Origin of the sequence: Capnocytophaga sp. G2 (assembly GCF_035282625.1) — a bacterium.
GTDB lineage: Bacteria > Bacteroidota > Bacteroidia > Flavobacteriales > Flavobacteriaceae > Capnocytophaga.
On the sequence record NZ_JAYKBU010000018.1, the window covers coordinates 1 to 52,987 of the forward strand.

Here is a 52,987-nt window from a genome sequence, read left to right on the forward strand (position 1 = left end):
GTGTTCTTTTTTTTCAAACACAAAATTACTAATTTTCGGGAACTTTTACTTCTCTAAAAAAAGTTTAAACAGCTTCACTATGAAAAACTATTTAGTTCCCTTTTTATTTTTTTGTATCACCGTAGTTGCTCAAAATACAGCTAACAAAAACACTACTTCCTATAAAACAAATGAAAGATATGACCAGTTTTTTCCTAAACCTCTTCGTGGAAAGATAAAAACGATGCATACGGTCGGTTGCTGGATAGAATATCAGGGAGATACTCCTGTTGCTGTATATCATCTTTTCCATAAGAATAAAATTGATCCTTATACCTACACTTATCACTTTGATAAAAGAGGCAATGATATAGCTTTTTATACTTATGATGCGCTGGGAAATCTGATGGATTGGGAGATAAAAACTTTCAATAAAGCAGACAGTCTCACCTACCGAAAAATCTCTTATGTTATAGATAGTATTCGCCACTCTGCGGAAAGGTTCAATCTATATAATGATAAAAACTTACTTGTAGAGAGAAAAGACATAGACCGTTACGGTTCAAAAGTTTCTCTATATTCTTATAATGAAGCAGACAATATAATCAAAGAGGAAGACTATTATAAGGACAAATTATTCTATACTGCTCTCTATACTTATGATGCTAAGGGTAAACTCCTCGAAAAAAAAGAAAAAGAGAAAAATCCTAAAAAACATTCTACTACTATATACGAATATGATACCTTAGGAAATCTTATTTGTGTTACAGAAAAAGAAAAAGGAGAAAAGTCCTATATCCTTACCAATAGAATCTATGAAAATAATACACTTATCAAAGAATATGATGATCATTCCTACTTATTATATACTTATAAAGAAGGTAAACTTATAGAAACAGAAAGTTACTATACAGGAATTGGAATTGACTATATCATAGATAGAAAAGTTATTACCAAATATAACGAAAAAGGTAAAATAATTAAAAAATTAGAATATCAAGGAAATATTTTAGAGCAAGAAACAAACTATTTCTATGATGAAAACGGAAAAGAAATCAAAGGTATTTTATACAAGTATGAAAAAGAAAAATCCAGATGGGAAAATAAGTATTCTCCTGAAGGATACCTTATAGAAAAGGCTTGGAAAAAAGAAAAAGGGAATCCAAAATCACTTTACTATTATGATGCTATAGGAAATTGTATAAAAATAGAAGAATATTATAAAGGAAAATTAACTAATATCTATGAAAGAACATTTACCTACTACAAATAAAATATTTTAGTCTTATGAAACATTTTTTAATCCCCTTTCTATTCTTTTGTATCACCATAGTTGCTCAAAATACAGCTAACAAAATAGAAAAATACAGAATAGATCCCGAATTGGCTTATCCTTTTGAGAAACCTCTTTTAGGAAAAGTGAAGAGAGTACATACAGCTCACTATTCTATAGCTGTAACTGTATTGAAAGATACTATCAAACGAGAACATTTTGATGAAAATTATACTTATGGCTTTGATGAAAGAGGAAATGAAATAGAATTTATTAAATACACTAAGGAGGGGAAATATTAAGCATAAGGAAGTAAAAAAATATGATGAAAGAGATAGCCTACTCTATTCAAAAAAAATGTGCTCACTACCAAAAATGGAACTCATATAGAAGAAAATTTTTATTCATATAATGACAAAGGACTTCTCTTTGAAAAGAAATCTTATGAAGAAGATCCTAAATACAGGCATCACTCATAAAAAAGAATTATACAAATATAATAATGATCAAAGAATTATAGAAAATTCTTATTACTCGAATGATTCCTTGAAGAGGAGAATTCTTTATTGGTATGATAATAAGGGAAATCTTTCAAGAGAACTTACCTATTTTGACAACGAACCAAGTATTGATACAGAATATGAATATAATCATATCGGAAACCTTATAAAAAAGACTGAAAACTATGTAAATGAATATGTGGAATCCGTAGTAGAACTATACAAATATGATGCAAAAAACAGACTTATTCTTTTTACAAAGGAAGATGATGATACAAAAGAAATTATTTTAAAGAATATATACAAAGATGACTTACTTATAGAAAGTTACGATAACAGAGATGATAATATACATACGATACAGTTTGACAAAAGAGGTAATGACATCTATTATTACGAATATGATTCTATAAGAAATATTATCCTTAAGATTGAAAAAACTTTCAATGAAAGAGATAGCTTACTTACAGAGAATCATTTTGATAATGAGTTAAAACCCAGAACGTATCGTATAGTGAATACTTATAATACTGATGGGTTTAAAACAGAAGAATTATTCTACGATCAAGATTCCTTATACGAGAGAAAAGTATATGAGTATAATAAAAACAAACTTACAAAAGCTGTTCTATATAGAAAAGGAAAAGAAATAGCTCACTATGCTTATGACAAAGAAATGGCTACCCCCTCTACAGGCAGTAAGCCTAAAAATGAAGCTACTACTGATCCATACGGAGAAAGTGATGAAATAAATCATCAAGAAATCTATGACTCACAAGGAAATCTCTCCCAATACAAGGCAATATACAAAGGCGGTTTAGAAGAAGAGAAGTACTTTTATTATGACATGAAAGGAAACTGTATCAGAAAAGAATATTTTGAAAATGGAAAGCCTACCTATGTTATAGAACGCAAGATTACTTATTACCAGTAAAAGATTCAAACCATGAAACATTTTATCTTTACCCTACTCCTTAGTTTTTATCCTATATTCATTTTAGCACAAGAAGATGAACCTAATAGATATAGGAAGGAACATCTTAGAAACTTAGGTATTACTCCTCAAGGAAAAGTAAAATCAGTAGAGAAATTTATTTATCACTATGACACTAAAAATGGGAAAGAGGCAAAGATATTCCCTAAAAATGCCAAAGTAGAACGTATGCCCGTACATAGCCGATACATCTTTGATAAAAAGGGAAATATCATAGAATTTTATAACTACTATACCGATGGAAAACTTTTCCAAAAGATATTTTACCAATACAACACGGATAATCTACTTACAAAAGCCGATGAATACAAATACAAAGAGGAAAACAATCCCGAACATATAGAAGAAGAAATTTCCTACGAGGGAAAAGTAATGATCTCTAAAAAATACAAGATTGATGGTATTTTATCTAAAGTAGAAATGTTATTTGATAAAAACAAAAGGAAAGAAGCTATTTTGGAATACAGAAATGATACGCTTATCAATAAAAAAAAGTATTCTTATAATAGTAAAGGGAATATTACACACGAGAAAAACAAATCTACCAGTCTTTTAGGTGATGAAGCTAACGAGACTTGGTATAAATATACTAAAGAAGGCACATTGCTTGCTGAAAAGAAAGAATGTTACTCTATGTTTTGTTTTTATACCACTTACCAATATTTAGCCAATGATGAGGTATATGAGGAAACAACTTATACTACTCCCCTATCCGATGAAAAGGATATCTCTAACAAGAAAACAAAATACTACATCTATGACTCCAAAGGAGCTATAGTAGAAATACAAACATACAAAGGAAAAGAATTTTATTCCTATCACTGCATTGAAAATGACAAGGAAGTAGAAAGTTATAGTTATTTTCTAGAGGGAGAAGTTATAAAGACTCTTTCTTCTTACAACAAGGATAACCAACTCATCAAGGAAGAAAATTTTGATTTACTTACTGGAAATTTTATTTCTGGAACCTATTATACCTATGATAAAAATGGAAATTTGATACAAATAGATGACGGACAGATTCCTTCCCCTAAGAGAACTATTTACCACTATGACAAATTCAACAACTGTACTGAGGAAATCTATTACGAAAACAACAAACGTGCTGCCGTTGTAGAAAGAATATTTACCTATTATTAATGACTAATAACAAGTGACTTACCTTTTACTTATCAAAGATAAATGCTAAAAAGCATCCTGTAGCATAGCAAAGAATATCTTCAAAAGAGAAATAATTTCCTAGCAGAATATACCCAAGGGTACCTTTGCCAAAGCCAAAGAAAGTAGCCAGTTTAAAGTATTGTAGTATCTCCACAAATACGGCAAAGCAGAAAATTCCTATAAGTAATTTTTTGGTGTTCTTGATATGAAAAAAAGCTCTAATAAAACAATAGATCAGTATCACTACCAAAATATCACCTAAGTATGCCCGTACAAAGGGAACACTCTTGAATACAGTGGCTATGGCTAACTCTACCAAAAAGATGATCAGGGCAGCGAAGAAGTATCTGGAATTGAATTTCATTGGTTTAAGTAATATTTTTCAATGACTGTTCTTACAGAGACAAAGCCTATTTTGCCAAGGTCTATTTCAGATATGGGAATCCACTGTAAAGACTTTATTTCATCTTCCGCTCTTACAGAAACCGGAGTATCTAAGGGATATTCGTAGAAAATATCCATGGTACGATAGGGGATATTCTTATATAGATAATGATTGGGTTGGGTTGTGAGGTATTTTAGTTGGTTAGGGACAATCTGCAAGCCCAATTCCTCTTTTACCTCACGACAGACAGCGGCTTCGGCATTCTCATCGGGGTCTACAAAGCCTCCAGGAAGGTCTAACTTGCCCTTATCTGGGTCTATATTACGTACAACAAAAAGAATTTTATCCTCTTTCTTAAAGATAACTGATACTGCTGCAGCTATACTATGGTAATAAACAAAGCCACACTGATGACAGAGAAAGCGTACGAAGTTAGGAAATTCTACATCTCTGCTCCCGCAATGAGGACAATAGGTAAAAATATTTTCCATAAATAATCTTGTTCTTTTATAAGGACAAAAGTAATAAAAAATGAGCATATAATAGTACATAAGGAAAAGAAAAAGATTTTACTTTTCCATTTTCATTATTTTTTGTAAATTTGCTACTGGTAAAAATCCTTTTCCAAAAATAAAAAGCATGTTAGTAAAGATATATGGCAGTGCCGTTTATGGTGTAGAAGCTATCACCATTACTATTGAAGTGAATATAGATAAAGGAGTGGGGTATCATCTTGTAGGCTTACCTGATAATGCCATTAAAGAGAGTAACTTTCGTATAGAGGCAGCCTTACAGAACAATCATTATAAAATCCCTGGTAAAAAAATTACTATCAATATGGCACCTGCTGACATGCGCAAGGAAGGATCCGCTTACGATCTGAGTTTTGCTATAGGCATCTTAGCAGCCAACGGACAAATACAATGTGAAGAGATAGAGCAATATATCATCATGGGGGAACTCTCCTTGGACGGCAGTCTGCAACCGATCAAGGGGGCTCTTCCTATTGCAATCCAAGCCAGAAAGGAAGGGTTTAAAGGCTTTATCCTCCCTATGCAAAATGCTAAGGAAGCAGCTATTGTGAATAACTTAGAGGTGTATGGAGCAGAGAATATCAAACAGGTCATAAACTTCCTCAACGGAGAAAACTCCTTGCAGCGGGTAGAAATCAATACTCGTGAGGAGTTCTTCAAGCATGTGGAAACCCCTGAGTTTGATTTTTCCGATGTAAAAGGCCAAGAAAGTGTCAAGCGCTGTATGGAGATTGCCGCGGCGGGCGGACATAACATTATACTCATTGGCCCTCCTGGTTCTGGTAAGACCATGCTGGCCAAGCGCCTACCTGGCATACTGCCTCCTATGACCTTGCAAGAAGCCTTAGAAACTACTAAGATACACAGTGTAGTGGGGCGGGTCAAAGACAATGGACTTATCTGTCAGCGGCCTTTTCGCAGTCCGCACCATACCATATCGGATGTGGCGCTAGTGGGAGGAGGTAGCTATCCACAGCCTGGGGAAATATCCTTGGCACACAATGGAGTGCTTTTCTTAGATGAACTACCTGAGTTCAAGCGTAGTGTCTTGGAGGTAATGCGCCAACCATTAGAAGATAGAGAGGTTACCATCTCACGAACCAAGTTCTCTATCACCTATCCTGCTTCATTCATGTTAGTGGCTAGTATGAATCCCTCTCCTAGTGGATATTTCAATGACCCTGATGCTCCTATGGTAAGCTCTCCTGCAGAGATGCAGCGCTATCTCAGTAAAATATCAGGTCCCTTACTTGATCGAATAGATATTCACATAGAAGTCAACCCTGTCCCTTTTGAAAAACTCTCCCAATATGAAAGAGCAGAAAGTAGTAGTAGCATTCGTGAACGTGTAATACAGGCTCGGCAGATACAGACCAACCGCTTTAGTTCCTATGAACATATTCATTATAATGCCCAAATGGGGACACAACAAATCAGAAAATATTGCCAGATAGAGGAACCTTCCTTATCCATGCTCAAGAAAGCCATGGAACGACTAAATCTTTCAGCCCGTGCATACGATCGTATTCTCAAGGTAGCTCGTACTATAGCAGACCTTGATGGAAGTAAGACTATCAAAGAATATCATATAGGAGAAGCAATCCAGTACCGAAGTCTTGACAGAGAAGGATGGTTAGGAAACTTTTAGGTAGTCATTTTCTGTACATCTCTACAGATTGTACTGAGAGTAGATCCTCTACCAAATTCTGAAATAAAAGTTCCGATATGCGTTCTGTACCTTTATCTGAAAAATGCACTAAATCACTAGCAGCCATTCGGTTATCATACCATATTTTCATAGAATTCTTACCTCCCATAGCCTCATACATACTCCAAAAAGCAAAACCATTTTCTGCAGTTTGCTTTTTCATCTCCTCTACTAAAACAGGAATAATATCATAAGTGGTTTTACTACTTCTACGAAGCATATCACTGGGTCCTATAAGAAAGAGTAAGGCTTCGGGATTACGTTTTTGTACCCATTGCATATTGGTGATAATACGCTTAACACTGGATACTACCTTGTCCTTTGTAAGGTAAGGTACAAGATTACCTCCAAACTGAAAAATAATAATATCCGGTCTAAGTTCCCTGCTCATAGCCTCATAGGTATTCTGTAATCGAGTAAAATGGAAACCTGAATCTCCACGTGTAGGGATATTATCAACTTGAACACCTTGATCACTTCCTACTGTTACACCATAAAAATCAGGGCTCTTTCTGCTTGAAAACTGGAGTTTAAGTTTTTTAGGTGTTACATCAAAATGTAACTTATAAGCATGATAGTCTCCATCTGTTATAAGGGAATCTTTACGAATTTCTACATTATTCTCATATACAGTAACCAAAGTAGGTACTGTGCAATTCCCATAATGGAGTGTAATTTGAGAATATTCAGCCAATCGGCTGTAATACGCATAAGAAGGACTTATAGTAAAAGAAGCTGTTTTTAGTCCCGCTGTATCCCCTCCACGAGCAGGAGTAAAGCGACAAACATTAGCATATAATCCATATTGATTATTAGGTAAAAGATCTTTATTCTTGCGCTGCTCTGCATTAAATAATGCATATCGAAACCAATTCCCTGTTGTTTGGATAATAATACTACGCTGTCCATAAGGTGTCTTTATAGGAAAATAACCTGGACCTGAACCTCCATAGAGAATTTGTAAACCATTACGAAGATAAGAGGTGATGCGATCTCCTTCTATTTTTGAATCACCATAGTGGAGAATACGGCAAGTAGGCTGGCTAAGTTTTTCATTCATTCTCTTTACAAACTCTTGCATGGGTTCTGGATAATAAATCTGTCCTTCTACATTACTAATAAGTTTTGGATTCCCTCCTTCCAAAAAAGCCTCTATAGAATCTCTTAAATGATTTATATCTTTAGGAAAAATAAACTTTCGATTATTGACAAGCTCAGCATTTAGAGTATCCTTCTCTATCTTAGGCTCTTTTCCCTGTATAATTGCCATTGCCTTATCATTCTTAATAGGTTCTCGATGAGAGAAAATATCCCAGAAAGTAGGGTATTTCATTTGAAAACTTCCTATTTTTATTCCATGAATAACTTCCTCATTCTCAACATCTACATATTCACGACTAAGAAAAGTAAGCCATAGGAGGGATAGTAATACGCCTATCATAAAAACGACTATTTTTTTGGGGGTCATTTGCCATTTCATTTTACAGGGTGCAAATATAGGAATAAAAAAATGAGAGTATATTAATTTGAATCACTTCTTTTCAACAAAGGGAATAGATGGGTCATAAATCTCTGTAAGTAAAGCTATAAGTTTCTCTTCAAATTTGGTAAGAATAGCGTTATCTATAGAAACCATTGGTTTCCCTGAAGCTATTTTAAATCCTAAGAAACCAGGTTTCAAGTTTTTGAAAGAGTAATTACCTACATATATAGGAATATCATCCTCCACCTTCCCTGATTTTCGTAATAAATAAGCATACATTAATAACTGAAATGCCTTTGAATACTTAAAATCAATAATAAGTTTCTCCCAATGTTTCTCTGTTAAAGTTATCTGCCTTTGTTCTACTCTACCAGTCTTATAATCCACTATATAAATAGCTCCATTTCTTTTTTCTACACGATCAAGAGTTCCATTATACAATATAGGAAAATCAAATTCTTCATACCTTACCTCTGTTAATATTTTTTTTTCTAAAAAAAGGAGCTCTACTATTTGTTCACTCACATTTTTTTCATCAACAGATAGGAATTTATGAATATATTCTTCTATTGTTTTTAGTATAAATACATTCTTACCCGTAATATCTTCATTCTTTTGATATTCAATAAATATTTTTCTCACCACTAAAGATACTTTTTCTCTCATTTGCTTTATATTTTCCTTAAAAAGTATCTTTCCTATATAAGGAGTATAGAGTATTTGAAGTACCCTATGGATAATATCACCAAAAGATCTATTTTCAACAATCTCCTCTACTTCTTTTTCATCTTTCACATCTAATATTTGTTGTTGATAGAAAATAATAGGATTCATAATATAGCTTGTAAGAGCAGATGAAGAGAAACCTCTTCCATGTTTTTTATCTTTTCCTGTTGCTATATCTTTCAGTTTATTTATAATCTCCCTATTTTTTAGGACTTCAATAGGTTGATGTTCTACTATTTTGACCTCAGGAGATTTAATGGTAGGTTCTATCCTTAACGCAGAGAATAACTGTAGTATAAATCGGCTTTTCTCACTTCCTTTCAGTCCTTCTGTATCTGTATTATAGAATAAAATTGCCTTATTCGTATGCTGCAATATTCTATAAAAATAGTAGGTATATACATAATCTTCCTGTTTATAGGTAGGAAGTTCCAAATTTGTTCTTACATCAAAAGGAATTAGTGAGTTTTTGGAGTTTCCTTTTGGAAAAATACCTTCATTTAAAGAAGTTACCAATACATTCTTAAATTGTATATTCTGTGCTTCTAATATTCCCATAATTTGCAATCCTTGCAATGGTTCTCCTCTAAAATTTAATTTCTGTTTTGCAAGCAAATCATTATACAAATAGTACAATGATTTTATATTTTCAATAAAACCATACTTTCTCTGCAGAAAATCTAATTGATTGAATAATTCATAGAAATTATATAAATATTCCAGATTTAATTTATTACTACTCTCATCCTTTTCTAAAGATTCTCTTATAATAAATAAAAATCTAAGTACATTTTCAATTAATCTACTTACAGAAATATTTTTTGTGTCATCAAAAATCAAATCTATAAGTATCTTATCAGCATCTTTTACATATTTTTCTAAATGCTTTTTGTATATATATATTAGATTATATTCATTTATAAAAGAAATTGTATTCTTTTTATAATCTTCAGAAAACAAATTACTTAAGAAAGGTTGCATGAGGAGAGCTTTTACTTCCTTATGATACCATTTCCCTGAGATATATAATTTAAAGAAAGAAGAAAACAAATCATGTAAGGGAGTTTGTTGTAATGGATATCCCATTGTTATATTAATAGGCAACTTATGAGTGTCAATAGATTGCAACAAAGGCAAAAGCATATCACTATCACTTAGTACAATAGCTGTTTGGTCTAACTCTGTTTCAGGAAGTTTTTCAAGTATATCTGTCAACAGATGTACCTGATTGACTTGTTTAGGAGTCCCATAAATAGCTATATTTCTATTTATAGGAGTATCTTTAATCCATTTTGGTAATCTTCCTTGATAATATCTCCATTCATTGATATATTTCTTTATGAAATACCCCGCACTATGCTCTCCTTCTAAAAGATATTTCTCTATATCCCAATAGATATCTCCTTTCATTTCCTCTAGAATATATTGGATAATATGTTCCTGTGCTTTGGTTAAGGCATTAAATCCTACAAAAATATGCAATTTTTTTTCATTCTTACTTTTGTAAACATCTAATTGCGATACAGCTTCTCTTGCAATAAATCCTTGATATCCTAGTCTTTGTTGCAACATTTCTGATCTCAAATTCTTATAATAAGAACCTAAATTTCTCCAAAAGGTTAAGTATCTTTTTTGTATAGGAGTAAGTTCCTCCCCTACTGACCAATGCTCTGCTTCCTTAATTGCTTCCATATAAGGAAATATATCCTTTTGAGGAATTAAATAATGATCTATATCACTAAAATCATTCCACAGAAGTTGTCCCCATCCTATAAATTTCTCAAAATCATCTCTCTCTGTATCAGTATTCTCTTTATAAATATGGTACAACTCAAAAAGCCCCTGTATATCAGACATCTTTCTAATGCCTGAGATACGTTCCAAAAGATTATCTAAAGTGATAAATTCAGGAGAAATAGTTACTTTATGAAGCTTTTGAGCATAAATCTTTCTCAAGAATAAAGCTGAACGTCTGAAAGGAGTTACAAATATAATATCTTCCGTAGAATAATCTACATAATTCTCTAAAAAATCATCAATAACACGCTCTAAAAACATGATTATCTCTAATTATTTTCTTTTTTTGGTATCCTTTATCCTTCCCTTATATTTAAAATAATAAGCAAGCATCTTGTAATAAAGTTTAGCTGCTAAGAAAGCTGTCGGTTTAGCCTGAGGGCTATCCATAAGTTCTACTATATCAAAAGCAACCACATTACATTTTTTAAACACTTTCTTTAGAAGTTTCAGAGTAGGATACCATTGTAATCCTCCGGGTTCAGGAGTTCCCGTAGAAGGGGTAATAGAAGGGTCAAAAGCATCCAAATCGATAGTTATGTATACATTACCAGATACTTTATCCAAAACATCTTTTATCCAATTTTCATTCTTTGTTATTTGGTGAGCAAAGAAAACCCGCTTATGAGGTAAATATTGCTTTTCTTCTACATCCATAGAACGGATTCCTACCTGCACAAGTTTATGTTTCTGATTAGCTTCAAATACAGCACAAGCATGATTATTTTTTGACCCATGATATTCAGGTCGTAAATCGGTATGAGCATCTAACTGTAATACTGTAAGATTATGATACTCCTCTCCTACTGCTCTTATAGAACCAATGGATACAGAATGTTCTCCTCCTATGAGAGTAAATAATTTTTCTCTGTCTTGGATCAGTTCCCTTGTCTTCCTATAGACAGCATCAACCATTTTCTCCGGAGTATCATTCTCAGATACTTCTCCCGCCCTATACACTCCATGTAAGTAAGGTTCTGAATCTGTTTCTATATCATAAAGTTCCATATTCTCAGAAGCATCTAAAAATAATTCAGGACCCTTATCAGCTCCCTTTCCCCAAGTAGAAGTACCATCATAAGGTACTGTTAATAAGATAACTTTTGAATTTTCATAGGTGGCATTCTCAGTAGGTATTCCTGCGTATGTATTTTCCATTTCTTATATTTTTGAATTAAAATTAGGGGTAAAGTTACAATTTTAATAGAAAAGAAAAATAAATTTAACTATCTTTTAATTTTTACAAAATAGTCTAAAAAATATTTCATGTTCCCATTTCCAAAAAAATATGTACTTTTGTGCTTACTTTTCTATATATAGTAGAACTTTAATTTAGAAATTATGAATCTTGAGAATGTACTAAGTAATCCTCTTACAAAAAAATATCTAAAAGAAACTATTTATACAGATAGAATTGCTCATGCACAGCTATTCATAGGTGAAGAAGGAGTAGGAACACTTCCTACTGCGATTGCTTACGCTACCGAAATACTCACCAAAACAGGAAATGATAATACTAAAATTAAGTGTGAACATCTTACTCATCCGGATCTGCATTTTGCCTATCCTACTGCCACTACTACTAAAATAAAAGACCATCCTTATAGTACACTTTTTTTAGAAGAATGGAGGCAATTTATTAATAAAAACCCTTACGGAACTTTATTCGATTGGTATCAGTTTATTGGTATTGCTAACAAACAAGGTAAAATAGGAGTAGATGACGCTAAGGAAATCACCTCCAATCTCTCCCTGAAGTCCTTTGAAGGAGGTTACAAGATAATGATTATCTGGATGGCAGAACTTATGAATACTGATTGTTCCAACAAACTCTTAAAACTCTTAGAAGAACCTCCTGCACAAACAATCTTTATCTTAGTGGTTGAAAATGAAAGTTTACTATTGGACACTATTCTTTCTCGATGTCAGATTACACGCTTCACTAAATTAGGAGACCAGATTATAACAAATGCTCTTTTAGAGAAAGGTATTACTGATTCAGAGGCACAAAAAATAGCCATTAGAGCACAAGGAAATTTTCGGAGAGCTCTCTCTTTTCTAAACAAAGATAGTGATAATCTTTTTGAAGAGTGGTTTGTCAGATGGGTACGCATGGCTTATAGTGCCAAAGGAAATAAAGGCATCCTTCCCAGTATGCTTGCTTGGAGTGAAGAGATCGCTAAAGAAGGTAGGGAGACTCAAAAACTATTTTTAGAATACTGTTTGGAAGTCTTTCGTCAAGCACTTCTTGCTAATTATGGAGTAGATAGTTTGGTGTATATACAGTTCAATTCCAATTTTAAAATACAAAATTTTGCTCCATTTGTTCACCATAATAATATACAGGAAATCCAGCAAAATATAGAAGAGGCTCTCTATCACATTGAACGAAATGGCAATTCAAAACTCATTTTGACAGATCTTTCTATCAAACTCATCCGACTCATCCATACTAAGGTGTCATAAATAAGCTTACTTTTCTATATATTTTTCTTGACTTTTGCTCTGAAATATTGTATTTTTGCAAAGTTAAAAAGTGTATTATATCTTCATAAACCTAAATTAATAAATGTCAAAACGTTATACCATTACAGCAGCTTTACCTTATACTAATGGACCTATACACATAGGTCATCTTGCAGGGGTATATGTGCCTGCTGATATTTTTGCTCGCTATCAGCGATTGAAAAACAATGATGTTGTTTTTATTTGTGGTAGTGATGAGCACGGTGTTGCCATCTCTATTAAGGCAAAAAAGGAGGGAACTACCCCACAAAAAATTATTGATAAGTATAACAAAATTATCAAGGATTCTCTTTTTGCCTTTGGAATTTCTTTTGATAATTATTCTCGTACTTCTTTACCCATTCATTATGAAACTGCCTCGAAATTCTTTCGTACCCTTTATGATAAAGGAGATTTTATAGAAGAAACTTCTGAACAACTCTATGATGAGCAAGCTGGACAATTTTTGGCAGACCGCTTTGTAATAGGTACTTGCCCAAAATGTGGCAATGAAGAGGCGTATGGTGACCAATGTGAACGATGTGGTACCTCGCTGAATGCTACTGATCTTATCAACCCTAAATCTACCCTTACGGGTAGCAAGCCTGTATTAAGGAAAACAAAGCATTGGTTTCTCCCTTTACAAAATTATAGTGATTTCTTAGAAAAATGGATTATTGAAGGACACAAAAATGATTGGAAACCAAATGTATATGGACAAGTAAAAAGTTGGTTGGATGACGGGTTACGCCCACGTGCTGTAACTCGTGATTTGGATTGGGGTATCCCTGTTCCTATAGATGGAGCCGAGGGAAAAGTACTCTATGTTTGGTTCGATGCTCCTATTGGATATATCTCCTCCACCAAAGAGTGGGCAGCTCGTGAAGGTAAAGATTGGACTCCTTATTGGAAAGATAAAAATACTAAACTCATACATTTCATAGGAAAAGATAATATTGTATTCCACTGTATTATATTCCCTGCTATGCTCAAGGCAGAAGGATCTTACATTTTGCCTGAGAATGTTCCTGCTAATGAATTCCTTAATTTGGAAGGTAGTAAGCTATCAACTTCCAAAAATTGGGCAGTATGGCTTAATGAATATTTAGAAGAATTTCCGTCACAGCAAGATACATTAAGATATGTAATTACTGCCAATGCCCCCGAAACTAAAGATAATGACTTCACTTGGAAAGACTTTCAGGCAAGAAACAATAATGAGCTTGTAGCTATCTATGGAAATTTCATCAATCGAGTAATGGTATTGACTGAAAAATATTATAAAAACATGGTACCTACTCCTCATGAATTCTCTAAAGAAGACAAAGAGGTATTTGCCCAAATAAAAGAGTTCACTCAAAGAATAGAACAATCTTTGGAGCGCTATCGTTTTCGCGAAGCACAACAAGAACTCATGAATATTGCTCGATTAGGAAATAAATACCTTGCGGATGAAGAACCTTGGAAACTTATTAAGGAAGATCCTAAAAGAGTGGAGACGATTATGTATGTAGCCCTACATATTGCTACTGCACTGGCAATAACTTCTGAACCTTTCTTGCCTTTCACCTCTGAAAAACTCAAGCAGATGCTTCACTTTACCACTATGAGCAAAATTCCTGTCTGGGAAGATGTGTTGCACTCCGAGAACCTTATCCCTGAGGGACACACTATAGGAAAATCGATACTGTTATTTGAGAAGATAGAAGATGAAGCCATCCAAAAACAAATAGATAAGTTGGAAAATAGTAAAAAAGCAAACCAGCAAACTGCTACAACTAATGAGGTAACCATTGCTCCTCAGAAGGAACTGATTTCTTATGAAGATTTTGCTAAAATGGACATCCGTATCGGTACTATTCTGGAAGCTGAGAAAATGCCTAAAGCAGACAAGCTCCTTATCTTAAAAGTAGATACAGGAATTGACCAGCGTACTATTGTCTCTGGTATTGCACAAAGCTTTGACCCTAAGGAAATCATCGGAAAAAAAGTAACTGTACTTGCCAATCTCGCTCCTCGTAAACTCAGAGGAGTGGAAAGTCATGGAATGATTCTCATGGCAGAAAATAGTGAAGGAAAGTATATTTTCTTAAACCCTGATGCTGAAGGAATTGTAAATGGAACAGAAATAAAATAGAATTAAATAACATAATTTATGAAACAAATAAAAGTATCTATTCTTTTCTTTGTAAGTTGTTTTCTTATTTCCTCTTGTAAAGAAAAATCAGAGAAACTACCTGATAAACAAAACAAAGTTGTCACTATAGAAAAATTACAAGACTCCATTCGTAAGTTATCTTATGAGTTAGATGACTATCGGTATTTTGATATTCGTCTCAATGAAGATGGATTATACTTTTTCCATGAAAATAGCATAGATGATCCTGAGGAATTTGTGCGACAACAGCTCATGGCAACCAATATAACCAAAGATAAAAATCATCCCTTGATTTCCTACCGCCCTCGCCGTAATGCTAAGTTTCAAATCAACAAAATAAAATTGCTTAACCATCGTTGGGTGATCTGCGATTTCTCCGATGGTTTGGATTGGGGAGAATTACTATTAAAAATGACTCTCAATGATAACAAAACGCTTTCCTTCGAGGTGCTTGACCAAACCCTCTATGTAAGTGAACAAAAACCTTAACTTAAAAGATTGATATTCAAATTACAGAGAAAAAGTAGGTATATTGCTAAGCTATAAAGAACAGAATAAGTGAAGGAAGAATATAGTCTCTATCAAGTTGTACAAAAACACAAGATTTTTAGGCACTTAGATAATAAGTAAATGGGAATACCTACCGCATTAATACTAAACAAATGTAAACAAACCTTTATAATTATGAATATAAAAAATGCACAACTTGCAGTAGATAATTGGATAAAAGAACATGGTGTACGTTACTTCAACGAGCTAACAAATATGGCACAACTTACTGAAGAAGTAGGTGAAGTAGCCCGTATTATCGCACGTCGCTATGGCGAACAATCAGAAAAGGAAAGTGATAAAGCGAAAGATCTCGGAGAAGAACTCGCCGATGTGGTTTTTGTAGTACTCTGTCTTGCTAACCAAACAGGAATAGACCTACAAGAGGCTTTTGATAAGAAAATGGATACCAAGACAAAACGTGACCATGACCGACATCAAAATAATCCTAAGCTAAAAGGATAATTTCAATGTGAAATGCTTACTATATGAAATATATCTTTCTTTTTCTTCTAATCTTTTTTTACTCTATGGTTTTTCCTCAAGGGAAAATCTATACGCTGTCCGACCTTAAAGGGAAAAATCTTAAAGTTGGTTTAGTCCTTAGTGGAGGAGGTGCTAAAGGATTAGCTCATATTGCAGCTTTGGAAGCTATTGAGAAAGCCGGTGTAAAAATTGATTATATTGGAGGAACAAGTATGGGCGCTATTGTAGGAGGCTTATATGCTGCCGGATATAGTTCGCACCAATTGGATTCTATCTTTCATTCTGTGGACATGGAACGTATCATTCAGGATAATGTACCACGATCAACACAGAGTTTCTATGAGAAAGAAAACCGTGACCGATACATGATTTCTCTTGCTTTGCGTGATGGTAAATTTGCCCTCCCAGCAGGTCTTTCTCAAGGAGTGAACTTATATAACTTTCTAAGTCACCTTACCTATGGGGTACGAAAAATAGACGATTTTTCCAAACTTCCTATTCCTTTCCTATGCATGGCTACCGATGTAGAAACAGGAGAAGAAGTAATTTTGGAGCATGGTGACTTAGCCCAAGCCATTATGGCAAGTGGGGCTTTTCCTACTCTATTTGCCCCTGTAGAGGTAGATGGACGCTGGCTTACCGATGGTGGAGTAATGAATAATTACCCCATTGATGAAGTTAGAGCTAAAGGTATGGATATTATTATTGGAGTGGATGTACAATCCCCCTTGAGAACACGCAAAGATTTGCGTTCTGCCAATAGCGTACTAATGCAAATTACTAGCTATAAGATTGCCAATGATATGAAGGAAAAACGAGAAAAAACAGATATATATATCCATCCTGATATTGGAGCCTATAATGTTATTTCTTTCTCTGAGGGACAAGCTATCATTGATTCGGGACGGGTAGCTACCAAAAAAATATTTCCGCATTTATCTTGGTTAGGGGATTTTTTAAAGAAAAACGAAAAGCCCTTACCTAAAGCAAAAATCTCCGATTCTTTATTTATAGAAAGTATTACTTTCTCTGGCAATAAACATTATTCTGATGCATATCTTAGGGGAAAGTTAGGATTCCAATGGGGTAAAAAGATTTCTTTTTCTGACTTAAAAAACGGTGTGCAAAACATTATGGCTACCCAGAACTTTAAAAGTATTAATTACCACATCTGCCCTATGGAGGAAGGAGAAGAACTACGTTTTAACTTAGAAGAGGCACCTGCACAAACCTGGGTGAAAATGGCTGTACACTACGACAATTTGTACAAAACAGGGGTACTGCTTAATGTAAGTCGGTCAAGTTTCCTACAAAAGGATGACCTTCTTTCTTTTGATTTTATTGCAGGAGATAATATCCGCTACAAATTTGATTATTATGTGGACAAAGGTTTTTATACTAGCTATGGATTCCAAAGTCGTTATGACCGCTTCCGTCGTGATATTGCTTTCAATGGTTTTTCCCTTAATACAGGCGAAACAAATGTTGCTCTTACACGATTAAAAAATCAACTCTACATACAATCTATCTTCTTTAAGAAAAAATTCCTTATAGGAGCAGGAGTTGAGCATGAGCTTTATCAAGTAAAGTTACAACCTGACAATTTTCATGGAAAGGTAAATTACTATTCTACTTTTGGATATATGCGTTTTGATTCCTTGAATGACGCCCTCTTCCCTACTGAAGGAGTTTACTTTGATGCCAAAGGACATTGGTATTTGCATTCAGAAGGGCACGGAGAGAGAATAAATCCTATTTTTTTAGTAAAAGCTGATTTAGGTGGTGCATGGAAGTTCTCCAATAGACTTTCTGCTAAGGCTATCTTTTCAGGAGGAATCCATTTTGGTCGTCCAAATGCTCCTTTCTTACAATACATCTTCGGGGGACAAGGAAATAATCTTTTTGGGAACCTAATTCCTTTCTATGGTTACGATTATCTAAGCTTTGGAAATTATGATTTTCTTAAAGGAGAAATGACTCTAAATTACCGCTTTTATAAAAGAAACTATATCAAAGCCATTGCTAATATTGCCAATGCTGAAGAGAATATGTTTAATAATTCCCACTGGTTTTCCAAACCTAAGTATACAGGTTATGCCTTAGGACTCAGTTCCGATACTATTCTTGGACCTATTGAAATAAAAGCCACCTATTCTCCTGAGACAAATAAATTCCTCTGGTTATTCAATGTTGGCTTTTGGTTCTAACTCTTATCTATTCTATAAGCTTACGTATGATTACTCCTGCAATATGAATTCCGAAAAGGGCTGGCATATAACTCATTGTACCATAATATGATCGCTTAAAGTTGCTTCCATCAGTTAATGCCATCATGTCCTTACTGGGGAGTTCTAAAGAAAAAACCGCTTTAAATTTTGGTTGGATACCTTCCTTTTTTAATCGCTTACGAATAGTGCGAGCCAAGGGACAATCACGTGTCTGTGATATATCAGCCACTTTTACCTTCGAAGGGTCTAATATACCTCCTGATCCCATACTACTTATCACTTTTACACGCTTATCATGACAAGCTCTAAGGAGACTTATTTTTGGGGAAATACTATCTATACAATCGGCTACATAAGCAAATTCTTTACTTACCAAATCATAAGCTGATTCAGGAGTAAGAAAGTCCTTGATCATTTTAAGCTTTATTTGTGGATTAATATCCTTAAGCCTATTTGCCATCAGTTTTACTTTAGGCTCTCCTATGGTAGAATCAAGAGCAATAAGTTGACGATTTTTATTAGTTATATCCACTACATCCCCATCCACTATAGTGAGATGTCCTACCCCTGCACGTACTAAGAACTCAGCCACAAAAGCTCCTACTCCCCCTAATCCTACTACAAGGATATGTGATTGTTCTAATTTGTGTAATCCTTGATCTTTTATAACTAATTTTGTTCGCTCTTTCCACATAGCTTTATATTATTTTATCAATTGTTTTTGCATAAATCACTTTTATACTTCAAAAACAATCTTAATTAAAAGTTCATCTTCTTATACGATAATTTGAAGTATTACATCAAGCAAATATTTTCCTTGTAAATATATTTTTTTTGTTCAATTTATCTCTAACAATCAATAGGCACCTTTCTTACCTCCTCTGTAGCATAAGAAGGAGACCTAACTATTCTTATTTTTTAATAGAAAATTAGCCAACAAAGATACAATTTTTTTATGACGTTTACAAGTAGGAATATTTTTTTAAAATAAAAATTATTCTCTTTGTAAAAGTCGTTTTTTTTACTATTTTTGCCCTCAAAAATGAATTATGACAGTTATACATTTTTACAAATATCAAGGTGCAGGGAATGACTTCATTATGATTGATAACCGCATGAATACTTTTCCAAAAGAGGATACAAAACTTATTGCTCGCTTATGTGAGCGCCGTTTTGGTGTTGGTGCTGATGGTCTTATAATCTTGGAGAATGATTCTAAAACGGATTTTTCCATGATATACTACAATTCTGATGGAAATCCTAGTACTATGTGTGGTAATGGTGGACGTTGCATTGTAGCTTTTGCTCAAAAATTGGGGGTTATTGATAAAACAGAGACTACCTTTTCTGCTCCAGATGGCTTGCACAAAGCCTTTTTTAAGAATGATCTTATTCATCTTCAGATGCAAGATGTTAGTGATATAGAAAAAGTGAAGAAAGGACTATTTCTTAACACAGGCTCTCCACACTATGTAGAAATAGTTAAAGATCTTGATAGTATGGATGTTAAGAAGAAAGGAGCAGAAATCCGTTATGGTGTTCCTTTCAATATTGAGGGCGTTAATGTAAATTTCGTAGAGCCTATAGCTGATAATCGCTTTAAAATACGTACCTATGAACGTGGAGTAGAAAATGAGACCTACTCCTGTGGTACAGGAGCTACGGCAACAGCTATCGCTATGCATAAAACAGGAAAAACTAAGGCTGAATATATCATTTTAGAGACCAAAGGAGGTAACTTAGAGGTAACTTTTGAAGTAAAAAAAGAATTTCTCGGCTTAAAGATAAAAGAATACACCAATGTTTGGCTCATTGGAGAAGCAGAATTTGTTTTTGAAGGAACTATAAGCATATAATAGTTAGCACTATCTATGATACAATTAAGAGCTCTCGAACCTGAAGATATTGATTTCCTCTATTATTTAGAAAATGATAAATCTCTTTGGGAACTAAGCGATACTCAAACTCCCTTTTCTCGTTATGTTCTTAAAAAATATATTGAGAATGCTCATTTGGATATTTATCAAACAAGACAGGTGCGCTTTGTCATTACCTATAAGGGGGAAGCTATAGGCTGTACGGACTTATATGACTTCAACCCTAAAGACAAACGAGCCTCTGTAGGTATTGCCATAGTGAAGTCCTTTCGCCGTAAAGGTTTTGGAAAGAAAGCATTACAACAATTATGTGATTACGCTTTCCTTTTTTTAGACATTCATCAGCTTACTGCATATATCCCCGAAGAAAATATTCCTAGTCAAAAACTTTTTGAAAATGTTGGATTTTCTTATACTATTTCATTAAAGGACTGGTTATTCTCTCAAGGAGAATTTAAAAACATATTTTTATATCAATATTTTAAACCTTAGTAATATTGTGCAGAGAAAAAAATCATTTTATCATACTAAGATTCATATTTTTTTTGTAACTTGCGCCTTTAATTCGTAACCCTTTGATAGGTTACAAAAATTGTACTTCTATGACAAAAATTACAGCTGCTATAACGGGTGTTGGTGGATATGTGCCTGACTTCATATTATCCAATAGTTTATTAGAACAAATGGTAGATACCACGGACGAGTGGATTACCACTCGTACAGGAATCAAAGAAAGAAGACTCTTGAAAGAAGCGGGTAAAGGAGCCTCTTTTTTAGGTATAAAAGCGGTTGAGGATTTATTAAGTAAAACAGGAACTAACCCTACTGATATTGATTTAGTAATTTTTTCCAGTGTTACTCCCGATATGCCTGTAGCTATTTCAGGGGCTTACTTGGCTACACAGATAGGAGCTACAAATGCTTTTGCTATCGACCTACAAGCAGCGTGTTCTAGCTTCCTTTATGGAATGTCCGTTGCGGCTCGCTACATTGAATCTGGAAGATATAAGAAAGTACTTTTAGTGGGAGCTGACAAAATGTCTTCTATTATTGATTATACGGATCGTGCCACATGTATTATTTTCGGAGATGGAGCCGGAGCAGTACTCTTTGAGCCTAATTATGAAGGGTTAGGTGTGCAGGACGAATATTTACGTAGCGATGGTACAGGTCGTGAATTCCTAAAAATAGAAGCTGGTGGTTCCATACTTCCTACCACCATAGAAACTATAAAAGAAGGGAAAAATAACCTATATCAAGATGGAAGAACAGTGTTCAAGTATGCTGTTTCCCGAATGGCAGAAGTTACTGATATCATCATGGAACGTAATCAACTTTCTGCAGAAAGTTTGGATTGGCTTGTACCTCATCAAGCAAACAAACGTATTATTGACTCCACTGCAGACCGTATGGGATTACCTCATGAAAAGGTAATGGTGAATATCCATCATTATGGGAATACTACCTCAGCTACTCTTCCCTTAGCCTTATATGACTATGAAAAACAACTCAAAAAAGGAGATAACCTCATTTTTGTTGCCTTTGGAGGAGGTTTTACTTGGGGAGCTATATATCTCAAATGGGCATATAATCCTATAAAATAACATTAAAGTTGCCATAATCTGTTTAGGAAAACTTGTTCTACCTAAATTTAATTTAAGTAGAGCAAGTTTTTTGTTAAAAACACACTTCTTTTTAAAAAAACAGTTGTTAAAAAATACTAAATAACATTGTAATCTTATTTTATCCTAAAAAAGTCATGTTTATATAATTTTTTTTAGTATTTTTGCCCTCAATTAATTAGTTTACTTTTATTAAAAATAATCATTGTATAGACAATGTTTAACTCATTGAAAATATAATTATTTGCTATGGATTTAAGAGATATTCAAAATTTGATCAGATTCGTTGCCAAATCGGGTGCAAGCGAAGTAAAGTTGGAGATGGAAGATATTAAGATTACCATCAAAACTTCTGGTGAAGAAAGCAAACCTGAAACTGTGTTTGTACAACAACCTTATGTAGCTCAAGGACTTCCTCAGACTCAAATACCTGTTACCCCTACTATCCCTATTCCTGTAAGTGACCCTGCTAATATAGTAGCTACTAAAGAACATGACGATGAAGAAAATGGTAAATATATTACCATCAAATCACCTATAATAGGTACTTTCTATCGCCGGCAGGCACCTAACAAACCTCTCTTTGTAGAAGTTGGAGACAATATTGTACAGGGACAAACTCTTTGTGTAATTGAAGCTATGAAACTATTTAATGAAATAGAATCAGAAGTATCTGGTAAGCTCGTAAAAGTATTAGTAGATGATGCTTCTCCTGTAGAGTATGATCAACCCCTCTTCTTAGTTGATCCTTCATAGTTATCAATAATTAACTATATCAATAACTAATATCTTCCATATTTCATTTTACATGTGAAAATAATTTATTTAACATTTATACTACATTTACTAAGTAGTATTACCTAAAAAATATTAGAAAATGTTTAAAAAAATATTAATTGCTAACCGTGGAGAAATTGCCCTTCGGGTCATTCGTACTTGTCGCGAAATGGGTATAAAAACGGTTGCTGTATATTCCACTGTAGATGCGGATAGCCTCCATGTCCGTTTTGCGGATGAAGCTGTTTGCATAGGACCAGCACCAAGCAAGGATTCTTATTTGAAAATTACTAATATTATAGCTGCTGCTGAGATTACTAATGCAGATGCTATCCATCCTGGATATGGCTTTTTATCTGAAAATGCTAAATTTTCTAAAATATGTGCTGAAAATGGCATTAAATTTATCGGTGCCTCTGCTGAAATGATTGATAAAATGGGAGATAAAGCTACTGCAAAGGCTACTATGAAAGCAGCTGGGGTACCTACCATTCCTGGCTCTGATGGTTTATTAAGAAATATTGCAGAAGCTAAAAAGATTGCTAAAAAAATGGGGTATCCTGTTATGCTCAAAGCTACTGCTGGTGGGGGAGGAAAGGGAATGCGTGCTGTTTGGAAAGAGGAGGATCTTGAAAAGGCTTTTGAAAGCGCTACACAAGAGGCTGCTGCCGCCTTTGGAAATGATGGAATGTATATGGAAAAACTCATTGAAGAACCTCGTCATATTGAGATTCAGATTGTGGGTGACCAATTTGGAAAAGCTTGCCACCTTTCCGAACGTGATTGTTCTATCCAGCGCCGTCATCAGAAACTTACTGAAGAAACTCCTTCTCCATTCATGACAGAAGAACTACGTAAAAAAATGGGAGATGCTGCCGTTAAAGCTGCTGAATCTATTAAATATGAAGGAGTGGGTACGGTAGAGTTTTTAGTAGATAAACATCGTAATTTCTATTTTATGGAAATGAATACTCGTATCCAAGTAGAACATCCCATTACCGAGCAAGTAATTGATTATGACCTTGTTAAAGAACAGATATTAGTAGCTGCTGGAGTACCTATTTCTGGACGAAATTACACTCCAAAACTTCATGCTATTGAGTGCCGTATCAATGCTGAAGATCCCTTTAATGACTTCCGCCCTTCCCCTGGAAAAATTACGGCTTTCCATGCCCCAGGAGGGTTTGGTGTGCGCTTAGACACTCATGTGTATGCTGGATATACCATTCCACCTAACTATGACTCCATGATTGCTAAACTTATCACAACTGCGCAAACTCGAGAAGAAGCTATTGCTAAGATGAAGAGAGCTTTAGATGAGTTTATTGTTGAAGGTATTAAAACGACTATTCCTTTCCATAAACAACTTATGGAAAATCCTGATTATATAGCAGGAAATTATACTACCAAATTTATGGAAGATTTTGTCCTTCAACCTCAGGAAGAAGAGGAAGAAGAATAATTATTAACTTACTTAGAACACCTTAAATATATGCCAATAGAAAGAATCAAATGCCTTATTATAGGTTCTGGACCTGCAGGTTATACTGCTGCTATATACGCTGCAAGAGCAAATCTTTCTCCTGTATTATATCAAGGAGAACAACCTGGCGGACAACTTACTACCACTAATGAAGTGGAAAACTTCCCTGGATATCCTGATGGAATTACTGGTACTGAAATGATGATGCAATTTGAACAACAAGCTCGTCGTTTCAATGCTGACATACGCTCCGGATGGATTACCAAAGTAGACTTTTCTTCAAAACCTCTTAGAGTATGGATTGAAGAGAAAGAAATACATGCAGATACTGTAATTATAAGTACAGGAGCATCCGCCAAATACTTAGGACTTCCTTCTGAGCAATACTATTTGCAGAGAGGGGGTGGTGTATCAGCTTGTGCTGTATGTGATGGTTTTTTCTATAGAAACCAGGACGTAGCTATTGTTGGTGCAGGAGATTCTGCTTGTGAAGAGGCTTTATATCTTTCTAAAATCTGTAAAAGAGTAACTATGATTGTGCGTCGTGATGCCTTCCGTGCTTCCAAAATCATGGAAAATCGTGTGCGTAATACAGAGAATATTACTATTCTATTCAATACAGAAACTGAAGAAATTCTAGGAGATGGGCAACTTGTTTCTGCTGTTAAAGTGCGTAATAACAAAACTCATGAACTTACTGAGATTCCTATCACAGGTTTTTTTGTAGCCATTGGACATAAACCTAATACAGATATCTTTGCTCCTTTTCTTTCTTTAGATAAAGAAGGATATATAGAAAATATTTCTGGGACAAGCCGCACTAATGTAGAGGGTGTTTTTGTTGCTGGAGATGCTGCTGACAAACATTACCGACAAGCAGTAGTAGCTGCAGGAAGTGGCGCTATGGCTGCTTTGGATGCAGAACGTTACCTATCCTCTCAAGAAAATTAGAACTAATGAATGTGAATATCAATTCTTCTTGGAAACCTCTGTTAAATAATGAGTTTGAAAAGTCCTATTTTAGGGAGTTGACAAGTTTTGTTAAGCAAGAATATAGTCAGTATACTTGTTATCCAAAAGGAAAAGAAATATTTGCAGCGTTTGACCATTGCCCTGTACAAAATGTAAAAGTTGTGCTCTTAGGGCAAGACCCCTATCATGGGCAAGGACAGGCAAATGGGTTATGTTTTTCTGTTAATGATGGCATAGCCCATCCCCCTTCTCTAGTCAATATTTTCAAAGAAATAGAAGAAGATTTAAAATTACCTTATCCTGAAAGTGGAAACCTAACTCGATGGGCTGAACAAGGAGTTCTCTTACTTAATGCAACATTAACTGTTCGTGCCAATCAGGCAGGAAGTCATCAAAACCATGGCTGGGAAACTTTCACCGATGCTGTTATCAAAGCAATTTCTGACAATTGTTCACAAATAGTTTTTCTCCTATGGGGAGGCTTTGCCAAAAAGAAAATTACACTAATTGATACTCAAAAACATTATATCCTAACTTCAGGACATCCTTCTCCATTAAGTGCAAATCGTGGATATTGGTTTGGGAACAAACATTTTAGCAAAACGAATAATTACCTACTCTCTATAGGAAAAGAAGCTATCAACTGGAAATAGTTTTCAATAATTCCTATTTCTGTTTTACTGTCATTTTGTCATAAACTTCCTTTTGGCACAGTCCTTGACTATAATAGGGCATAATAGTAAATCAGAAAACAAAGATAAATACGATTATGAGTAAGATTATTGGAATAGATTTAGGAACCACGAACTCGTGTGTTTCTGTAATGGAAGGTAATGACCCTGTGGTGATTACTAACGCAGAAGGGAAGCGTACAACTCCCTCTGTGGTTGCCTTCGTAGAAGGAGGTGAAATAAAAGTAGGAGATGCTGCTAAGCGACAAGCAGTAACTAACCCTAAGAAAACGATTTATTCTATAAAACGTTTTATGGGGAACAAATTCTCTGAATTGGGAAAAGAGATCGCTCGTGTACCTTACAAAGTAGTTCAAGGAGATAATGATACTCCACGTGTAGATATTGATGGTAGACTCTATTCTCCACAAGAAATTTCTGCCATGATTCTTCAAAAAATGAAAAAAACAGCAGAGGATTTCTTAGGACAGCCCGTAACAGAGGCAGTTATTACAGTACCTGCTTACTTTAATGATGCACAGCGACAAGCTACCAAAGAAGCTGGTGAAATTGCGGGGCTAAAAGTACAGCGTATTATTAATGAGCCTACTGCAGCTGCCTTGGCTTATGGTTTGGACAAACAACACAATGATCATAAGATTGTGGTATTTGACTTTGGTGGTGGTACTCACGATGTTTCCATCTTGGAATTAGGAGACGGAGTATTTGAGGTTCTCTCTACTGACGGGGATACGCACCTTGGTGGAGATGATGTAGATGAAAAAATTATTAATTGGCTCGCTGAAGAGTTTGAAAAGGAAGAAGGGTTAGATTTGCGTAAAGATCCTATGGCTCTTCAACGTTTAAAGGAAGCTGCTGAAAAAGCTAAGATAGAGCTTTCCTCTACTACTCAGACAGAAATTAATTTGCCTTATATTACCGCTACAGCAAGTGGACCTAAACACTTAGTACGTACACTCACCCGTGCTAAATTTGAACAACTTATTGATGACTTAGTACAACGTACTATTGAGCCATGTAAGAAGGCTCTTGAAAATGCAGGTCTTAGTGTAAGTGATATTAATGAAATTATTTTGGTAGGAGGTTCTACTCGTATTCCTGCTGTACAGGAAGCTGTAGAAAAATTCTTCGGTAAAAAGCCTAATAAAAGTGTGAATCCTGATGAAGTGGTAGCTATAGGAGCCGCTATTCAGGGAGGTGTACTTACTGGAGATGTGAAAGATGTATTATTACTTGACGTAACTCCTCTTTCTCTTGGTATTGAAACCATGGGAGGTGTAATGACCAAACTTATTGAAGCCAATACAACCATTCCTACTAAAAAGTCTCAGATATTCTCCACAGCCGCAGATAATCAGCCTAGTGTAGAGATCCATGTACTACAAGGAGAAAGACCTATGGCTGCAGATAATAAAACTATCGGACGTTTCCACTTGGATGGTATTCCACCTGCACCACGTGGAGTACCTCAAATCGAAGTAACCTTTGATATTGATGCCAATGGTATTATCAATGTTTCTGCAACTGATAAAGGAACTGGTAAAACTCACGATATAAGGATTGAAGCTTCTTCTGGACTTACTCAAGAAGAAATTGAAAGAATGAAACGTGATGCCGAAGCCAATGCTGAGGCTGACAAAAAAGCCCAAGAGGTAGCTACCAAATTAAATGAAGCAGATACTCTTATTTTCCAAACAGAAAAACAACTTAAAGAGTTTGGTGATAAGCTCCCTTCTGATAAAAAAACTGCTATTGAAAATGCTTTAGAAGAACTTAAAAAGGCTTATGAAAGTAAAGACATTGCTGTGATTAAGACAGCCTTAGAAAAGATTAATAATGCTTGGAAAAGTGCCTCTGAAGATCTCTACAAAGCACAACAAGGCGGAGGAAACAGTACAGAATCTCAACCTAATGATAACCAACAACCAAATAATAATGGCGGAGATAACAATGTACAAGATGTAGATTTTGAAGAAGTAAAATAAGAGTTGATAATCAACGATTAGTAAATAAAAACTACTATAAACCAATGGTTTATAGTAGTTTTTTATATTTTCAATTTAATTAGTAATTTTGTTTTTCTCATTTTTAAATTATAATTCTGCACCTCATTTATGTATGCCGATTCATAATTTACCACAATGTAGGTCTTAAAACGCTTATAATTCTTAATAGCAATAAAATGGGATTTAGTAATTTGAAAATACCAAAGGTTTGTGAGCAATGCCATAAGCCATTTGAAGCTAAAACAATAACAACTCATTTCTGTTCAAATTCATGTGCAAGTAAAAATGGAAAGGAACGAAAAAAACAAGAAAAAGAGTTGCAGGAAAAAGAAAAGATTCTAGAGAAATACGCAGATAAAATTGCTATTCTTCAACATAGAGAATTTATTTCTGTGAGTGAGGCTGTCGTTTTATTTGGAATTTCAAAAAGCACTATTCATAGATTGATTAAGGAAAAACACATCCATAGTGTAAATCTTGGTGAGCGACTTACAAGAATAAACAAAATGGAATTAGAAAAACTTTTTTCTCCAATTATTATTTATAAAGAAGATAAACAAGAGAAAGAGCTTCCTAAGAAATATAAAAAAGAAGATTGCTATACGCTTTCACAAGTAAGTGAAAAGTTTGGAGCAAATCCTTCAACAGTGACTAGTATTATTAAAAAATTTAATGTCCCCAAAGAAAAAATAGGGAAATTTGTATATGTTCCAAAGGTTGAAATTGATAAAATATTTATTAGACAATGAAAGTAAAACCCACAAAATGTACAGTAAGACTTCGTAAGGCAGAATTTAAGAAAGAATGGTATGTCTATATAGAGTGCTATCCCGTTTATGAAGCAAATAAAGAAACACCTAAAAGAGTCAGAGAATATCTCAATAGAAGTGTTAGTTCTGTAGTTTTTGACAAAACTCACTCAGCAAAAACTGATGATAAGGGAAATGTTTCCTATAAACCAAAACGAAATGAAAATGGAGTAATCATTTGTAAAAGTGATTTGGATAAAGAAACAATGTTATTTGCTGATGCAATTCGTAGAAAATTGCAAAAAGAATATGATGAGCAAATTTTATTAGGAGATAATCAACAATTAAAGCAAAAAGAATTATTAGATGAAGATTTTGTCTCTTATAGTGAAGAGCTATTGAAGAAGCGACATAAAAATAGTTCAGATGCAATTCGCATAAATTGGAAAAGGGTAATAGAACTTTTAAAATTATTTTCAGGAGGAAGAGTAAAATTTGCACAGATTGATATGAAGTTTTCAGAGGATTTTAAAAATTTCTTATTATCTGCACCTTGTGGAGGAAACAAGAAAGGAACTATCTCTGTTAATACCTCAGCTACATATTTTTCTATTTTCAAAGCTATTCTAAAACAAGCCTTTATTGATGGATATTTTTTATCTGATTTGTCTGGAAAAATAAAAGGTATTGCTGATAGAGAATCAAGAAGAGAGTATCTCTCAGAAGAAGAATTAAATATTTTAGCAAAGACACCTTGTGATAATGATATTTTAAGACGAGCTTCACTTTTCTCTGCTCTCACAGGATTAAGACTCTCAGATATTCAAAGACTAAAATGGAAAGAAATCATAGAAGATAATGACAAAATAGAACTTCACTTTACTCAGAAGAAAACCAAAGGAGTAGAATATAAACCCATTTCAAAACAAGCCTTGGAATTATGTGGAGAGAGAAGAGACTTAGAGGATTTAGTTTTTGAGAATTTACCTGATCCTGCTTGGATTTCTCGCCCTTTGAAAAAGTGGATTACAAAAGCAGGTATTCACAAAAATATTACCTTTCATTGTTTTAGACACACATTTGCAACTTTACAATTAGCGAATGGTACAGATATTTACACTGTAAGCAAAATGCTGGGACATACAAATGTAAAAACAACTCAAGCATACGCAAAAGTAATTGATAAAAATAAAATAAAAGCAGCAGAAGTTATTAAGTTGAATTTTTAAAAATAGTAAATTATGAATATGGTACAAAAGAGAGATTTAATCGGAAAATCAGAAAAATTAGCGATTATTATAATCACATTATTAGAAATAACTCATCTTATGGCGAAATTTGGAGTTTATGAAGTTAAAACGATTTACACTATGATTATCATTGTATTTGTATTAACAGTGGTTTTTGTTTATCTCAATGTTCCGCCATTACTAATATCATTACTTTGCTTTATCAGAAGCAAAGTAATTCTTACTAATACTACTCCTACGGACACTACTCACATAGAGACTACTACCACGGATATTCCTCACATAGAGACTACTCCTATGGATATTATCACGGAGACTACTCAGATAGAGACTATCCCCATGGATACTACTCCCATATATACCCACACGAATACTACTCCCATGAATGCTATTCTTATCAATACTACCCCTACAGATACTATTGATAATATAAATAACACCTATATAAATTCAAAAAATAAAGAAAAAAATAAATTTGATATTGTTGAAAAATATATAATAGAAATTTTTTCTGAATATTGTTCAGAGGAAGATGTTAAAAATATTTATGCTGTAATAAAAGCCTATTTTAATGGAGTGACCGATTTTTCAAACTATCCCTCTGTAAGTATTTTAGAATCAAAATATAAGGATTCAGAATATAAGATTTTAAAACCTTTAGACTTATATCACTTTGGTTGGAATATTTGGAATCACTTTAAAGATGAAGATAGAAGAAAACAAGTTATAATTGCCGTCCTTTTGAAGGCTATTTTTCCAGAGAAGTTATCTAATAATAGTATAAATACTATAGTAAGTCATTTAAAAAGCCATAAAGAAAAAGGAAAAATCAAAATCAAAGAAGATTTATCTAAGCCTGATAAGTAAAAAATGTATTCTTTATTATATGATTTATATGATTCGTTTATGATTTTCCTGTAATTCGCTTGTGATTTTCCTGTAATTCGCTTGTGATTTTCCTGTGATTCGTTTGTGATTTATTTTTTTATGTGTTTTTCTCATCACAAAGGATACATTTACTAAGTTTGCACCATAATTTTAAACATCAAAATTATGAATGCAAATGAAATTTCATTTGAAAATCTGCCTAAGGCAGTCGCTCTTCTATCTCATCAGATAGAAGAATTAAAAACTATTGTAAAAAATAAAGATACAATAGAAATTAATAATAAGAAGACTCCTATAAGTATAGAGGAAGCTTGTACAATCCTAAAAAAGGCTAAACCTACACTCTATACATTAGTGAGAAAGCGACAAATTCCCCATTACAAAAATGGGAAAAAGCTCTATTTTTACGAAGATGAACTTTTGGATTGGATTGCACAAGGAAAAAGAAAGACAATTCAAGAAATAGAAGAAATGGCTCACAAAGCTAAAAAAAAGGTCAAGTAATTTAAACGTAAAAATGTATCAAAATGGGAGAATTACTTATACCTTACATTCGTGTGGGCACTACTTATTACAAAATTATAGAACGTCCACAAATCTTTGGCGGCAAAATCACTTCACTCGTTAAGTGGTCAAGAGAAACCATTATCGAAGACCATGGTAAGAAATATATCTACGAAATTCCTAAATATGATGGCTTCTGTTGTATTCCTAATCATCTGAAATACCAAAAAACTATAGAGAATTTTTATAATATATACAATGAAATTCCCTATCAGCCGAGTATTTCGGTAGTACTGTCAGATGAAATTCCTTTTTCTATTTCTTTTATGCAACATATTTTCGGAAATCAAGTAGATTTAGGTCTAGATTATCTGAAGATTTTACTGGAAAATCCTACTCAAATTCTTCCTATCTTATGTTTGGTAAGCAAAGAAAGAGCTACAGGAAAAACTACTTTCCTCAAATGGCTCAAAGAGATTTTCGGAAGAAATATGACTTATATCAAGGGAGATTCGTTCAATAGTCAATTCAATTCTGACTGGGCTTCAATGTTGATTATAGCCATTGACGAAGTGTTTTTTGATCGAAAGGAAATCACTGAACGACTAAAATATCTCTCCACTACCAATAAGGATAAGTTAGAGAATAAAGGTAAAGACCGAGAGGAAATTGATTTTTTTGGAAAATTCATCCTTTGTTCTAATAACGAAGACAATTTTATTCAAATTGATGAAAACGAAATTCGCTTCTGGGTTTTGAAAATCAATCCAATAAAATCTGAAAACACTGAGTTTCTTCAAAATTTAATTACAGAAATTCCTTTATTTTTAAGTTTTTTAATCCATCGAAAATTCCATTCTGAAAAGAAAAGCAGAATGTGGTTTGCTCCTGAAGAAATAAAAACAAAAGCACTCCAAAAGCTTATTCTTAAAAATTCAAATAAGTTGGAATGTAAGATGATAGAACTTCTTTATGAGTTTTTTGAATCAACAGAGGAAACAGAAATAAAGGCTGTCCCTCAAGATATTTTGAATATGCTCAATAGAATATTCCGTCAATTGTATTATTCCCGAAATGATGTAAGGAATGTACTGAAAGAAAAATGGAATTTAGAACCTCAAAAAAACGGATTAACTTACACCCGCTACGATATTGACTATTCTGGAAATTTTTATAAGAGTAATTCTGTGGGAAGATACTTCAATATTTCCAAAAATTTTATTCTTGAAAAATATGTTGATTTGTCGAATTAAGCTACAAATAATTGAATTTTAATTGAATACCCATTCAACGAAGTATTCAACAAATTTTAAATCCTTGAATTTTGTTGAGCTATTGTTGAACAATCATAAACCTATTTTGTTGAATTGTTGAGTTTTTGTTGAGTGTATAAAATGCACTTGATAAGATAGTTACATTCTTTTTTCAACAATTCAACGAAAAAACAAATGTATAAAACTCAAAAAATAAGATATGAATTGTAAACAAGCAAATACTCAGATATCTATTAGAAATGTTTTGGAAAGTTTTTCTCTTTTCCCAAGCAAAGGTAATTCTAAAACAGCATTTTATTTTGCTTTTGATAGAGAAGAAAAAGCACCCAGCTTATTGGTCAATTTCATCAAAAATATTGCTTTTGACTTCGGAACGGGAAAGAAATACGATATAGTCTCATTGGTTCAGGGCATCAAACTATGTTCTGTATCTGAAGCCTTAGAATATTTGTCTCAATTTGATTTTTCTTTTAATGAGCAAATATGTAATGTAACTAAAGACGAAAATAAATATGAAATATTATCCATTTCAGAGGTCAAACACAATGCCCTAATTCAATACTTAAAGGAAAGAAGAATTGAAAATAATATTCACTTACTTAAAGAAATTCATTATAAAATATCAGATAAAAAATATTTTGGAATTGGTTTCAAAAATGATACTGGTGGTTATGAAGTAAGGAATAAATATTCAAAAATTTGTATTGGGAGAAAGGATATCACAACAATAAAAAATAAATCAAACAATCTTCGGATTTTCGAAGGATTTATGGATTATCTTTCTTTTATAGAAATGAAAAAAACACTAGAAGAACAACTATCAGATTATGTGATTTTAAATTCTGTTTCAATGATTTTTAAACTTGAAAAAATCATTGAGAATTATGAAAAAATAGAACTATATTTTGACAATGATGAAGCAGGAAATAGAGCGACAAATGAAGTAAAACAATTAAATCCTCATGTAGAAGATTATAGAACTTTATATCAAAACTACAAAGATTTAAATGATTTCATAATGATTGAACCTATTTGCTACGATATTAGTGCAAAAAGTACCCATTGTTTACAATAAGCGTGGGGCTTAATGTAAATAATGGAACTTTTTGGTTTTTTCCTGTCGTCAAAAACATTAAAAAAACACAGATAATAAAAAAATGGAACAAGATTTTTTAACGAATTTCATAACAAAGATTCAAGAAGAACAAGAAGAAAAAAATGCACAAGAAAAAAGAAAAAATTATTTCAAAACTATTGGTAAAAAAGGTGGTTTAGCCAAGAAAAAATCTGCTCTTTTTTCTAAGACAATTTCTACAAAACTTACAGAAAAAGAATTCGAAACTCTCAAAGAAAAAGCAAAAAAACTAAACCTCAAAATTTCTAAATATGTTCGACTAATTCTAACGGAAAGAGAACTAAAAATTAATGAATTTAAAACAGATGAGGTACTTTTATCCTATGGAAATAACTTTAAGAGAATAAAAAATCTATTACGAAATCATGAATTTTCAAATTTGGAGAATAGAACTGAAATCATAAGAGAGATAGAAGAAGTTACTAAATCAATTTACAATTATTTATACCAAAATAGAATACGAGATGAATAATTCTGCAACTACAAGACGTATTTCCAAAATTGCTTTGCAATACAATGGAAATGACAAAGGGACAGCTGAAATGGTATATTCCAGTAATTTGTTATCCGATACTGCTGAAAATCAATTTCAAGAAATGAAAGCTGTAGCTGACCGAAATAAAAATGTAAAAAATTGGGCTTTGACAGGATACATTTCTCCAGAGAGATGTGAAGAAAATGAAATTTCTAATGATGTCTTGGTAGAACTTACCTTAAAAGCTCTAGAAAAGGTTGGCGTTACAAAAGACAATCAAATTCGACTAGATATTCATAATTCTACAAGACACAAACATATTCATTTTGTAGTCAATAAAGTAAATACACATGGACAAAATACAATAACGGCTCATAAAATAGGAGAATTATTTGGACAAGCTGTAAGAGAAATTTGTAAAAATATGAATCTTAAGACAGATGTAGAAATCAGTAAGGAAAAGAAAGAGAAAATGCTTGATAGTTTGCATCACTGTCTTAAGAAAGCTACTAATTTTGATGAATTGATTACTGAAATGGAGCAATTAGGATACAAAGTAATACTATCAGAAAATGTAAAAGTAGGTGTTTCAGGAATGCGAATTGTAAAAATATCTGATATTAATACAGAAACAAAAAGGGAATATCCTGCTGGGTATAAACTATCTGAAATTACTAATAAACTCAAAATAAAGGATATAAAAGAAATTTTAGATAAAAATAATTCAAACTTAATAGATGAAAAAGAAGAAATAAATAGACCTTACAAAAGAAAATTTTAAAACTAAAATAAAAAATATGAATACAGAAAATAACAAAATGGACAATGGTTTAGATTTGCTAAACAAAGTAATAAAAAGTAATGAAGATAATATAGAAAAACTAGCAAGTACAGTTTCTGTTTATCAAGATATTTTAAATTTAGTAGGTGAGTTTGAAAGCTCATCTAGTTCACTAAATCATAGAATAAATAATTTTGAAACTTCATTTAAAGATATTTCTAAAAAAATTGAAAGCACTACAAAATTTATTCCTAAGAGTATTAAAACAGATTTATCTGAAAATACAATTTCAAGATTAGAACATTTCGAGAAGAAATCCAAGTCATTAAAATATTTATTGATAGGTAGTTTTATTTGTTTTGGAATAGCAATTATTGTAATGTTTTTATCATTTTATTTTTCTAAGCAATGGTATGATACAAGTATAAAGACCAAAGAAGAAATTAGAAGCCATATTTTTAAAGAAATGAGAGCAGAAGGCAAGGAGTTTTATGATATAGAAGTATTCAATCGATTGAAAATGAATACAGAAATTATCAATAAATGGATTGAAAAAAAACCGAAAGAAGTAAGAAATTTTTTGCAGTTTAAAGAGGGATATGAAGCAAGATAATTTTTTTAATCACAATTACATAGTTTTTTACCATTATTCACTTAAAATTAATAATTTTTCTTTTAAATAATTGAAATGTAGTTAATTATATAGTATTTTTGAGTCAACGGATTTGATTTCATACCTTTGCAGAGCATCATAAGATTCTGCATATACATCAAGATAAATTTGTTTTCACTTAGTTAGTCCCATTTCTTAACAGAAATCATTTTAATTATCTAGTTTGTAAGTATGAGGATGATAAGTATATGAAGTTCTTCTGATTTTGGAATCTGTTACTTACACTCATATTTGGCCAACTTAGTACTCATGAAAATCTTCGTGACCTGATAGTAAACTCAGTATCTCGTTGACTGATAAAACTCCTTTGAAAGAAATTTTTGACAAAACTATATTCAATAATGACAAGGAACGAAATAGTTCAAGTGAACCGCTATTATTTAATTTTGATTAGTATCATTTTTTTAGTGGACACTAATGATCAAACTTATGTTATATTATGTGAGTTTTAATAAGGAATAATACTCTTAAATAGGATATTAATAATTACGTATCTAAAAAACATTTCTATTTTTTCAAGAGAGTAACATTCTATAAAATATATATTACATTCTAATATTGTCCCCTCATTTGTTTTTTACACAAATATAGTTGTTTTTCAAAATAAATTGTTATTTTTGTAGCGCAAAAGAAACAACTTTTCATTATGAGAATAAAGAACTTCTATTTATTACTTTTGTTATTGTGTTCTATAAGTTTGAATGCACAGGAACAAGAAAATTTCATTTCCTTAGAAAAGAAAACTCATTGGGTAAATCAAATCCAAGATATTACAGAACTTCCTGTAGGTATTAGAGAGAATAAAAATGGGATAGAATATGCAATAATGGTTACTAAGGCTACTTTTTCTTCTAATGAAACAACTGTAAATATATATGCCCGTATTACCTTTCCCGATACCCAAGCACCATCTGGTAAACGTGAACTCTACTTCGGAGCTACTGAAATTCCTTTTTCATATGAAGGACAGTTAGTAGGTGATGTACACTTGTCATTATTGGGTGATATAACTCTTAGCAATACCAAAAACTGGTCGTTTTTACTCAAAGGAGGGAGAAATGTAAAAGGTCAAACAATGGATGACCAAACATACATAGAAATAAATTGTAATGGACTCAAAAAAATTGCTTTAAAAGGGATGATACGCATCTCTAATGAACTTATAGTGCCAGTTGATAGCCAATTACAACCTATCCCTAATGGTTATGTGGAAAGCGAAGTCGCTATAGAGGCTGAAGATTTTAACAACCTACTTGTAGAACTGAAACTTCCTGCTTTTGCTCTTACAAGGCAAATACAAAATAAAGACAAAGGAGCTTTTATATTTCACCCTGAGCGAATGGTCTTGGATATGAGTGACATCAACAATGCTCCAGCAATGGTATTTCCTAAAGGTTATGATGAGTATTTAGTAGCAGGGCAAGATAGCTGGCGTGGATTTTATATACAAGAGCTCACAGTTACATTGCCTGAAGAGTTTAAAAAAACAGGAGGGCGGGTAAGCTTAAAAGCGACTAACTTCCTTTTGGATGCCTATGGTTTTTCTGGAAGTTTGTCGGCAGAGAATCTCATCAGTTTTAAGGAGGGACGTACTTCAGAGGATAAGAAAAAGGGTTGGCAATATGCTATAGATCATATACAAGCTGATTTTGTAGCCTCTAAACTTACTGGAGGGGCTCTTTCAGGTGCTTTTCGTATTCCTATAGAAAAGGAAGATTCTCAAGGAATTCATTTTGATGGTAGCTTTTCTGAGGATAACTACATGCTTCGTGTTTCCTCCTTAGAATCTATCTCATTTGATATGTGGAATGCAAAAGCTGTTATCCTTCCTTCTTCTTATGTTGAATTACAAGTAAAAAACAAAGAATTTCTTCCTAAAGTAGTATTGGATGGTTCAATGATTTTAGATGCTCCTAAAGAAAATGAGAATCTTTACCGATTGGAAGGAGTTAAATTTCAAAAATTCACCTTACAAACACAAGCTCCTTACTTATCAGCTGAGTATTTTGGCTGTGAAGGAGAGCAGAAAATAGCAGGTTTTCCTGTGAGTATCAAAGATGTAAGTGTCGCTTTCAGAGAAGAACGAGCTCAATTACATTTCGGTATACGGGTAGGTTTACAAAAGGATAAATTTTCAGCCGAAGGTGATTTTAATATCTACGCTAAAAATACTGATGAACACTGGAGTTACGATAAGTTTGAAATTAATAGACTCAAATTAGAAGATGTAGATATAGTAGTAGCTAAAGTGAGTGGAGAGTTAAACCTAATGAAGAACGACCCAGTGTACGGCAATGGGTTTAAGGCAAAACTTTCAACCAAGATTACTTCTTTGGATGTAGATGTAAATGCTAATGCTGTATTTGGTAGTAAAAACTTTCGCTATTGGGGCTTTGAAGCTATGGTAGATGGACTAAATATCAACACCCAATACGTAAAAATAACAGGATTTATAGGAGGAGCGTATTACCAAATGCGTCCTTTGGGGAATCCTAAAGATAAAGAGGCATTAGAAGCCTTTTCATTAGTTCCCGATGAAAAGATAGGGTTAGGACTCAAAGCAGGAGTATTAGGAGCTTTTCAGGACAAAAGAGTGATTTCCTTTATAGCCTTATTAGACATTCAAACCTATAAAGGAGGAGGTCTCTCAAAGATTGGTTTTTATGGCAATGCAACGGTAATGTACGCTTTGCAAGATAAGCTATCCAATCCGTTTGCTACTGTACAAAAAGGCTTTGCTGACAATGTGCAGAAAGTGGTAAAAATGGAAGAGTTGGCTAAAAATGAGAAATACAAATATTTAGACAACTCAGGGAAAGCAGATATCCCTGATGATTTTACCATAGATGAAAGCAATGAAAGCAAAAAAGCACCTATCTTCGCTCAGCTAAATGTGAGCTACGACTTTGCTTCAAAAGCCTATCACTCTAATATGGAAGTATACGTGAATGTAGCTGGTGGAGTAATACGAGGAACTGGTAATAGTGGATTGGCAGGACGTGCAGTATTGCATATAGACCCACAAGATTGGTACTACCACTTAGGGACTACCCGTGAGATGATGGGATTACAAGTGGGCTTTGGAGATTTCCTAAATATCAAAGCGCAAACGTACTTTATGGTGGGTACCAAAATAGGTGAAGCACCTCAACCACCTGCGAAAGTAGCTGAAATACTAGAACTCAATCCTGATGAGATAGGGTATATGAAAAGTCTTAACCAGATCAAAGAAGGAAAAGGATTTGCTTTCGGTGCACATTTGAATTTTGATACCAAATTTGATGTAGGGTTCCTCTATGCGAGTTTTGCAGCAGGCTTTGGTTCAGACTTAATGTTAAAGAATTACGGCAATGCCCATTGCAAAGGCAGAAGCGGAGAACTGGGTATCAATGGATGGTATGCTAATGGGCAAACATATGTATATTTGCAAGGGGAATTGGGAATTAAGATAAAATTATTCTTTGTTCGCAAGCGTATTCCTATTCTTAGTGCAGGAGTTGCGGCATTGTTACAAGGATCAGGGCCTAATCCTTTTTGGGCAAGAGGTTATTTGGGAGGTTACTATAATGTACTTGGTGGATTGGTGAAAGGTCGTTTTCGCTTGAAAATGGAATTTGGAGAACAATGCGAATTGGCTAATGATCAAGTGTTAGGAGGTATGAAAATTATCTCAGATGTTTCTCCCTCTGATCGCAGTGAAGGGGTGGATGTGTTCCTCTCTCCACAAGCTACTTTCAACTTAGAGTTGGAGAAACCTATTGTAATTCCCGAAGACGACCGCGATCATACATATATTGTGAACTTAGAAAAATTTGAAGTGCTTGATGCACAAGGAAATACTATAGAGGGAAAACTAACTTATGGGAAGAGTCAGGATGAACTCAACTTTACTCCGAAAGAAGTACTCCCACCTCACCAAAAACTAAAAGCGGTGGTAAGTGTGAGTTTTAAAGAACTCAAAGGTGGAAGTTACCAAACTGTGATGGTAGATGGAAAAAAGGCTATAGAAACTGAGGAACGTAGTTTTACTACCGGAGGAGCTCCTGATTATATTCCTAATAAGAATATAAAATATGCTTATCCTGTCTTAGACCAAAAGAATTATTTTGTAGGAGAAAGTAATGAAGGATTTGTACAATTGAAACAAGGACAATCTTATTTGTTTGAAGATGCACATTGGAATACGCGCTTGTTTATAGATCCAGAAGGAGGAGGAAAAGGACAAGAGCTTACACCTACTTATCTAAAAGCGGAAAATAGAATTACCTTTACTATACCGAAGCTTTCTAAGGCTACTAAATATGGACTTTCTGTTGTAAGTTATAGTAAGCAAGGAACAAAAGTAAATACCACAGATAAAACACAGGAGAAAAAAAATAATGTAAAAGCCTCTGAAGGAAATTTTGATAAAGGAGAAGATGAAACTTCTTACACCTTTGAAAACAAAAAAGCACAAGCCAATGCCGATAGAGGAGGCTTTGAACGTTTGTCATACCATTTTGCTACTAGTAAATACGAGCGCCTGAGCGACAAGATGAAGAAGTTTGATACTCGACATTTGTGGATAAAATACAACTCGGCAGTTGTCTTACTTCAGAATGATATGAATACTGATGAACCTTTTGAAGAAATAGAACTCATAGGTAGTACTTATTCAGAAATACCACTTATAAAAGCTGAAGCTGTATTAGATGATAAGTTCGATGCTTTGTTTTCTAAATATCTATATAGTAATTCTCAAGGGCAAACATGGTTCAGCAGAGATACTAACACTGTAGGTTATCCTCCAAAAGAGGCTGTGATTGTTTTTCCATTCTACCCTGAAGAACTGAAATGGAATAGTTATGACATAAAACGAGTATTTCCTTATCGTTATGATGTACTTATGTATTATCAAAAAGACTGGAATGCACAACAATATTATTTAGCCAATCACTGGGATGAGTTGAAAAAAAATCCTTTGTACAAAGAGTTTATGGAACTCTATTTTCCAGTGCTTCCTACTAAGAACTACAAGGCAGTGTTAAAATATCGATTACCTAACGGGAAAATTACTTCCGAAACGCCTTACAAATATAAGTTTTAAGAAGATGAAACAAGTTTTATTCGTAATTGTATATAGTATTACTTTTCTTTCCTTTTCACAAGAAAATCCTTCTTTGCAAATGAGTAAAGAAGTGCGAAAAAGCAGCATTGCCTTGCGTTGGGCTGTAGACACTCCTGTAGCGTGGCAGAAAGCCAATAACATAGGTTTTCAGTTAGAGCGCACTACATATCTTCGAAATGGAAAAGTACTAACTACTCCTGAGACCAAAGTCTTAGGCACATTTAAGACTCCTCCGTTAGAGAAGTGGCAAGAATGGGTAGAAAAGAATAATAATGCAGCTATTATAGCACAAGCTATCTATGGTGAAACTTTTGAAACAGAGATTTCTAACAAACAGAACCCTATAGAAGGTATTGCTAATAAAGCACGTGAAATAGATGATCGTTTTTCTTTTGCACTGATGGCAGCCGATTTGGATTTTTCGGTAGCTTGTTTTGCTGGTTGGGGATATGTAGATAATGAGGTATTACCCAATGAAAGCTATCTCTATAAAGTAAAACTATTGCCTAATGATAAGCTTACTATAAAAGAAGGAGGCATAGTAGTAGGGCTCAAAGATTTTCAAGAATTACCAGCTCCTTTTGATTTTAGAGCTCATTTTGAAGATCGGAAAGTAACTCTTATGTGGGACTATCAGACCCTTAATCAATTCTATAACTACTACTTTATTGAAAAAGCGGAAGGCGATGCTCCTTTTATTCCGATAACCGAACACCCTGTGGTGAATATGAATCAGAATAGTCGTTCTACAGCGATGATTTATGTAGATTCATTAGCACAGAACGATAAAGAATACCGTTATCGCCTAAGAGGGAAAACAATTTTTGATACCTATAGTCCATATTCTCAAGAGATAAGAGGGAAGGGAATTCAGGCTATTACACAAATAGCACAACTTACAGAGGTAGTTCCTATAAGTGAAAAGCAATATCGCTTGCATTGGGATTTCTCTAAAGAAAATGAGAGTGAGATCACACATTTTTCGCTACTTCACTCTCCGAATGACAAGGTATATAAGGAGATAAAAACACCTATTGCAGTGGGAGAAAGGCAAGTTGTCGTGACTCCTACTATGCCCTCTAATTATTACAAAGTGCGTACTTATGGCAAGAATGGTACTACTTTTGATTCCTTTGCAATGTTGGTTCAGCCCAATGACGAGACTCCTCCTGAAAGAGTACAACAACTCACAGGAACTATAGATACTTTAGGGGTTGTAAGCTTGCAATGGAAAGCCAATACAGATGCTGACCTAATGGGTTATTATGTATTCAGAGGCAATCAAAAAGGTGAAGAAATGATGCGTATCACAGGTTCGCATATCACTAATACTTCGCTAAAAGATACTGTAGCACTCAAGAGTCTGAATACTAAAGTATATTATTGGGTAACAGCTATTGATTTTCGTAAGAATGAGTCTGCACCCTCTGCATTGTTAGAACTTACCAAACCCGATAAAGTACCCCCTACTACCCCTATTTTTATCGAATATACTGACGATAAAAAAGGTTGGAAAGTCACTTGGCGTAAGAGTTTTAGTGATGATGTAAGTCAATATTTGCTCTATCAAAGAGAAAAAGGTACTACCAATTGGAAACTTATTCACTCTGAAAACCATAGCAAAAAGGAAACGTATACATATATCATTCCTCCTAATGTATCTGGAATATATGAATATACTGTACGGGCAAAAGACCATAGTAATAACTTCTCTGACTATTCACCTGTAATACAAATCATTCACCACCCCAAGAGTGATGATAGGGTACTGAGAGGACTCCAAAGCCGTATAAAAAAAGGAAAAGTTACTTTACAGTGGTTGCCTATAAAAGAGGACTTCAATGAGATGATGATTTACAAGGCTATCAATGGAGAAAAACCTACACTATGGCGTAGCTTTACTTCTCCTGTTACTTCGGTAGAAGATGCTGATGTGCAAATAGACAATATATACCAATACTTTTTCAAAGTCATATTAAAAGATAACTCACCTACTCCTACAGAGAAAATAGAGGTGAAAATAATTAACAATCAATAATTCATAATTTCTATGCTTTTCCGTCGATATATACTTCTTTTTCTAACCTTACTGAGCTTGAGTTTGCAAGGGCAGCAATACCCTGTGGATATACAAGTCTTTGCCACTCCCCCCTATCCACAGAGTCTCAGAGGGTATGCTGATACTTTCGAGGAGAAGCTACAAGCACATTTTTTGCTCAAAGATCTCTCTACAGGCGGGCGCCCTTTTGTGCTCCGCCTCTCTCTTGAGAATTTCCAAGGGCAAGTCATAGCCCAAACGCCAGACTATATAGCCCCTTACTTGCTAAACCTCACCCCAGGAGTACGCCGTACCCTCTCCAATATCGATTTCAAAAGCCTACTGAAGTATGAGAACCTCTATGGTATCAACGAGAGTACCTACAATGGTCTGCTACCTGAGGGCACTTACTTCCTCTGTTTATCCCTATATGATTCGGCTACGGGACGCCCTGTTTCCAACAAAGGACGGGCAATGCTACAAGTACGTCGCTACGCTCCTCCTATACCGACAATGCCACAAAAGGGAGAGGTACTCACCAAAAAGAACGCTTTTCAGCATATCGTCTTCCAATGGATGCCCCGCGATATAGCTCCCTTTATGCAATATGAGTTTACCCTCAAAGAAGTATGGGACTTGTCGTTAGTACCCGAAGAAGCCTTTATGACAGGCAGGCTGGTGTACCAAACCCAAACCTATGCCCCTGCTTTGGCATATACCAATATGATGCCGATCCTTCTGGAGAATAAGCGCTATGTATGGCAAGTACGGGCTTTTACAAATAACCCCAATAACCCCAATGAACCATCTTATTTTAAGAATAATGGCAATTCCGAAACCTTTTACTTTGACTTAGTCTCTCATTGTGAAGCTCCTAAGTTTCTCACTGCGATAAGCGAAAGTACCTCAGCCCAACTGCGATGGAGTGCTCAAGCGCTAATGCCTAATCAAGAGTACCCATACAAGGTGATGTACCGTGAGAGGGGCAAAAGCTGGAAATCGCAAAAGGTGAGTATGCCCAATGCCAAGCTCACCGGACTCAAGCGAGGGCGTATTTATATTTACAAAGTGGGGGTAGCTTGTGGACTAAATGCCACTCATAGTAGTTCGGTATTTGGTCAGGAGAGCTATATGTATAGCACGGAACAGGAGTTTACCACCACCGAGCAGGTAGATCAGAAGAGCCAGGTGCAGTGTGGAGTAAAACCAGAAGTACGCATCAAGAATACTTCCCCACTACAGGACAACCTGTATCCTAACACTACCTTTACGGCAGGTGATTTTCCGGTAACTGTACTCAACGCTACAGGTAGCAATGGTGTATACTCTGGCGAAGGTTATGTGAAGGTTCCTTACCTACAAGATACCAAGATAAAGGTAAGCTTTACCAATATCAAGCTCAACACCGAGCACCAACTCATAGAAGGAAAACTCGTAACCACTTATGACCAGACCGAGAGAAATGTACAGTTTGTACAAGAAGGTATAGGTGAAGTCTTTGGCGATAAAGGCAAGAAAGACCAAAAGATGCCTTTTGAGATAGAAAATGAAAACGATATACAAGTAGATAGTATCTCAGGGCGTATCACCATTACCGGTAAGGTAGACCCTAAAACCGGTATAGCACCGAAAGTAACCTTACCTAAGGGAAGAGACTATGTAATCACCGATAACAAAGGGAAGGTATATCAGTTAGATGAGAGTGGTAAGGTAACTGCTCAAGGGACAAAAGAAGAAGGCACTCAGTTAGCCCAACAAGGCGGAAAAGGAGATAGCAAAAATCCGCCTATTAGCAACAAACATTTTAAGGTAGAATGGCTTTTCAACGATGAGTTAGCAAACGACACCACCGGTGAAATACCTTATAAAGCCCTTGTAAAAGGCAAAACCTCCAGCTTTGAACTGCGCATACAACCCGCCGATACTACCAAATACGCTTTCTACTTTCATACCAAAGATGGAATAAAAGTAGATGCAGAAAGCAAGGGAGACGGATTATACAGAATCACACGTAAGGGAGCTTTCGACTTTGCGCAGGAAGAATTATGGGTCGTTGCCAAAGAAAAGAAAGACAAAAAAGGCAAAAAAGAAGAACTCATTGGTAAATGTGTTTTAGTACACCTCTCTCCTAAAGAAGTAAATGTAGCTTTGGTACCTACTCAAAGCGGACAAAACCTTCAAGAGGCAATCGCTCAAGTACAGCAGATATATGAAAAAGTAGGGGTAACACTACACATCACCACTGAACCTCCTTTTGACATTAACGACCAACTCAAAAACGGCACTTTGCCCACAGAAAACGAGTTTGGCGACCTTTCTACCTATAGCCCTGAACAAAATGCAGTCATCGCTAAATTTACAACCAAAAGAAAGCCCAAAGAAAACACTTATTACATCTTTTTGGTAAACGACGGCACTGGCGACCACGGCTATATGCGATTAGGAGGGCAATACGGCTTTGTATACAGCACCAACGCCCGAACCATAGCCCACGAACTCGGGCACGGCATCTTCAAACTCGAGCACCCTTTCAAAGGTAAAAATGCCGACAAAGGTAAAACTACTGCCCTGATGGATTACAATAAGGGGCAAGACTTCTTCTACCAGGACTGGAAACAAATCAACGATCCTAAAGTGAAGCTGTATGCCTTCCAAGGACAGAAAGAAGGGGAAAACCTTTTGCTAAAGAATTCTCCTATGATGGTACAGCGTTATATAGAATATTTTCGTTGTACCAAAAAACAAAAAGGAACTATTTACTCAGATGCGGATAAGACAGATGTATACGCTGAAGATATTACGATAGATGGTGTAAAATACGCAAAAATAGTTATTGAATTCTTAGGGAAAAACAATATAGAGTTTAAGAATCATTTCTCTCCGAAAGACTATCAAAATGATAAAAAAGAAATTCACAATCATTCCAAAGATAAATTAGTCATCACCTTTGGAGGAACTATCCGTTTCTCTATTTTTTCCAAAGATAGATTTCAACTAATCAGTTATCTATATAGTGATAATGATAAACATATAGAGCTTGTTAAGGGTATTCTTAGTGATATTTCTGCTTATAGAACAGAGGAAGGAGCCTTTGAATACATTAACTCATTAGATGTTTGTACGCTTTCATCTATTGATTTTGATACGATTAAGAAAGTTTTAAAAACCCTCACAAGCTCACAAACCTCTCTAACAGAGACGAAGGAAAAAGCAATTATCCGTATTTTGTCTTCCTTGAAAGAGCAAGACTTCCCTAAATTTATTGCACTGTTAAAAGAGGATAATTATAAGGTATTTAATAGACTATATACAGATTTAGACGATGCGGTATTATTCTATGGGAATAATAACTATACAGGTTTTGTAAAATTCCTTATAGAGATTTATAAAAAGGTCAATTCAAATACCTCTTTGAGCCAAGAGATCATAGGAGAACTTAGCCGTGAGAAGAATGAATTTTCGGTAATTCTGAATGTAACCCCTACCAATACTCGTTTTTTCCAAAGAGGTTGGTATCATCCCGAGCAAAGAAAGGTATCTGTCTATGCGATGGAAAGGACAATGGTACCTATTAAGACTACTCACGGACAAGACATTACTCCAAAAGACATAAAGGGAGAAAAGATTGGGGAGCTCTCACCGCTTTCTTATGTACTGATCTACAAGATTGATAGTGGAGTTTCTCTGATAGAAGAAGCTTTGAGTACAGCAGGATCGTCTTCGCTCTATTATGCTGTTCCTGCAATATTTTTGGATTACTACCGAGAAAAGGAGCAGCTTGATAAGTTAGAGAAAGAGGTCGCCTTTACCTTGGATATGGCTACAATAGCTAGTAGTGGAGGTCTTGCTTTAGCGACCAAAGTAAGTTGGGTACGCAGAGCATGGGCGGTGATAGAAGTGGCAGGCGCTGTGGGGAATATAGCAGCGAATACCGCTCAGAGTATGAACGCTAACCTACCTTTTGCCAAAGCTGTACATTACTATAACTTGGCGATGGGAGTTATAGGGATAAAGAATATAACACAGTTAGGATATGGTGTTGCTAAAAACCTTGCAAAGAATGTCAAAGGCAATGCTAAGTTATTAGAGAACTATGAGCACTGGCAGCGGGAGGTTGCACAATTAGACAATCTCCCACAAGCGGAAAGACAGCTAATAGAGAAGCAAAGAGAAGTTTGGAGAGCTTTGGGATTAGAAAATTCATTAGAACAACTGAGCAACTACAAAGAGCTTTCATCTCTGCTAAAAACGCTAAGTAAAAACGCTATAGATAAACTTCTAAAGGGTTGGGATGTAGATTTGCTAAAAGCCTTAGAAAAGGATTTATCTTCTAAATCTATGGGAGGTGAATTAAGACAGCTTTTACAAACAGAAGACGATTTCCTTAAATGGAAATTGATAAAAGAAGACCCTGCCTATGCCTTTGAAATCTCTAAAACTGATATTACTTGGACAAAATGGGGTAAAAGTAATTTCTTTAAAACAATAACAAAAGCAGGAAAAGAGTTTGAACTTGCTATCCTAAACAAAATAAAAACAAGGATAGGCAAAGAATATGAATCCCTTAAAAAATTAGTGCCCGACCTTGATGATCGAAAATTAGTAAGCCAAATGCATTTCTGTCTTCCTGGACTAACCCCTCCTTGTAACAAACAAGGCGAGTTCTTTATTGCCGACCAAGTTTGGATTAAATATGATGCAAGAGGTAATATACAAGATATGGTAGTGGTAGAGACTAAGTTAAGTCAAAATACAGGCTTATCTACAGGGCAAACTTTAGCACAACAACAAGCTGGAAAAGGTAGCTTGTTTTCAAAAGTCAATAACTCTATTTCACAAGATATTAATAAAGTGAAACTTCCAAGGGATATAAAACAAGGCACAGGAATTCCTTTAAAATCGTTTTATAAACTATATGGTGATGGGAAAAATACATTTAAAGGAATAACTAAATAAAATATATAAAATGGAAATTAAAAAGAAAGATTTACAAAGGAAAATAGAATCTATGCTTTCTAAAAAATATAAATCAAGATTAGGAGATGCAGGATTTATTACTTTTTTTGGAAATACTACAGGAGTAGCATATACTTTTGGGTTCAGACTGCAATTCGATTGTATGTTGACTTTTACAGGTTTTACAGTCGTCTTAGAAAAACTGGAACATTTTTTCTCTAATATCTTATTAGATGAGTTAGGTGAATACTACGATAACGAAATGGTGTTTTCTTGTTATGAATTTTATCCTCAAAAGTATGAGTTTGTACAAGATATCACCTCTGAGGCTCATTTAGAAGAGTTTTTGTCAGAGTTTTATAAATGTCTTTCGTATTATGAACAAGAAGTATTTCCTAAACTATTAGATATAAAATTTTTAGCTGATTATGTGGGGAGTGTGCCTTTTGATAAACAATTGGAGATTGTAGTTGGCGGAACTTATCCTGTCACTCTTTTTAAGAAAATTGCTATTCTAAAATGGGGAAATCACCCAAGATATGAAGAATATAAAAATGGCTTACAGACTTTTATAAAAGAAGATTTTTTAGAGCCAAGATATGAAAAAGAGGCACCTTTATACCAACAAGGCTTTGATTATTTAATCACTCATTTAGAAAATGAACCCAATCCTTTTATAAAGGAATAACTAAATAAAATATGTAAAATGGAAATTAAAAAGAAAGATTTACAAAGGAAAATAGAAACTATGGTTTCTAAAAAATATAAATCAAGATTAGGAGATGCTGGATTTATTACTTTTTTTGGAAATACTACAGGAGTAGCATATACTTTTGGGTTCAGACTGCAATTCAATTGTATGTTGACTTTTACAGGTTTTACAGTCGTCTTAGAAAAACTGGAACATTTTTTCTCTAATATCTTATTAGATGAGTTAGGTGAATACTATGATAACGAAATAGTGTTTTCTTGTTATGAATTTTATCCTCAAAAGTATGAGTTTGTACAAGATATCACTTCTGAGGCTCATTTAGAGGAGTTTTTGTCAGAGTTTTATAAATGTCTTTCGTATTATGAACAAGAAGTATTTCCTAAACTATTAGATATAAAATTTTTAGCTGATTATGTGGGGAGTGTGCCTTTTGAGAGAAAAGCAGAAATAGCTGTTGGAGGGAGTTTTCCAGTACACTTATTTAAAAAAATAGCTATATTAAAATGGGGCAATCATTCAAGATATGAAGAATACAAAAACGAAACATTAAAACTTATTGATTTGTATGCTGTAAAGAAACCAGAAAAAAAAGAAGAGGTTACCATTTTTAAACAAGGATTTGATTATTTAATCACTCATTTAGAAAATGAACCCAATCCTTTTATAAAGGAATAACTAAATAAAAATACAAACAAAATGGAGATAGAACTAGATAAAAGAGACTTACACCAGTTAATAAAAGAAGTAATATCAAAAGAGTATAAGGTAAATTTAGTAAATAATGATGCTACTATTAGCGATGATAGTTTTTCTTATGAGTTAAAAGGAGAAAATCTAGAATATTCTTTTGATTTTAGGATACAATATGATAGATTACTAACATTTGAAGGTTTTACTATCAAAATTAAAAAAGTTGAGAAATTAGTGTGTGATTTAATAATAGAAGAGTTGAAAAAATATTATTGTAACCATATATATCCTAATACCAAAGATTTCTATAAAACAGACTATTCTTTTTCGCAAGAAATCACCTCTGAGACTCATTTAGAGGAGTTTTTATCAGAGTTTTACAAATGTCTTTCATATTATGAACAAGAAGTATTCCCTAAACTATTAGATATAAAGTTTTTAGCTGATTATGTAGGAAGTGTGCCTTTTGAGAGAAAAGCAGAAATAGCTGTTGGAGGGAGTTTCCCAGTACACTTATTTAAAAAAATAGCTATATTAAAATGGGGCAATCATTCAAGATATGAAGAATACAAAAACGAAACATTGAAACTTATTGATTTGTATGGTATAAAGAAACCTGAAAAAACAGAAGAGGTTGCTATTTTCAAACAAGGATTTGATTATTTAATCACTCATTTAGAAAATGAACCCAATCCTTTTTACAAATTAGAATAAGTGACAGCAAGTTAAAGGCTACCTCGCCTTGGACAGCCAACCAGAAAAGCGAGTTGATAGATGTCTTTAAGAATAATCCTAATAAAAAATACATAGAGTTTCAAGTAAGAACAAATAATACCCTTTTGAAAGAAGCTAATGCTCCTGAAAAATTCAGACAAGGAACAACAATTAGAATATATAGAGAGGATGTATATAAAATTATTAGTGAGGGTGATAATATTAAAATTCCTCCTATACAAATGAATAGTATTAATTTTAAGAACTAACATAATGAAAGAGTTTAGAAAAGTTTTAATCTATATTGATAGTATTCTACTACCAACGGGATTCAAATTATTTGAGAGTGAAGAAAGTGGTTGTATAATTTGTGATTATAGAAAAAGTACAAATCAATCTATAAATAGTATAGCCTTTTTGAAAAGAGAAGATAAAATAAAAGGATTTTACTATGCTGTTAATTTTATAGAAATGGAACTCATAATAATACCTATTCTGACAAAAAACAAGTTATTTGGCGATGTAAAACCTGAAAAAATTGATGAATCTTTTTGGGTTCAAAAAAATACAAGATACACACTTTCTGATGATGGAAAAGACATTTCAGAATATGAAGAGGTCGTGAATATATTTAATCTTTTTTATAAACAAGATGCTCTTCCTTTCTTTGAAAAATGGAAAGATTTAAATGTTTTATATGAATATATTAAAGATAAAACAGAACGGGAGGAGTTGTCAGAAATTTTAGGGCAATTCTGGCAATTTAAGAAAGCTGCTATTCTAAGACTTTGTAATGATAGTAGTTATGAAGATTTTATGACTAAATTTGTAAATAGACGGGAAGAGATATTAAAAATGCGCCCAGAAAGTATAGATGTACAAAGATATTACAATGCCTCTAAAGAACTTAAACAAGTTTTAGACAATACAGAACCTATTTACAATGTGTAAAAACATTTCTGTCTTCCTGGACTAACCCCTCCTTGTAACAAGCAAGGTGAGTTCTTTATTGCCGACCAAGTTTGGATTAAATATGATGCAAGAGGTAATATACAAGATATGGTAGTGGTAGAGACTAAGTTAAGTCAAAACACTGGTTTAACTATAGGACAAACTTTAGCACAACAACAAGCTGGAAAAGGCAGCTTAAGTTATAAAGCTGAAATTCCAAAAATAAATGATGAAATTATGAATGTTAGATTGCCTAAATCTATTGATAGAGGAACTCAAATTCCTATCAAGGCTTTCTATAAACTATATGGTGATGGGAAAAATACATTTAAAGGAATAACTAAATAATTTTACTTATGGATTTAACAAGAAACAAAATTAAAAGTCTTTTCGAAAGCAATAGAGCTATGATAAATTATTCAGTTACAAAAGAAGATACAGATATGATTATTCTTTGTAAAAAAACTGATAGTTATATATTAAAGTTTGATTGTAGGTTACAATTTGATTCTTTCCTTAGATTTAACCCTTTTACGATTCAATTAAATAAATTAGAAAATTTCGTATATGATTTAATAATAGAAGAGTTGAAAAAATATTATTGTAATGATATAGCATTTGTTATCAAAGATTTCTATAAAACAGACTATTCTTTTTCGCAAGAAATCACCTCCGAGGCTCATTTAGAGGAGTTTTTATCGGAGTTTTATAAATGTCTTTCGTATTATGAACAAGAGGTATTCCCTAAACTATTAGATATAAAATTTTTAGCTGATTATGTGGGGAGTGTACCTTTTGAAAGAAAAGCAGAAATAGTTGTTGGAGGGAGTTTCCCAGTACACTTATTTAAAAAAATAGCTATATTAAAATGGGGCAACCATTCAAGATATGAAGAATACAAAAACGAAACATTGAAACTCATTGATTTGTATGCTATAAAGAAACCTGAAAAAATAGAAGAAGTTGCTATTTTCAAACAAGGATTTGATTATTTAATCACTCATTTAGAAAATGAACCCAATCCTTTTTACAAATGAGAATAAGTGACAGCAAGCTAAACGCTACCTCGCCTTGGACAGCTAACCAGAAAAGCGAGTTGATAGATGTATTTAAGAATAACCCTAATAAAAAATACATAGAGTTTGAGGTGAGGAGTGATAATGATATTCTTTTAGAAAAAGGAGCTCCAAAGAATTTTAATAGACAAAAGAATGTCAGAATATATCGTGAAGATGTTTATAAAATCATTAGTGAAGGTGATAATATAAAAATTCCTCCTATACAAATGAATAGTATTAATTTTAAATAATCAAAAAATGGAATTATCTTTTATACATAATTTTTAACTAATGAAGGTTTCATTCTAACTAAAACGAAGGAATTAAATAATAATGTGTTTAACTATCGTAAAGAACAAGATGCAAGTATTTTTCGTATAGGGTTCATTATTAAAGAAGAAGATGGAAAAAATCTTTTTTGGGGTTTTTCTATTTATATCAATTTTCTAAGTATTGAGAATATCTTAGTGTCAATACTTGCAAAAAATAATTTAGTAGGAAGAGAATCATCTCCAAAAGATATATATAATTCATTTTTCATTGATTACAATTTTAAAATTCCTACTATAAAAAAAGAAATAAAATCAGATAAAGACATTAAACAAATAGAAGATGATTTTTATCTATTCTTTAATACAGAAGCCCTTCCTTTCTTTGAAAAATGGAAAGATTTAAATGTTTTGTATGAATATATTAAAGATAAAACAGAACGGGAGGAGTTGTCAGAAATTTTAGGGCAATTCTGGCAATTCAAGAAAGCTACTATTCTAAGACTTTGTAATGATAGTAGTTATGAAGATTTTATGACTAAATTTGTAAATAGACGGGAAGAGATATTAAAAATGCGCCCAGAAAGTATAGATGTACAAAGATATTACAACGCTTCTAAAGAACTTAAACAAGTTTTAGATAATACAAAACCTATTTACAATGTGTAAGTAATTGCAGAATAAGTGTTTTTAAAATCATTAGTGAGGGAGAAAATATAAAAATTCCTCCTATACAAATGTTTTGAATATGAATCACATTGATTATAATAATTTCATTTTAGAAAAAAATAGGGTGGTGCTTCAAAAAGTATGATACAACTTTAGATGTACCCATAATTGATATAAAAGAAAGCTAAAGCAAAGGCCTT

44 protein-coding genes are annotated in these 52,987 nt (G+C 33.7%); 38 read left to right on the top strand and 6 right to left on the bottom strand.

What is annotated here, in order from left to right; translation table 11 throughout:
* The first annotated feature begins 79 nt into the window (after positions 1-79).
* From VJJ03_RS09805 to VJJ03_RS09820, 4 genes are all read left to right on the top strand, one after another.
* Positions 80-1,252, top strand: coding sequence for a hypothetical protein (locus VJJ03_RS09805; RefSeq protein WP_323975307.1), 1,173 nt, complete (start codon positions 80-82; stop codon positions 1,250-1,252).
* A gap of 14 nt (positions 1,253-1,266) precedes the next feature.
* Positions 1,267-1,554 (top strand): hypothetical protein, encoded by a 288-nt coding sequence (locus VJJ03_RS09810; RefSeq protein ID WP_323975308.1) that lies wholly within the window; start codon positions 1,267-1,269, stop codon positions 1,552-1,554.
* Between the two features lie 142 nt (positions 1,555-1,696).
* Positions 1,697-2,686, top strand: a complete 990-nt coding sequence (locus VJJ03_RS09815) for a hypothetical protein (RefSeq protein WP_323975310.1) — start codon at positions 1,697-1,699, stop codon at positions 2,684-2,686.
* A gap of 12 nt (positions 2,687-2,698) precedes the next feature.
* Positions 2,699-3,886: an RHS repeat protein gene (locus VJJ03_RS09820; protein ID WP_323975311.1), complete on the top strand. Its 1,188-nt coding sequence runs from the start codon at positions 2,699-2,701 to the stop codon at positions 3,884-3,886.
* A gap of 25 nt (positions 3,887-3,911) precedes the next feature.
* Here VJJ03_RS09820 and VJJ03_RS09825 read toward each other — a convergent pair whose 3' ends face one another.
* Positions 3,912-4,271: a DUF2809 domain-containing protein gene (locus VJJ03_RS09825; RefSeq protein ID WP_009745507.1), complete on the bottom strand. Its 360-nt coding sequence runs from the start codon at positions 4,269-4,271 to the stop codon at positions 3,912-3,914.
* Positions 4,268-4,783 (bottom strand): NUDIX hydrolase, encoded by a 516-nt coding sequence (locus VJJ03_RS09830; protein ID WP_009745506.1) that lies wholly within the window; start codon positions 4,781-4,783, stop codon positions 4,268-4,270. The genes VJJ03_RS09825 and VJJ03_RS09830 overlap by 4 nt, the downstream gene beginning before the upstream one ends.
* A 148-nt stretch (positions 4,784-4,931) precedes the next feature.
* On the opposite strand from VJJ03_RS09830, the gene VJJ03_RS09835 reads away from it, so the two are divergent.
* Positions 4,932-6,473 (top strand): YifB family Mg chelatase-like AAA ATPase, encoded by a 1,542-nt coding sequence (locus tag VJJ03_RS09835; RefSeq protein WP_323975315.1) that lies wholly within the window; start codon positions 4,932-4,934, stop codon positions 6,471-6,473.
* Between the two features lie 4 nt (positions 6,474-6,477).
* Here the strand turns inward: VJJ03_RS09835 and VJJ03_RS09840 are convergent, their stop codons facing one another.
* The 3 genes from VJJ03_RS09840 to speB form a co-directional block, all read right to left on the bottom strand.
* Complete coding sequence (locus VJJ03_RS09840) at positions 6,478-8,001, bottom strand: lipase (protein WP_323975316.1); 1,524 nt, start codon at positions 7,999-8,001, stop codon at positions 6,478-6,480.
* A 63-nt stretch (positions 8,002-8,064) separates the two neighbouring features.
* Positions 8,065-10,800: a PD-(D/E)XK nuclease family protein gene (locus VJJ03_RS09845; RefSeq protein WP_009745503.1), complete on the bottom strand. Its 2,736-nt coding sequence runs from the start codon at positions 10,798-10,800 to the stop codon at positions 8,065-8,067.
* A 12-nt stretch (positions 10,801-10,812) separates the two neighbouring features.
* Positions 10,813-11,697, bottom strand: a complete 885-nt coding sequence (gene speB, locus VJJ03_RS09850) for an agmatinase (protein ID WP_009745502.1) — start codon at positions 11,695-11,697, stop codon at positions 10,813-10,815.
* Positions 11,698-11,880: 183 nt separating this feature from the next.
* Between speB and VJJ03_RS09855 the strand changes: the two genes are divergently transcribed.
* The 5 genes from VJJ03_RS09855 to VJJ03_RS09875 all read left to right on the top strand — a co-directional run bounded on the left by VJJ03_RS09855 (position 11,881) and on the right by VJJ03_RS09875 (position 18,444).
* Positions 11,881-13,005, top strand: coding sequence for an ATP-binding protein (locus VJJ03_RS09855; RefSeq protein ID WP_009745497.1), 1,125 nt, complete (start codon positions 11,881-11,883; stop codon positions 13,003-13,005).
* A gap of 103 nt (positions 13,006-13,108) precedes the next feature.
* Positions 13,109-15,181 carry a methionine--tRNA ligase gene (metG, locus tag VJJ03_RS09860; RefSeq protein WP_323975318.1) on the top strand — a complete coding sequence of 691 codons (2,073 nt, stop codon included), beginning with the start codon at positions 13,109-13,111 and terminating at the stop codon, positions 15,179-15,181.
* Between the two features lie 18 nt (positions 15,182-15,199).
* Positions 15,200-15,691: a hypothetical protein gene (locus tag VJJ03_RS09865; RefSeq protein ID WP_009745495.1), complete on the top strand. Its 492-nt coding sequence runs from the start codon at positions 15,200-15,202 to the stop codon at positions 15,689-15,691.
* 195 nt (positions 15,692-15,886) lie between these two features.
* Positions 15,887-16,216, top strand: a complete 330-nt coding sequence (locus tag VJJ03_RS09870) for a nucleotide pyrophosphohydrolase (protein ID WP_040358327.1) — start codon at positions 15,887-15,889, stop codon at positions 16,214-16,216.
* 23 nt (positions 16,217-16,239) lie between these two features.
* The gene (locus VJJ03_RS09875; RefSeq protein WP_009745493.1) at positions 16,240-18,444 is read left to right on the top strand and encodes a patatin-like phospholipase family protein; all 2,205 of its coding nucleotides are present in this window, start codon (positions 16,240-16,242) and stop codon (positions 18,442-18,444) included.
* 7 nt (positions 18,445-18,451) lie between these two features.
* Here VJJ03_RS09875 and VJJ03_RS09880 read toward each other — a convergent pair whose 3' ends face one another.
* Complete coding sequence (locus tag VJJ03_RS09880; RefSeq protein WP_323975320.1) at positions 18,452-19,159, bottom strand: tRNA threonylcarbamoyladenosine dehydratase; 708 nt, start codon at positions 19,157-19,159, stop codon at positions 18,452-18,454.
* A 355-nt stretch (positions 19,160-19,514) separates the two neighbouring features.
* Between VJJ03_RS09880 and dapF the strand changes: the two genes are divergently transcribed.
* From dapF to VJJ03_RS10025, 28 genes are all read left to right on the top strand, one after another.
* On the top strand, positions 19,515-20,321 hold the full coding sequence (dapF, locus tag VJJ03_RS09885) for a diaminopimelate epimerase (protein ID WP_009745491.1): 807 nt from the start codon (positions 19,515-19,517) through the stop codon (positions 20,319-20,321).
* A gap of 15 nt (positions 20,322-20,336) precedes the next feature.
* Entirely contained in the window at positions 20,337-20,834 is a 498-nt protein-coding gene (locus tag VJJ03_RS09890) for a GNAT family N-acetyltransferase (protein ID WP_323975322.1), read from the top strand.
* A gap of 110 nt (positions 20,835-20,944) precedes the next feature.
* Complete coding sequence (locus VJJ03_RS09895) at positions 20,945-21,946, top strand: beta-ketoacyl-ACP synthase III (RefSeq protein ID WP_009745489.1); 1,002 nt, start codon at positions 20,945-20,947, stop codon at positions 21,944-21,946.
* Positions 21,947-22,213: 267 nt separating this feature from the next.
* Complete coding sequence (gene accB / locus VJJ03_RS09900; RefSeq protein WP_009745488.1) at positions 22,214-22,720, top strand: acetyl-CoA carboxylase biotin carboxyl carrier protein; 507 nt, start codon at positions 22,214-22,216, stop codon at positions 22,718-22,720.
* A gap of 121 nt (positions 22,721-22,841) precedes the next feature.
* Entirely contained in the window at positions 22,842-24,203 is a 1,362-nt protein-coding gene (gene accC / locus VJJ03_RS09905; RefSeq protein WP_009745487.1) for an acetyl-CoA carboxylase biotin carboxylase subunit, read from the top strand.
* 30 nt (positions 24,204-24,233) lie between these two features.
* Entirely contained in the window at positions 24,234-25,175 is a 942-nt protein-coding gene (gene trxB / locus VJJ03_RS09910) for a thioredoxin-disulfide reductase (RefSeq protein WP_009745486.1), read from the top strand.
* Between the two features lie 5 nt (positions 25,176-25,180).
* Positions 25,181-25,849: a uracil-DNA glycosylase gene (locus VJJ03_RS09915; RefSeq protein ID WP_009745485.1), complete on the top strand. Its 669-nt coding sequence runs from the start codon at positions 25,181-25,183 to the stop codon at positions 25,847-25,849.
* A gap of 116 nt (positions 25,850-25,965) precedes the next feature.
* Complete coding sequence (dnaK, locus tag VJJ03_RS09920; protein WP_323975326.1) at positions 25,966-27,873, top strand: molecular chaperone DnaK; 1,908 nt, start codon at positions 25,966-25,968, stop codon at positions 27,871-27,873.
* A 197-nt stretch (positions 27,874-28,070) separates the two neighbouring features.
* Entirely contained in the window at positions 28,071-28,643 is a 573-nt protein-coding gene (locus VJJ03_RS09925; protein ID WP_323975328.1) for a helix-turn-helix domain-containing protein, read from the top strand.
* On the top strand, positions 28,640-29,872 hold the full coding sequence (locus VJJ03_RS09930) for a tyrosine-type recombinase/integrase (RefSeq protein ID WP_009745482.1): 1,233 nt from the start codon (positions 28,640-28,642) through the stop codon (positions 29,870-29,872). Before VJJ03_RS09925 ends, VJJ03_RS09930 begins: the two co-directional genes overlap by 4 nt.
* Positions 29,873-29,884: 12 nt before the next feature.
* Positions 29,885-30,760 carry a hypothetical protein gene (locus tag VJJ03_RS09935; protein WP_009745481.1) on the top strand — a complete coding sequence of 292 codons (876 nt, stop codon included), beginning with the start codon at positions 29,885-29,887 and terminating at the stop codon, positions 30,758-30,760.
* A 186-nt stretch (positions 30,761-30,946) separates the two neighbouring features.
* The gene (locus tag VJJ03_RS09940; RefSeq protein WP_009745479.1) at positions 30,947-31,285 is read left to right on the top strand and encodes a helix-turn-helix domain-containing protein; all 339 of its coding nucleotides are present in this window, start codon (positions 30,947-30,949) and stop codon (positions 31,283-31,285) included.
* A 23-nt stretch (positions 31,286-31,308) separates the two neighbouring features.
* Positions 31,309-32,538 carry a primase-helicase family protein gene (locus VJJ03_RS09945; RefSeq protein WP_009745478.1) on the top strand — a complete coding sequence of 410 codons (1,230 nt, stop codon included), beginning with the start codon at positions 31,309-31,311 and terminating at the stop codon, positions 32,536-32,538.
* Between the two features lie 220 nt (positions 32,539-32,758).
* A complete protein-coding gene (locus VJJ03_RS09950; protein WP_009745477.1) occupies positions 32,759-33,634 on the top strand; it encodes a toprim domain-containing protein in 876 nt (291 codons plus the stop codon).
* Between the two features lie 82 nt (positions 33,635-33,716).
* Positions 33,717-34,166: a plasmid mobilization protein gene (locus VJJ03_RS09955; RefSeq protein WP_009745476.1), complete on the top strand. Its 450-nt coding sequence runs from the start codon at positions 33,717-33,719 to the stop codon at positions 34,164-34,166.
* Positions 34,159-34,950 (top strand): relaxase/mobilization nuclease domain-containing protein, encoded by a 792-nt coding sequence (locus tag VJJ03_RS09960; protein WP_323975330.1) that lies wholly within the window; start codon positions 34,159-34,161, stop codon positions 34,948-34,950. The genes VJJ03_RS09955 and VJJ03_RS09960 overlap by 8 nt, the downstream gene beginning before the upstream one ends.
* Positions 34,951-34,966: 16 nt before the next feature.
* The gene (locus tag VJJ03_RS09965; protein ID WP_323975332.1) at positions 34,967-35,563 is read left to right on the top strand and encodes a hypothetical protein; all 597 of its coding nucleotides are present in this window, start codon (positions 34,967-34,969) and stop codon (positions 35,561-35,563) included.
* A gap of 706 nt (positions 35,564-36,269) precedes the next feature.
* On the top strand, positions 36,270-40,709 hold the full coding sequence (locus VJJ03_RS09975; RefSeq protein WP_040358031.1) for a hypothetical protein: 4,440 nt from the start codon (positions 36,270-36,272) through the stop codon (positions 40,707-40,709).
* Positions 40,710-40,713: 4 nt separating this feature from the next.
* Complete coding sequence (locus VJJ03_RS09980) at positions 40,714-42,768, top strand: hypothetical protein (RefSeq protein WP_323975335.1); 2,055 nt, start codon at positions 40,714-40,716, stop codon at positions 42,766-42,768.
* A 12-nt stretch (positions 42,769-42,780) separates the two neighbouring features.
* Entirely contained in the window at positions 42,781-47,724 is a 4,944-nt protein-coding gene (locus tag VJJ03_RS09985; RefSeq protein WP_323975337.1) for a fibronectin type III domain-containing protein, read from the top strand.
* Positions 47,725-47,734: 10 nt separating this feature from the next.
* Entirely contained in the window at positions 47,735-48,412 is a 678-nt protein-coding gene (locus VJJ03_RS09990; RefSeq protein ID WP_323975339.1) for a hypothetical protein, read from the top strand.
* 18 nt (positions 48,413-48,430) lie between these two features.
* Positions 48,431-49,111, top strand: coding sequence for a hypothetical protein (locus tag VJJ03_RS09995; protein ID WP_323975341.1), 681 nt, complete (start codon positions 48,431-48,433; stop codon positions 49,109-49,111).
* 21 nt (positions 49,112-49,132) lie between these two features.
* Positions 49,133-49,840, top strand: coding sequence for a hypothetical protein (locus tag VJJ03_RS10000; protein ID WP_323975342.1), 708 nt, complete (start codon positions 49,133-49,135; stop codon positions 49,838-49,840).
* Between the two features lie 273 nt (positions 49,841-50,113).
* A complete protein-coding gene (locus VJJ03_RS10005; RefSeq protein ID WP_323975343.1) occupies positions 50,114-50,791 on the top strand; it encodes a hypothetical protein in 678 nt (225 codons plus the stop codon).
* Positions 50,792-50,899: 108 nt separating this feature from the next.
* Positions 50,900-51,139 (top strand): peptidase, encoded by a 240-nt coding sequence (locus VJJ03_RS10010; protein WP_323975345.1) that lies wholly within the window; start codon positions 50,900-50,902, stop codon positions 51,137-51,139.
* An 8-nt stretch (positions 51,140-51,147) separates the two neighbouring features.
* Positions 51,148-51,828, top strand: a complete 681-nt coding sequence (locus tag VJJ03_RS10015) for a hypothetical protein (RefSeq protein WP_323975347.1) — start codon at positions 51,148-51,150, stop codon at positions 51,826-51,828.
* On the top strand, positions 51,825-52,100 hold the full coding sequence (locus VJJ03_RS10020) for a UDP-N-acetylenolpyruvoylglucosamine reductase (protein WP_323975349.1): 276 nt from the start codon (positions 51,825-51,827) through the stop codon (positions 52,098-52,100). The genes VJJ03_RS10015 and VJJ03_RS10020 overlap by 4 nt, the downstream gene beginning before the upstream one ends.
* Before the next feature lie 84 nt (positions 52,101-52,184).
* Complete coding sequence (locus VJJ03_RS10025) at positions 52,185-52,787, top strand: hypothetical protein (protein ID WP_323975351.1); 603 nt, start codon at positions 52,185-52,187, stop codon at positions 52,785-52,787.
* Positions 52,788-52,987 lie beyond the last annotated feature (200 nt).

Coding starts and splice junctions, on each gene's coding strand:
- VJJ03_RS09805 (WP_323975307.1), top strand. CDS start 80: ATGAAAAACTATTTAGTTCCCTTTTTATTTTTTTGTATCACCGTAGTT.
- VJJ03_RS09810 (WP_323975308.1), top strand. CDS start 1,267: ATGAAACATTTTTTAATCCCCTTTCTATTCTTTTGTATCACCATAGTT.
- VJJ03_RS09815 (WP_323975310.1), top strand. CDS start 1,697: ATGAAGAAGATCCTAAATACAGGCATCACTCATAAAAAAGAATTATAC.
- VJJ03_RS09820 (WP_323975311.1), top strand. CDS start 2,699: ATGAAACATTTTATCTTTACCCTACTCCTTAGTTTTTATCCTATATTC.
- VJJ03_RS09825 (WP_009745507.1), bottom strand. CDS start 4,271: ATGAAATTCAATTCCAGATACTTCTTCGCTGCCCTGATCATCTTTTTG.
- VJJ03_RS09830 (WP_009745506.1), bottom strand. CDS start 4,783: ATGGAAAATATTTTTACCTATTGTCCTCATTGCGGGAGCAGAGATGTA.
- VJJ03_RS09835 (WP_323975315.1), top strand. CDS start 4,932: ATGTTAGTAAAGATATATGGCAGTGCCGTTTATGGTGTAGAAGCTATC.
- VJJ03_RS09840 (WP_323975316.1), bottom strand. CDS start 8,001: ATGACCCCCAAAAAAATAGTCGTTTTTATGATAGGCGTATTACTATCC.
- VJJ03_RS09845 (WP_009745503.1), bottom strand. CDS start 10,800: ATGTTTTTAGAGCGTGTTATTGATGATTTTTTAGAGAATTATGTAGAT.
- speB (WP_009745502.1), bottom strand. CDS start 11,697: ATGGAAAATACATACGCAGGAATACCTACTGAGAATGCCACCTATGAA.
- VJJ03_RS09855 (WP_009745497.1), top strand. CDS start 11,881: ATGAATCTTGAGAATGTACTAAGTAATCCTCTTACAAAAAAATATCTA.
- metG (WP_323975318.1), top strand. CDS start 13,109: ATGTCAAAACGTTATACCATTACAGCAGCTTTACCTTATACTAATGGA.
- VJJ03_RS09865 (WP_009745495.1), top strand. CDS start 15,200: ATGAAACAAATAAAAGTATCTATTCTTTTCTTTGTAAGTTGTTTTCTT.
- VJJ03_RS09870 (WP_040358327.1), top strand. CDS start 15,887: ATGAATATAAAAAATGCACAACTTGCAGTAGATAATTGGATAAAAGAA.
- VJJ03_RS09875 (WP_009745493.1), top strand. CDS start 16,240: ATGAAATATATCTTTCTTTTTCTTCTAATCTTTTTTTACTCTATGGTT.
- VJJ03_RS09880 (WP_323975320.1), bottom strand. CDS start 19,159: ATGTGGAAAGAGCGAACAAAATTAGTTATAAAAGATCAAGGATTACAC.
- dapF (WP_009745491.1), top strand. CDS start 19,515: ATGACAGTTATACATTTTTACAAATATCAAGGTGCAGGGAATGACTTC.
- VJJ03_RS09890 (WP_323975322.1), top strand. CDS start 20,337: ATGATACAATTAAGAGCTCTCGAACCTGAAGATATTGATTTCCTCTAT.
- VJJ03_RS09895 (WP_009745489.1), top strand. CDS start 20,945: ATGACAAAAATTACAGCTGCTATAACGGGTGTTGGTGGATATGTGCCT.
- accB (WP_009745488.1), top strand. CDS start 22,214: ATGGATTTAAGAGATATTCAAAATTTGATCAGATTCGTTGCCAAATCG.
- accC (WP_009745487.1), top strand. CDS start 22,842: ATGTTTAAAAAAATATTAATTGCTAACCGTGGAGAAATTGCCCTTCGG.
- trxB (WP_009745486.1), top strand. CDS start 24,234: ATGCCAATAGAAAGAATCAAATGCCTTATTATAGGTTCTGGACCTGCA.
- VJJ03_RS09915 (WP_009745485.1), top strand. CDS start 25,181: ATGAATGTGAATATCAATTCTTCTTGGAAACCTCTGTTAAATAATGAG.
- dnaK (WP_323975326.1), top strand. CDS start 25,966: ATGAGTAAGATTATTGGAATAGATTTAGGAACCACGAACTCGTGTGTT.
- VJJ03_RS09925 (WP_323975328.1), top strand. CDS start 28,071: ATGGGATTTAGTAATTTGAAAATACCAAAGGTTTGTGAGCAATGCCAT.
- VJJ03_RS09930 (WP_009745482.1), top strand. CDS start 28,640: ATGAAAGTAAAACCCACAAAATGTACAGTAAGACTTCGTAAGGCAGAA.
- VJJ03_RS09935 (WP_009745481.1), top strand. CDS start 29,885: ATGAATATGGTACAAAAGAGAGATTTAATCGGAAAATCAGAAAAATTA.
- VJJ03_RS09940 (WP_009745479.1), top strand. CDS start 30,947: ATGAATGCAAATGAAATTTCATTTGAAAATCTGCCTAAGGCAGTCGCT.
- VJJ03_RS09945 (WP_009745478.1), top strand. CDS start 31,309: ATGGGAGAATTACTTATACCTTACATTCGTGTGGGCACTACTTATTAC.
- VJJ03_RS09950 (WP_009745477.1), top strand. CDS start 32,759: ATGAATTGTAAACAAGCAAATACTCAGATATCTATTAGAAATGTTTTG.
- VJJ03_RS09955 (WP_009745476.1), top strand. CDS start 33,717: ATGGAACAAGATTTTTTAACGAATTTCATAACAAAGATTCAAGAAGAA.
- VJJ03_RS09960 (WP_323975330.1), top strand. CDS start 34,159: ATGAATAATTCTGCAACTACAAGACGTATTTCCAAAATTGCTTTGCAA.
- VJJ03_RS09965 (WP_323975332.1), top strand. CDS start 34,967: ATGAATACAGAAAATAACAAAATGGACAATGGTTTAGATTTGCTAAAC.
- VJJ03_RS09975 (WP_040358031.1), top strand. CDS start 36,270: ATGAGAATAAAGAACTTCTATTTATTACTTTTGTTATTGTGTTCTATA.
- VJJ03_RS09980 (WP_323975335.1), top strand. CDS start 40,714: ATGAAACAAGTTTTATTCGTAATTGTATATAGTATTACTTTTCTTTCC.
- VJJ03_RS09985 (WP_323975337.1), top strand. CDS start 42,781: ATGCTTTTCCGTCGATATATACTTCTTTTTCTAACCTTACTGAGCTTG.
- VJJ03_RS09990 (WP_323975339.1), top strand. CDS start 47,735: ATGGAAATTAAAAAGAAAGATTTACAAAGGAAAATAGAATCTATGCTT.
- VJJ03_RS09995 (WP_323975341.1), top strand. CDS start 48,431: ATGGAAATTAAAAAGAAAGATTTACAAAGGAAAATAGAAACTATGGTT.
- VJJ03_RS10000 (WP_323975342.1), top strand. CDS start 49,133: ATGGAGATAGAACTAGATAAAAGAGACTTACACCAGTTAATAAAAGAA.
- VJJ03_RS10005 (WP_323975343.1), top strand. CDS start 50,114: ATGAAAGAGTTTAGAAAAGTTTTAATCTATATTGATAGTATTCTACTA.
- VJJ03_RS10010 (WP_323975345.1), top strand. CDS start 50,900: ATGGTAGTGGTAGAGACTAAGTTAAGTCAAAACACTGGTTTAACTATA.
- VJJ03_RS10015 (WP_323975347.1), top strand. CDS start 51,148: ATGGATTTAACAAGAAACAAAATTAAAAGTCTTTTCGAAAGCAATAGA.
- VJJ03_RS10020 (WP_323975349.1), top strand. CDS start 51,825: ATGAGAATAAGTGACAGCAAGCTAAACGCTACCTCGCCTTGGACAGCT.